Consider the following 54,098-nt stretch of genomic DNA (forward strand, 5'->3'; position numbering starts at 1 on the left):
CAAGCCATCCCCACCACCCACTGCGGTAGTCACACTCGTTCCACCCACCAAACCAACCAGCAAACGCCAGAAAAGCACCTAAATCACCGGTATTGCGCTTAGGGCCTGTCTTTTGGATCAGATGACGGCAGGGCACCCAACTTGATAGGCAAGTCACTGCTTGCCTATGGTGTGGGTCATGGCGGAGGATGTCTTCAAGGCGCTGGCCGACCCCACCCGTCGGCGCATCCTTGATGAACTGGTGGAACGGGACGGCCAGACCCTGTTCGAGATTTGCACACGGCTGGTGACGAAGCACGGTCTTGGGCTGTCTCGCCAGGCGATCAGCCAGCACCTGGCTGTACTCGAATCCGCGGGTCTGGTCCTTTCGCGGCGCCAGGGCCGCTACAAGTTCCACGATCTGAACACCGAACCCCTTGAGCGCATCGTGACCCGGTGGCTCAGGCCCGATGCACCGGAGAGCACCCCATGAAGATCCACCTGTCCAGCGTCTTCGTCGACGACCAGGAGAAGGCCCTGCGTTTCTACACCGACGTGCTGGGCTTCGTGAAGAAGCATGACGTCCCGCTGGGCGAGGACCGGTGGCTGACCGTTGTCTCACCGGAAGATCCCGACGGGACCGAACTGCTGCTTGAGCCCTCCGGCCATCCGGCGGTGCAGCCGTACAAGACGGCGCTGGTCCAGGACGGCATCCCTGCCACCTCCTTCGCTGTGGACGACGTACATGCGGAGTTCAACCGGCTGCGCGAGCTCGGGGTGCACTTCACTCAGGAGCCGCTGGAGATGGGCCCGGTCACCACTGCGGTTCTGGACGACACCTGCGGCAACCTGATCCAGATCGTGCACAGCAAGTAAGGCGTCGGCCCAGGCGCCTGCTGCCATCTACCCAAGATCTTACGAGGCCAGCAGCGGCCTGATCTCGCCGATTGCCCGGCCGATAGCGGGGGTCCCGACCTGGTAGATCATGCCGAGGGCTCGTGGGTCGAACCGGTGCACAGGTGGACCAGGGTGGCCGGCAGTCGGTCGGTGAACACCAACGCGTACTCTGGCCCAGCGCCGACCCCAGCGCCGACCCCAGTACCGGCCTCGCGCCGCCGGTCGCCGCAACGCCGCTGGCGGTGTCCGGACTCGCATCGCGACTCCCACTGCGGCGCGAGTTCGGTGACAAGCCTGCCAAGGTGTTCCCGTGACAGCCCGCAGCAGGCGTAGTAGGACATGGCCGCGCGGACCTGGCCAAGGTCGCACCTCGACAACCTAGTGGTCCACCAGCGCGTCACCGCCTGCGTGAAGACGCGGTCAGGCGGGCTGCCACAGCTCGATCCGATTGCCCTCAGGATCGGTGACCCAGCCGAATCGGCCGACACCCTCCATGTCCTGCGTTTCTTGGGCCACGTCCGCTCCCTTGGCGCGCAGTTGCGCGAGCATCGCATCCAGGTCCCGGACCCGGAAGTTGAGCATGGTTTGCTGGGCGCGGGACCCGAAGTAGTCGGTCTCGGACTCGAACGTCGCGAACACCGTCAGCCCGGCTCCCTGACGCCACAGGCCGTTCTCATCGGCCTCCAGGCCCAGGCAATCGCGATACCACGCGCTCAGGGCCGCCGGGTCGGCGGCCCGCATGAAGTAGCCACCGATTCCAAGCACACGTTCCATGCCGCTATCTTGCCAGGACGGCGATGGGGCGGGCCGGCACCACACCATCGCCCGCTTCACCTCTGTCTCAAACGCGGGGGCACTCGAAAGCCGGGGACCCGTTCCCGCACAGCGCGATGAAGCAGGAACCCAGGAGATCACCGTCGCCGTCCTGTGCTATGCCCGCGCGGTGGCAGGGCCATCTCCAGTGCATCCAGGATGAGTTGGGTCTCCTTGGCGGGAGGCGGACCAGCGGCGATGCGGCGGGAGAACGGCGCGAAGCGCCCGTCCCTCCGGTGGTGCCGGGGGACGGGCGCTCGCGCAGGGGGCTCACTCCTGGAGCTTTATGCCCTCGGGTGAGGTGAGGCCCTTGTCGGGGTGGGCACGGAACGTCGCCGTCCACGTGGTGGGCGGGCAGGACGGGCCGTTGGGGTGCTGCTCTGTCAGCTTGACCCGGGTGCTGTCCTCGACGACCGTGTCACCGCTCTTCGCGGACGTCACGGTGAGGCGCACCGGCACGGTGGACGCGCCGATGTCGTCGGGGAGTTGGACCGACAGCGAGGCGAACGGGTCGTCGGGACTGCCCGATGTCCGCTCCTCGCAGGTGCCGTCCACGCACAGCCGGATCCTCGTCGCGTCCAGGCCGCCGAAGTCGGCGGGCCGCCACACGGCGGCGACCTGAGAGTCCGCGTCGGCCAAGGTGCACGGCGTGTGCTGACCGAACAAGGAGCATCCGGTCAGGGCCGCCGCCAGCAGTGGTGTGAGAAGGGCGCGCCGCATGTCAGTACCACGCTACCGTGCCGGGGAAGGCGCTGTTGGCGAGCCCGATGTCGGTGAAGTACAGCCAGCAGGGGTCGAAGTACCCGCCGCTGTTGTCGCTTCCGCCGCCACCTCCGCCGGAGAGGATGCCCTTGGCGTACGCCTGTCCGCTGCTGTCGACGGTGTACACCGGGGCGCCGGAGTCGCCCTTGATGGTGCAGGATCCGGACGTCTTCTTGGCGACGACCATGTTCTTGGCGGTGGTTCCGCCGGAGTAGTTGATGGTCGCCTGGGTCGCGGTCACCGTCCATCCGCACATCTCGCCGGTCATCATGCCTCCCGTGCAGACCTTGTCGCCGCTCTGCGCCCAGCGCTTCCAGTAGCCGTGGACGAGCCGCGACGAGCTGGACGTCTTGCCGCCCTTGTAGATCCGGGGCGTCGCGGCGCTGTCGCTGTTGACGCGGTACAGCGACAGGTCGCCCGAGTAGTAGCTCTGGCCGGAGAGCTTCACCGAGCCGTACCCATTCTTCCAGTTGTCCCGGACGACGGGGCCGATGTAGTCGCTCTCGCTGGGGTTCGTGATGGCCCCGTTGCCGGAGGTGCAGTGGCCCGCGGTCACCATGTACCACTTGCCGTCGTACCGCCAGGCAAAGCCCGCCGTGCACCAGGTCGCCGAGCTGGTGGTCAGGTACGACTTGATGCGCGACCCGCCGTAGTAGGGCGAGGTGTCGTTCTGGCGGTTCGCCTGGGGGGCCACCACGTCGGCGCCGGGCGTGAGGTGCACGGCGACGGCGTCGGTGCCGTACCGCTCGCCCAGGGCCGTGACCAGTGCCGGGGCGGCCGTCTCGGTCTCCACGACGACACGGTTCTCCGCGGCGTCGACGAACGCGACGTGCAGTCCGCTCACGCCGGGCAGTTCGGCCTCCGAAAGCTGGAGGACCTCGTCGCGCACGGACTCCAGCGCGGTGACACTGTGCTCCACCACTTCGGTGCGCGGGGCGACCTGCTCGGTGACGGTCGGCCCGGCGGGCGCGGGAGCGGTCTCCGTGGTGTCCTCGGGCATCGCGAACGACTCCTCGCCGGTGGTCTCCGCGGACCCGTCGGCGGGCGGCGCCGGAGTCTCCGCCTCGTTGGGCTCGGTGTCGGGCTTGGTGCCGTCCTCCGTGTCCGCGGCGGGCTGTCCGCTGCCCTCGTCGGCGGGGGCCTGTGTCACCTGGATCGGGGCGGACGCCTCGTCGGCCGAGGCCGACTCGACGACCGGCGCGACCAGTTCGCCCGTCGCCGGGTCGATGTAGGGCGGGGCGAAGGCGTCGGGGGCCTCGGCCGCGCGGGCCTCGGCCTGCTCCAGGGCGTAGGCCTGGGCGGGCTCGGACTCCTGCATGTCGTCGCCCAGGCCGCCGTCGATGACCTCGACGCGGTCGATGATCGCCGAGACCGGTTCGGCCGCGGGCGGGGCGTACGCGCCGCCGAAGCGGGCGCCGATCTGCAGTCCGCCGCTGCCGGACAGGGACGAGGTGTCCCACACCAGCTTCGGCGCCTCGCCGCCACTGAGCGGCACCGGCCAGGTGACGGCGGAGCCGTCGGCGGCGCGGGTCACCTGGGAGGCCGGGATGACCTCCCACGGGTCGGCGGACGAGGCCCGCTGGAGGAAGGTGACGTCCGTCAGCGAGGCCGGGGCGCTGACCGCGAGGTCGACCGAGCCGACGAGCACCTCGCCGTTGGCGGGCGCGGTCACGGCCGCCCGTCCGACATGGAAGGCGCGTTTGGTCTCGGCCGAGACGTTGCCGGCCCGGTCGGTCGCGGTGACGACGAGCTGGTGGCTGCCCTCGCTGGCCGGGGTGATCGGCAGCGCCACCGGGCCGCCGGTGGTGGTGACGGTCTGCGCGGTCCCGCTGTCGACCGAGTACGTCAGGCTGCGGGTGTCTGTGCCGTCGGGAGTCAGCGTGAACGTCCCGGTCACCTGCGCACCGCCGGCCCAGGCGTCCGACGGGTAGGCCGCAGAGGTCACGGCCGGGGCGCCGGGCGCGGTGGTGTCGACGGTGAAGCGGTAATGCGCGGTCGCCCCGCCCGTGCCGTTGCCGTCGATGCCGCGCACGTGCAGGTACCAGGTGCCCTCGGTGCGGGTCGTCGTGTACGAGGTGCCGGTCGTCTCGGCCGCGCTGTCGGGCACGGTGTCGGCAGTGCCGTCGACGACGATGCTGTACCCGGCGGAGGCGCCGGAGGGCGCGGTCCAGGTCGCGCTGAAGGAGCCACTCTTGTACGCGCCCGTCTGGTCCGGGTGCGTGGACGAGCTGATCACTGGGCTCGGCGGCAGCGTCATGTCGACCCGGAACGGCAGATGCGCCGCGGTGGACGCCCAGTTGCCCGCCTGGTCCTTGGCCCGTACGTGCAGATACCAGGTGCCGTCCGCGTCGACCATCGTGCTGAAGTTCGTCGACGTCTGCACGGCGCCGGTGGTGGTCGGCGAAGTGTCCGCGACGCGGTCCACGACGACCGCGTAACCGGCCGCGCCGGACAGGTCGGTGGGCGCCGACCAGCTGAAGGACGCCGTGCGGTTGGCGTACGCGCTGCTCGTCACGGGGTGCGTGGAGGAGACCAGGCCGCCGGGCGCGCCCGGGGCGGTGGTGTCGACGTTGAAGCCGAGGTGCCGGGTCGGGGACCACAGGCCCGCCTTGTCCCGGGCGGCCGCGTGCACCCACCAGGTGCCGTCGGTGCGTCCGGACCAGGTCACGTCGGCCGTCGTCTGGGTGACGGTGGTTCCGGCGGCGGTCGTCGGGCTCTGGTCGAGCTTGACGGCATACCCGGTCACGCCGGAGGCGTCCGTCGCGGCGAGCGTGCCCGTGAAGGTGGTGGCGTTGTACCAGGCCGACGCGGAGGGGTGGCTGGTGGAAGTGATGGCGGGGGTGGAGGGGACGGTGGTGTCGACGGTGAACGTCTGCCATGCCGACCAGGCCCCGGTGTCGGTGCCGTCCGACGCCCTGGCCCGCCACTTGTAGTCGCCCGGCGCCAGGGTGCCGGCCGTGTGGGTCGCCACGGCACCGGAGGCCACGGAGGGGGACGTGCCGGACTGCAGGGCCGCGGTGTCGTTCGCCGCCCAGACCTCGAAGGTCAGCGTGACGGCCTGGGCGTCGGCGTCGATGGCCTTGGCGGACAGGGTGGGGGTGGTGTCCGAGGTGTAGGTGCCGGACAGTGGGGAGACGGCCGTCGCAGTACCGGGCCTGGAGTTGTAGGTGACCGTCAGGGAGGGCTCGTAAGCGGCGTTGTGCGAGCCGTCCGTCTGGTTCGCCGAGTAGTAGCGGCGCCAGGTCAGCGGGTCCGTCTCGTCGACGGCCGCGATCCGCACACCGTGGTTCGGCTGGCCGTCCGCCCAGGCCTGGACGATCCCGTCGATGTCCCAGGAGACGTGGCCGGCCGCGCAGCTGGAGTTGTAACCCTTGGCCGCGGTGGAGGTCACGGCGCCGGTCGAGGTGGTCGTCGGCTGATCGGCCCAGGTGATGGCCGACGGGTCCCAGGCGGAGGTGATACGGCGTACCTGGTTGCCGGAGTTGGCTGTGCTGCACGTCGACGAGTAGTACGAGTACAGGCGCAGGTCGGTGTCGAGGACGTGCTTGCCGGCGTACTTCGCCACGTCGAACTTCAGATACGAGCGGGCCTTCTCGGTGCCGTTGTAGGTACCGGCCTTCAGCTCGGTCGAGCCGCGCTGCGAGGTGAGGTAGTCGTCGTACTGGACCCAGGTGTCGGTCACCGGGCCGAGCAGGGAGTCGGTCGGGTCGATGGTGACCGGGTACTCCAGCGCGGGGTCGGCGAGGAACTCCTCGTCGGGCTCCAGGACCAGGACCTGGTCGCCGGTGTCCGCGTCCCGCTCGATCGTGACGTCGATGGCCGCGAGGTCCTCGGGCTCACCGGAGGCGCGCTCCTCGCCCGAGCCCCACATCACCGGCAGCGGCGCGGTGGCCACCGTACGGCCGCTGCTGTCGCTCCAGCGCAGCCGTTCGTCGGCGGTCTCGTGCAGGGTGAGGCCGTCGGCCGAGACGGGCAGCCGGTAGCTGACCGGGCCGTCGGGGCGCTCGTGCAGGACGACGGAGTGGGAGAAGCCCTCCTTGAGGGCGGTCACCACGAGGTCGCCGCCCTCGACGGCGCCGGGGTAGACGGCGGTCGGGCCGTCCAGGCGCGGCTCGGGCAGCTTGCCGGGCCAGTCGAGGCCGAGGGTGCGGCCGCCCCGGGAGACCTCGGCCAGCGGTTCGCCCGAACCGCCGCCGGAGAAGGTGATGTCGGCGGCCGCGGTCTTCGGCCGCACCACGCCGTCCTCGGCCACGAGGGTGGTGTCGACGGGCCGCCAGCTGCCGTCGGGCTGCTTGACCCGGATCGGGCCGGTGTACGCCTCGACGGTGGTCGTGCCGTCGGCGTTGGCCCAGGTGGTGGTCGACGCGGTGCGCTCGGAGACGATCTCGGTCCGGGCACCGGTCGCCTGCTGCACCGCCGGGGCACCGGCGGCCGCGTCGGCGTCCTCGGCGAACGCGGGCTCGTTGAGCAGGGGAAGCGGGGCGCACACGAGAGCGGCCAGCAGGGTCGCCGCCAGGGCTCGTTGCTTCCGGCGGGATCTTCGCCGGCCCGGGGCCGGGGCGACCGGCGCGGAGTGCTGCACAGGGAATCCTTCCAGTCATCTTGGCCAAAAATCGGCTGATCTTAAGGCCTGCACATGCCACGCCCACAAGGGGAAGTGGTCGCTCCGGTTCTGACGGGCCATGCTTGACCGATCGTTCTTGAACTGCCTGGGGCTCAACCCATGTCCCGCCCAAAGGAGTTCGGCCCCGGCGCCGTCCTGCAGTCCGCCCTTGCAGGCGCCGGCTCCCTGGCGCATGCCCGTGCCTGGCGCCACGCCGCCGGCCGAACCCGGGTGCCGTCCGCAAGCCGCTCTACGTGGGCCCTGGGAACCATCACGGGCCCGTGCGCTCCTTGCGCTCCAGGGTGTGCGGAGGCTGGTGCGAAGTTCTGAATGATGGTTCACTTGTTTGCATGGCCTACCGCAAGACGCCCGCAGTGCAGGATCGCCTGGCCGCCGCCAGGGAGCATCTGGTCGAACAGGCCACCGCCGTGGTCGCCGACGTGGGCTGGGCCAATGCCTCCGTCACCGCGGTCGCCGCCGCGGCCGGGATCTCGGTCGGCTCGGTCTACCAGCACTTTGCCTCCAAGGGGGCGCTTGCCGTGGAGGTCTTCCGCCGCGCGTCCGGGCGGGAGGTCGAAGTGCTCAGCGACGTACTCCGTGAGGGCAGCGGTGACCCGGTCGAACGGCTCGCGCTCGGAGTCGACGTGTTCGCCCGCCGCGCCATGGAGTCCCGTGGCCTGGCCTACGCATTGCTCGCAGCCCCGGCCGACCCGGCGGTGGGCCAGGAGCGGCTGAGGTTCCGGCGCCGGTACCGCGAAGTGTTCGCGGAGGCGATCCGCGAGGGCATCGGCGCCGGGCTGCTCCCCGACCAGGACCCCGAGGTCACCGCCGCCGCACTGACCGGCGCCATCGGCGAGGTGCTGGTGGACCCGCTCTCGGCTCCCGCCGAGGGCGCCGCCGCCGACCACCTGATCACCGAGCTGGTGGCGATGTCCCTGCGCTGCGCGGGCGCCACTCCCGCCGACTGAACTCCTACGACTCCAAGGACTCCGATGACCGCAACCGCAGACGTGACCGCCACGGCGAACGTGAACGTGAACGCAGGTGCAGACGTGACCGCAGCCGCGGACGCCGCACCGCGCAGCAATCCCAGCGCACGCACGCACGAGGTGACCAACCAGGCACCCCCGCTGGTCGGCCACGACGTCGCCGACGACCCCGTGCTGCTGGAGGGAGTGCGGCGCGAGGGCGCCGAGTGGTACGCCGACGACCTGCACCGCGTCGGCCTCCTGGCCGGATCGGAGGAGGTCCAGTGCTGGGCCGAGGAGGCCAACCGCCACGAGCCGGAGCTGCGCACCCACGACCGATACGGCAACCGGATCGACGAGGTGGACTTTCACCCCTCCTACCACGCGCTGATGGACGTAGCCATCCGCGAGGGGCTCGGCGGCGCACCCTGGGCGGACGACAGGCCTGGCGTACACGTGGCGCGCGCGGCGGGCTTCATGGTGTGGAGCTCGGCCGAACAGGGCCACGGTTGCCCCGTGTCCATGACCTACGCGGTCGTCCCCGCCCTGCGGTCCGCACCGGAACTGGCGGCGGTGTACGAGCCGTTGCTGACCAGTCGCGTGTACGACCCCGGTCTGCGCGCGCCCGCGAACAAGCGCGGACTTCTCGCAGGCATGGGCATGACGGAGAAGCAGGGTGGCACCGATGTGCGCGCCAACACCACCACCGCCACCGAACAGCCGGACGGCACCTGGCGGCTTCGCGGCCACAAGTGGTTCACCAGCGCCCCGATGAACGACCTGTTCCTGGTCCTGGCGCAGGCCCCGGGAGGGCTGTCCTGCTTCCTGGTACCCCGGGTGCTCCCGGACGGCAGCCGCAACACGTTCCGTATCCAGCGGCTCAAGGACAAGCTCGGCAACCGCAGCAACGCCAGCAGCGAGCCCGAGTTCGACGACACCGTCGCCTGGCTGGTCGGCCCGGAGGGGCACGGGGTGCGCACCATCATCGACATGGTCACGATGACCCGCCTCGACTGCATCCTGGGCTCTGCCGCCGGCATCCGCACCGCACTGGCGCAGGCCGCCCACCATGTCCGCCACCGCTCCGTGTTCGGCGCCAAGCTGATCGACCAGCCGCTGATGCGCAACGTGATCGCCGACCTGGCACTCGAGTCCGAAGCGGCGACCACCCTCGCCCTCCGGGTCGCGGGAGCGGCTGACCGGGCGCAGCGTGGCGATGCGCAGGAGCGGGCGTTCCTGCGGCTGGCCACGGCGGTCGGCAAGTACTGGGTGTGCAAAAGGCAGCCCGCAGCGGTCGCCGAAGCCCTGGAGTGCCTCGGCGGCAACGGCTATGACGAGGCGTCGGGGATGCCCCGGCTGTACCGGGAGGCCCCGCTCAACGGCATCTGGGAGGGCTCGGGCAATGTCAACGCGCTCGATGTCCTGCGCGCCCTGACCCGTGAACCCGACTCGCTGGACGCCTTCCGTGCCGAGATCGAAGCCGCTGTCGGGGCCGACGCCCGGCTCGACGACGCCTGGCGGCAGCTGAGGGGCGAGCTGACGCTCACCGACGACGCGGCACTTCGCTCCCGCCGTCTGGTCGAACGCATGGCTCTGGTGCTGCAGGGTTCCCTGCTCGTGCGCCACGCCCCGGCCCCGGTGGCGGACGCCTTCTGCACCTCACGGCTCGCCGGCGACCGCGGGCTGGCCTTCGGCACGCTCCCCGCGGGCACCGACCTGTCCGGCGTCATCGCCCGGCTCCCGAGCGCCGTCGGCTGAGTGCCCCGGCGCCGGGCCCGGTCAATCCCAGCAGCGCCGTGGTGGTCACTCCCGCGCCGGAGAGCTGCACGACCAGAACGGGGACGCACACGGTCAAGGTCACGACGGCGGTCGCGATCCTCGCCCCCGGTCCCGGAGCCCGCAGGGCGAAGTGGGGGAGTGATGGCCGCGCACCTTTCCCTCTCCGTCGGACGTCGTCTCGGAGATCCGGCACATCGGCGGTGACCGAACCTGCTCTGCGTTTCTGCGAGCACGTCGTGCTCGCGCGCATGATGGGGGCTGGCTGAGCCGTCCTTGAGGGAAGCCGCCCAATTGGCCCGGGCTTCAGACCTCCTACTGGGAGGGAGAGATCCGGTGACCGTTGAGACGAAGGAGTTCCACTACCGGCTGCTGCGCGCAGGAGCCCGCATCACGAGTGGCGCCCGACGCCTTTGCGGCGCATTGCCGCCACCTGGCACTGGCGCCACGAACTGATCAACGCGTCGAGGTGCACGTCCGTGCGCAGAACCGTCCCGGCTCGTCTGGGACGGCAAATCCGCGGGCCGCGAGCAACGGGGGGCTTCCCGGACGGCACCCGAGACAATGGGTCGGTCCACCCCGTACGACGTGGCCGGCGCGACGAGCGGCAGTGGTGGCGCAGGTACAAGAGCGTGATCAGGAGTCGGTCGGCGAACAACAGCCGTTGGGGCCAGCTCTGGCGGCGCGCCGCCGGTCCCGCCACTACGCTCACGCCGCGCCCGTCCCCGCGTGCTCGCGGCCGTGCGTCAGACTCGGGTGTCGACGTGGTGCTTCACAGCGGCCGGACGCGCAGCACGCTGGTCAGCATCGGGAGGGTGAACTCGCCGTGAGCGGTCTCCGGTCTGCTCGCGAGGAATGCGCGGATCCGGCCGAGCGTGGCCTCTCGTTCCTGTTCTGGCATGACGAGCATTCCCGCGCGCGTCGCGAGTGTCGCTGCGAGGGAGTCGGCGGTTCGGCGCTGCCCGTGCGGGAACTCGGCCTGCTCCGACGAGCCGAACCGGGCGGCTGCACCAGTCTTGGGAAGGTGCATGTCGGCCGTCTCGACGCGCCAACTGGTGGGCGTGTCGCGCGGGCCGATGGCCGCGCTCCCGCTGATCCGTGCGAGCCCGGCAACCCACTCGACCTGGTCGTCCATGACGTTCCACAGGCCGGCCAGGAGGCCGTTGGGTGCGAGGACCCTGGCGATCTCGGGTCCCGCGACGGCCATGTCGAACCAGTGCATGGCGTTGCCGGCGAGCACGGCATCCACGGAAGCATTGGGCAGCGGTATCGCCTCGGCACTACCCGGCAGGGCACGGACAGCCGGCAATGCGCGGCGCAGCTCGGTCAGCATCGCCGGGTCGGGCTCAACTGCAATGACTTCGGCACCCAGCGCGACCAGCGCCGCGGTCAACTTGCCGGTTCCGGCGCCGAGGTCGAGCACGCGCGGGCCGGGCGCGGGTTCAAGCGCCCAGCGCACCGCGGCCTGCGCGTAGTCCGGGCGGTGCTCGGCGTATGCGCACGCGGCTGCCCCGAACGACGACGCGTGAAGCAGCCGTTCATCCTGGTCCATGGGGTGACGCTATCCGTGCTGACGGCGGTCGGCTACCCGGCCTCACGACTTCGGCGACGGCAACTACCGTCACTGTCACCTCGATCCGACTCTGACTCCGCTCATGATCCGCCGAGTGGCTACTCGTCCGAGCCCGCAGCCGACGGCGGTACCTCGACGACGAAGAACAGGAAGGTGGGTTTGATCGAAAGGTCATGGAAGTCGTCGGGGAACAGCTCACGGGCGGCCGGGTCGGGCTGCGGCTCGCTGATGACGGCAAGGTGGAAACCGGCGGTGGTGAAGGCATCGGTCATCGCGTGCAATGGCTTGCGCCAGAACCTCATCGGGACGGACTGCCCGTTGAACGTCCAGTCGAAGGTATAGCTGGTGGTCACAAAGTAATCGGGCCGAGGATCCTGGATCGTGTAGGCCACGAAAGGGTGGTCCACCGAAGCGATCAGTCGGCCGCCGGGCCTGAGCACTCGCCGCATCTCGGCAAGTGTCGGCCCCCAGTCCTCCAGGTAGTGCAGCACCAGCGACGCGACCACGTCGTCGAACGCACCGTCAGCGAACGGCAGGGGTCGCTCAGGTCGACCACGTGCAGGGGCGCGTCGGCACCGAGCCGCCGCCTTGCCAACGCCAGCATCCCTGCACTGGCGTCGATACCGGTGACGACCGCACCGCGGTCGCGTAGTGCAGCGGACAGGGGGCCCGAGCCGCAGCCGGCGTCCAGGATCCGACGGCCGGCCACATCTCCGGCGAGGGCTAGCATCGCGGGCCGCTCGTAGTACGCGTTCACGAGGCTGTTCTCGTTTTCCGCCGAGTAGGCTTCGGCGAAGCTGTCGTAGTCATTGGCCTGGGCCCGGTCTGCAGGCTGGGCGAGAGTCTCGGCCATGTCGGTTGCTCGGTCCATCGTCGCAGCCTAGTGATCACATGATCCGCCGGACAGGGCCGCTGCCTGGGTGTTGCTCGTAGCAGTGGTTGAGTCGGCGGTACCCGGTCGGCCTGGACATGACGTGCTCGACGACCCAGCGGCACCGGCCGAGACGCTCGCTGGACTCGGCCTTGCGGGCGATACGGATGCCGATCCGCTTACCCCATAGCCATTTTCCGCAGGGAGGGGGGACGCCGTATACCTGGTCCGCGTGGAGCCGTTGGGGCTTGGACTCGGCTCCGTAGGGTTCGTGTCTCATATGACCATGGGGCAGCATCGGCCAAGCTCGTGGCACGCTACCGGGCATGACTCCGACGCGCCGCTCTGATCCTGTGGCTTCGTGAGCCCGCATCGTGAATGCGCCTCAGCGACCGCGTGGCTGGACGGCAAGCGCGGTTGGTGGGATCCCCAGCGCGTCCAGTCGGGAAAGGAGTTCTGCCTCCTGCCCCTCGGTGACGGCAATCCACAGGGAAGCTCCCGAGTCACTGGCGCTGAAGACCCGCCGGTTCCCTCGCCAGCCTTCGGCATGGATTGTGTGAGGAGCCAAGTCCAACAACACTTCGAACTGCGCGTCGTCGCGGACGTCGATGTCGATCCCCATCCCGGGATCGGCGCGCGGGGAGCGAGTGCCATCCGCCACCGCCTCCCGGGCCAGGGACAGCGCGCGTTCGTACGAGTGCAGCACCTCCTGTGGCCAGGCATCGTCGCTGTAGGCGTCGAGGTGGGCCGTGTCGATGCCGAAGCGCAGCACGCGAAGCGCCTCGCGATGAACGAGCACCACGTCCGCAGCCCTCAATCCATCCACGAGTACGAGTTCACGGCCCGAGCCGCCATCCTGGTTGTTCACACACGTGACCTTCCCACACGCAGCGGCTCTCCCTCCCTGGAGGAAAGCTGCTGCACAACGTGATCTTTGTCAGACGCCCCCTGGCGGCTGAGACCGAACAGGCCGGTCCTGCAGGCTTACGCGCTGTCCACGCTGGCCCGGACCGAAGCTGCGCCACGGACGCACCGTGCTTTGAGCATGCGGGCCAGTTCCGTGAACTGCTCGACCGCACAGGTGCGGAGCTGGTCAGCCCCTACATCGAAGCAGCGCTCGGCCTGCTCGACCTGGGGGCCGGCAGGTACGCGGAAGCCGCCGCCCGTCTGAACGATCTCCAGCGGCAGGTGAGCGACCTGGAGCTTGGGGAACCGACGGTGCTGCAGCATCAACCCGACCTGATCGAAGCCAACCTGGCCGCCGACGACCCCACGGTGGCGTATGCGGGCCTGGCCGAGCGAAAGGGAGCTGCGGCCGGCAGGCTTCGGGACGTCCAACCGCCGCAACCGCGCATCGGTCGACCGCACGGGTCACCTACTGGCGGACCAACACGGTAAGACAGATCACGCCGCTGTTCGGCGCCTCGAAGACGCCGCCCCTTTATGGGTCCTCAGCTTGTCGACGACTGTGCTTGCCGCGACCTGTGCGGTACTCGCGTATCAGCACGCGAAGGGCTGCAACGATGGGTGTCCCGGGAGAGGCGCGGAGCACGGTCGCGCCCTTCGCCTCGATCTGGCGTAGCCGGAGTTCGTTCAGGGTGACGAGGGCGCGGATAAGCCCCCTGCCGTGCGGTTGCACAAGATCTACGAGCGCGCGTGACGCCACCAGCCCGCGATGGACGAGGTCGGCTTGCTGCCGCACGAGGGGCTCGATGCGGGCTGGTGGTGCGCCGACAAGGAGGTCGTCACGCGTGAGGCCGTGCTGGGCAAGGGAGTCTTCCGGGATTCCGGGACGTCCGGCGCGGAGGTCCTCGGCCAGGTCCTCCAGGAAGTCGAGGCGCTGGCTTGCTTCGATGAAGGTACGGCATCCCGCGGAGTAGTCCTCGGAGGACGGCTCAGAGAGCAGGCAGGCGATGAGCATGAAGGCGGGATGCGCGCTCGTGAAGCGGGCCGTTGTCGATGAGGTTGTCGCTGTGGTGCATGAACGCCGTAGCGCAGATGACGTCGGGGACAAGAGCCGTCGGCAGCAGGAGACGTACGGCGACGTACTCAGCCCTGGCGTAGCGGGCCACCAGTCGACGATGCTCGGTGTAATCGCGGCGCAGCAGGGTGTCCGTGATGCCTGCCTGGTCGAGAGTCCGAGACCACATGGGCATGATGCTGAGGTTCCTCCGAGTGGTGGTCTGTGCGGTGCTGCCGGCTGGGTCAGAGGCGTGACGCCGCGCGTGCCGGTGGAAGGAGCAGGCTGGGTGGGCGATCGCGGGTGTGAGCGCATGTGCACCACGTGCATGAAGGCGGCATTGACGTGCGGATCCATGACAGCGCCGGGTTGAGCGGCCCATCGCGCCAACGACGAGGCCGGCCGCCGGCTCCCACAGGTGCGGCTGCTGGAGAGGCTGAGGCGACGGGGGAGAAGCGGACCCCGCACACTCGGCGGCCGCTGAACATGAGGCCTTGCGCCGGCCGGCGATGATGCGGACGTTCTGCAGTGACAACGTGCGTCGACGGACGTGCTCCTCCAAGAGGGGGCGTGTCGCGCCGGGCACCTCGGCGTCGGGGAGAAGGATCGAGGACGTCGTCCAAGGAGAACTGGATGTCGTCACCCGTACCCCGATGAGTGCCGTCAGCCACGAGCTCACCAGTGATGCCAGGGAACCAGCGATCCAGCTGCGCGTGTCCCATCGCCAGGAGTGCATGGAGCTGTTTGCGGTGTGGAACACCGCGTCCTATACCTTCCTGCTGGAGGTTGTCTGGCTCAAGAATCACCACCTCACCGGCGTGATCGCTCAGGACGCGAGCAGAGAGCAGTCCTGCAAAGCTTCCACCCAAGACGACCGCTCGCCGCATCGGCCCCCCACCTGCGCCAGATGATTGTCGTCCGGCGCGCGTGTGCGCCGAGAGCCTCGCCTCAGCCACCGAACTCCGGTACGGGGACACTACCTTGCCCAGTGGTCGCGCCCACGACGGGATGCTCCGGCGCATGTCGGCGCTCAGATCTCGACCGAACCAATCGGTCACGCTGGCCCGACACGGTGGGATTCGCGCGTGCCGTGCAGTCAAGAACTACCGGAACTCCACCAACCACCAGGTTGTCGTCGACGCCGACACGCGCCTGGTCGTCGTGGTCGACCGCCCGCTGCCCGGCAGCCGGACCGACTGCAAGGCATGGGACGAATCCGGGGCCAAGAAGGCCGTCGGCAAGACCACCACCATCGCCGACGGCGGCTACCCCGGTACCGGACGCGTCACGCACCACCGGCTGGCCCTCGCCTGGGCCGACGGCGGCTGCACCGGCAGCCTCGTCGAGTACTGCTTCGCCGTCCTCGCGCTGGTCCTGGCGATCGTCAAACGCAGCGGCGACCGGCAGAGGTTCGTGGTACTGCCCAAGCGCTGGATCGTCGAGCGGTTCTTCGCCCACCTGATGCGCACCCGCCGCCCGGTGCGCGACTTCGAGCGCCGTAGCACCAGCGCCGAACCGATGATCTGCTGGTCGATGACGCTGCTCATGGCCCGCCGTCTTGCCCGGCTACACGTGGGGCGAGGGTGAACCGGCCCGGCGCCTGCTCGGCCGGCCAGCCGCGGACCACCAGGCGTTTCGCCTTCGACCGCAGTGCCTCCACCCGGGCCGGCTCTCCACCGCGCGATGTTCGGACGTGTCCGCCGTTGGCCCCCGGCTGCTGCGGGCAGCCGGGCAGGACTTCCATGACGGTGGGATGGCGTCGACGCGGTGGAGCCGCAGATCCGTGAACTACTCGGACCGGCAGTCCTGGTGGGTGCAGCACTGGTCCTCGCGGGGGGTCCACCTGGGACGCCGCGCCGCAGACAGGCCGACTGCTATGTTCGGCGGCCATGCGATCATTCCAGTACGACATAGACTTCCGCGCCAGCGCCAGAAAGACCCAGAACCGGGGCTTCGTCCTGCTGGGGGTGGCGGCGCTGCTGTGGGCCTGGTGTGCCGTGCTGCTGGTGATGCCTTACACGGTGGGGGACGACCGAGAGTGCGAGCCCCGCCTGACCACCGAGCGGGCCACGGCCAACGAGGGCGCGGGCGAATCGCCGTGCGCAGCCGAACGTGACTGGCCGGAGGCCCTCGCCGTTCTCGGCCTGTCGGTGCCGGTCTCGGTCGTCGGCGCGATCCTGTGGACGGGCGGCGGTACCAGAATTCGGATGAGCGAGCACGCGGCGGAGATCGCCCGCCTCAGCGAGGCGGCAGACCGGGCAGGCGACTAAGACCGTGTCCTACGTGGTGAGGCGGATGACTCGCTTGTAGCAGCCGAGGGCTGCGGCGAGGGCGAGGAATCCCAGATAGTTGCGGGGCTGGCGTTCGTAGCCGTGGTTGAGTCTGCGGTAGCCGGTGAGCCAGGACATGGTGTGCTCGACGACCCGTCTGTGGCGGCCTGGCCGTTCGCTGGAGTCGAAGCGTTTGCGGGCGATGCGGACTCCTGTGCGCTTGCCGCGTAACCATTCCCGCAGTTCAGGTATGGCGTAGGCCTTGTCGACCGGGGTGGGGCCACCCGGTGGCCCCCAGTCCGCCTGCTCTTGGCCGGAGGAGCGGCCATAGACTCCCGCGCCATGGAAGAGATCTTCAGGCTCGGTGAGATCACCTGTCCGTCGGGGACCCTGGTCGTCATTGACGGCGGTCACCTGGGGTTGTGGAGCGGAGAGCGGTCGCCGGCGGAGATCGATCCCGCTCTGCTCGGCATAGACGACGCGGCGATGGCTGAGGACGTCCTCAACTCGGTTGACTTCGCTGTGGCCGGGCCGGACGCCGCGGCAGCGGTTCGCAGTTTCGACCGGCAGCCAGGTGCAATGCTCCATGACATCCCGGCCTCCCGGGCATCGGAACTTGGCACGATGTTCGAAGAGCACTGCCGGGTCTCAGATCTGGACGCCCGTCTGGAGGCGTTGCCGAGCCGCGAACCACATGCCCAGCGCGTGCGCCGGACTGCTGCTGACGGCGGCGGCAGTTTTCTGATGTTCGGGGTGCCTGTCGTCGCGGTGGGTGGGGTGCCCTGCGACCGTCATCTGCCGGTGCTGGCTTCGCGAGTCGATTTCGGCGACGGTGTCGGTCCGCGCTGGTCTGAGATATCGGTTCGGTTGAGCGAAGGCCGGGCGGAGTCATCCGTGCTGCTGGGTGATGTCGGCGTCGACTGGGCCCGGGTGCTCTTCGGCGATGCCGATGCCTTGAATGCCTGGCAGCACAACGAGCCTGTGGACGGCTTGGCCGACGTCGCATTCTGGGGTGCTGCCGTGGACGAAGCCGCCGAGACGTTCGCAGCACGGGAACTGGGCGAGCCCGGCGAGGACGGTGTCCGCGGGTGGACTGGGCTGGCTGTGGCGGAGGCGGTGGAGAAGGCTCGCGCTGTGCTGAGCTGGAAGGAGGAGACCGGGCGCCGCTTGATGGTGGACTTCCGGCCGCATTCCCATCACTGGCAGGTCATGCGTCAGGTTCGTGCCTGTGAATTCGAGGCCGGAGTCGTGGACATCGGTGATGCCCGACTGCTCTGCGCGATGACGAGCTGGGGCGACGGCTACTTCCCCGTGTCGGCCGACCTGGATGCATCCGGTGCGGTGGTCGCGGTGCGGGTGCGCTTTTCCGACATGCGTAAGTAGCTGTTCGATCTCCGTCGGAGCTCGGATTGTGAGGGGCGTAGAAGAGCGAGGACAACGAGTCCATGTATTGCCCCGGGTTACGGCGTCATCATGCGCCGCCAGGTCATGGGACAACCCTCTCCACCCTCGATGGGGCGAACCGCGCAGTTGCCGAACTTCAGTGGCAAACCGTCAAGGTTTGCTGTCACAGGGCAGCCGCCGCGGCACCGCCTGTCCTGTCGCGCCGAAGGTCGAGCAGCCTCATCGAAGTCTGGTCGTCACGATGGGCTCCAGCTTTGTCGGCTTTGTGCCGCGGAGCGCGCGGAACAGTGGTGGCAGGCAGGCTGCCACAGCCGCCCCACTCGCCCCACTCGCCCCACTCGCAACCGACATCCGCACGGACGCGTCGCACAAGACATGGAACGTGAATGGCTCTTCTCGCTCATCCCGCTGACGATTGGCGTGGTCTTCCTCAGCTTCGGCGTGTACGGACTCCGCCGCGCCGGCGCGCTTCGTCGCACAGGTGTCACCGCAGAGGGCCGGATCGTCCGCCACGATGTCAGTCGAGGCGACGAAGGTGCCACGTTTTACCACCCGGTCGCCGCCTGGACGACCCGGGACGGCCGCGAGTGCGAGTACTCATCCAGGTTCGGCCGCGGTGTCGTCGGAGGCGGCTTCGGCGTGGGGGCCTTGGTCATGGTCCGATACGATCCGGAAGATCCCCGCCGGTTTGCGATCCAGGGTTGGGACGTAGCGACGGTCGACCTGCTGTTCACCGTGTTGGGGTCGGTGTTCACGGCGGGCACATTGGTGGTGTTGCTCGTCCGACTGCTCACTCTCTGACCGCCGCCGACTCTCATTCTCTACAGCGGCAGCGCGTCCGCACCGAGGGACCCGGGCCGCCACCGTGTCGCGGGGCCGTAACCAGTCAACCGGCCTTCGATGAGACGGGGCGCTGCGATCAGCCTTCGGTGACACTGCTCAACCTTCGCGCGCGATAGGGCATCGCCCTCCCCGACGAGTCCGTTATCCCGCAGGTACGTGCAATCCATGTGCGATAATCGAGGAATCACGTGAAATCCACGTGGAATCTGCGGGGGATTCCTTTAGGCTGGGCGTGGAGGTGGTTCCCTGTGCCCCACGACGAAGAGGCCTTGTTCAGCGCGGTCGATGCCCTGCTGGAGCAGGTTGCCCAAGACCCTCTGCCGCCTCCTGCCGAGCGTAAGCGCCTGCGGGAAGCGGCCGGGCTGAGCCAGGACCAGATTGCGAAGGCACTGAAAGCGCGGCGTGAGTCGGTCAGCAACTGGGAGTCGGGCAGGACAGAGCCCCGGCCGCCGAAGCGCGCCGCCTACGCGCGGCTCCTGGACGGCCTCGCCTCCCGCTTCCCGGCCGCCTCCGCCGAACCCGCGCCGGAAACAGCTGGACCCGTGCCCCCTAGGGGCCCCTCGGCGCCCGCGCCACGAACACCCGCCCCCGCACAAGCCCGTGAGCAGTCCACAGGCCCTGAGGCCGTGACGATCACCCAGTACACCCCGCCGCACTCCGTTTCCGCCTCTTCCCGGCCCGCGGACACGACGGGGCTTCCGCCGGCGCCTGGCGCCCCGGACGTGAAGGCGACGGCGCCGAAGCCCCGCCCGGCCGCGGCCGCCGTCGACACGCGTTTCGCCCACGGGCCGCTCGCGGTGATCGACGCCGACGAGAACGGGCAGGTCGTCGCGTACTGCCTGGGGGGCCTGGTGCTGGACGTGCCGGCCAAGTCTCTTTCGTCCCTGGTGGAGTGGACGCTCGCCGAGGCGCAGCTCGGTATGCCCCGGCTCAGCCGCCACGGCAAGGACGCCGATCCGGTCCTGGTGCTCACCGAGGCGGCCGCAGTCCGCTACGGCCTGCCCGCCCGGCTGAGCGATACAGAGCGCCGTGCGGGCCGACTGCCCGAAGGACACAAGGTCCTCAAGCAGTTGGACAAGGCCGAGTGGCAGCTCACCCGGCGGGGGTTGGGTCCGTGGGCCCGGATCTACCGCCCCGCCGAAGGCGGCAAGCGCTCCTGCGTCCAGCTGTGCATCCTGGGCTGGGACGCGCTCGATGCCCGCTCCTGGGGCGACGCGGCGCAATTGCCTCCCGCCGAGCTGGCCCACCTGTTGGGCACCTACGCGCAGCGGGTGCTGACCCCGCGCGGCTCCACGGCCGTGAACGGCCTGGAGCTGATGACCGCCCTGCACCCGCCCACGCGGGCGAGCGAACCGGACCAGAACGGGAAGCGGCACAGCGAGCACAACCCCGGCTCCCTCGGCAAAGAGGCGGTGGAGTGCGCACCGTGCGAGGCCCCGGACGGACACCCGCTGCTCGCTGACCTGCCGCGCTTTTACGAGCGCACCCCGGGTGAGGTCCTGGTGGAGGAGGCGTACGACTGGGCGCGGCCGCTGACCGACGAGGAATGCCTCCAGCCGTACGTCGTCGGGATCGACGTGAACATGGCTTTTGCCGCGGCCGCCAACGGCACCGTGGTCGGCCTGGGTCCCCCGTTGCACGTGAACAAGCCCGGTTTTGATCCCAAGATGCCGGGCTCGTGGCTGGTGGATCTCTCCCACATCGACCTCGACGAGCACCTTCCGTCGCCGTTCACACCCACGGGTGAGCGGCCGGCCGGCCCGGCGTGGTACGCCACCCCGACCGTGGCGTACGCGGTGGAGCTCGGCCACACCGTGACGCCGATCGAGGCGTACATCCGCCCCGACAACGGCCGCTACCTGGATGCCTGGTACCAGCGGCTGCGCGACGCCTATGTCGCCACCATGGCCGACCTCGGCGTGAGCACCCACATGGCCCCCGAAGCGTTCCTTGAGGCGATGGCCGTGCACAAGCAGACCGACCCGGGCATGGCGATCGTCCTCGCGGCGATCAAAGCCACCGTCAAGGGCGGCATCGGCAAGCTCCGCGAGCGCCCCAGGGGCGGCGGCTGGCGGCCCGGACAGCCGTGGCCCGCGCTGGCCCGGCCGACGTGGCGGCCCGACATCCGCGCCGCCGTGATCTCCAAGGCCCGCACCAACATGCACCGCAAGATGCTCAAGACGGCAGCGGCCACCGGCCAGTACCCGGTCGCGGTCCTGTCCGACTGCGCCGTGTACGCCTCCGACGGCCCCAGCCCCCTGGACTTCCTCCCCTACGCCCAGGGCAAGCCGCTGCCGGGCGGCTTCCGCCTCGGCGTTTCGCCGGGGATGGTCAAGCACGAAGGCACCCAGACCACCCTGTGGGCCGAAGGCGCACGGGAAGGGCACGGCCCAGGCCTCAACCTCGCCCGCTACATCAAGGACGGCAACATCACCCCCACCAATGACAGCGGGGAGTAGACCGTGGGCAAGCTCGCCGACAGCCTCGACAAAGCGGTGCAGGGCGCATTCACACGCCCGATCCCGAAGTCCGCACCCGCGCAGATCCGCTACCTGGTCAGGAAACTCAAGGGCACCCGGGCAGTCGCCGACCTGCTCGGCATCGACATCCGCACGGTGGAGCGGTACGTCAAGAACGAGATCAAGCACCCCCGCAAAGCCCTCGCCGCACGCCTCGAGAGAGAGGTGCGCAAGCGGTGGCAGCCGCAGATCCGAGCCAAGGCGAAGAAGGCCGCGGCCACGACCGGCGGCATCGTCATCGACACCCGCGCACGTTTCGGCTACACCGCCGCCCCGGGCAGCACCGACGACGCCCGCCTGCGCCACCTCACCCAGGCCCTGCCCCCGACCTACGCCGCCCGCCTCTTCGAGGCCCAGGAACAGGGCGCCACCGAGCGGCAGTTGCTGGGCATCGCAGCCGAGGGCCTGCAGGAGATCTACTTCAAGGACCACGGCCGCCGCGCCCATGGCCTGCAGGTCGAGTTCACCGATATCGACTACATCGACGTCGAGCTGTAGACGTGCACACCCGACGTGCTGAGCGATGCGCACGGGTGGGCCGGACGCGATAGTTGCCACAGAGGCAGGCTTGTTGTCACCGGTGGGGCTGCGTGCCTTTTGTCGATTGCTCTGGCGAAGCTGCTCGGCATGTGTATCGAGCAGCGGCTTGAGGTCCGGTCTCCGCTGCGGGAGCTGCCGCACGCGATGCGCCGCCCGCCGTCACCGCTCATCCGCTCAAGGCAGTTGGCGGGCACCGGGCTCGTTTCGGTACGCCCGCAGGCCGGTCGTCAGGGCAGGGCGAGGACGTCGTCGATCGCGGACCGGATCGTTTCGTCCTGGAGGATCGCCCGGTAATCACGGTACGTCGACAGCGGCCGGTCGAATCCCTGCACCGTACGCAAGGCCGCCCGCGCCGCCGGGGAGATGGTGCCGATCCGGGCGAGGGGCTTGCAGCGCGTAGAGGAAGATGCCGTAGGTGTGGCCGCCTTCGGCGATGGGAGGGAGGTACTTTTCCAGGACGGACCGGCTCGGCTCCGGTTCGCCCGTGATCGACCAGAGCGCGACCGCCGCCCGCGGCCGCAGCCAGGCCACGCCATGCTCCATGAGCTGCCGTACCCGGTCGGCGTAGGGCGCGGCCGCCGGGCCGAAGTCGCCGAGGAGGTGGACGGCACAGGACGGATCTTCCTCCTCCAGCACTGCCTCGCCGATGAGCCGCAGCGCCGCGTCGCGGTCGCCGCCGAGGCGCCGGGCGGCCCACGCCACCTGACGGGTGTCGACCGGGAAGTCGAGACCCGTGCACCGGCGCACGGCGGGTTCGGCGGGCGCCGCGGCCGGCCCCATTGCCACGAGCGTGTCGACGGCGTACGACGCGTACCGGGCGTCGCCCAGCAGGGCCACCACCTCCGGCAGCGCGGGCGCCGCGGCCGGCCCCCACGCCTGGAGCACGCGTAGGAAGGGGCAGGTCAGCGGCCGCCCTTGCCGTCCTCACGGAGAAGTTGCCGAACGGCGGGCAAGAGGACCTCCGCGTGCGCTCGCAGAGGGGTCAGCACGTCCTCGACCTCCGGCAGATGCGGGTCCCCCAGGCCGTATCCGCGGGCGTAAGGGCCCCGGTACGGGGCGTACAGCCGCTCGACCAGCTCCGGCAGGGCGCGCTGATCACCCATGCGGGTCAGCGCCCAGCGGGCGTGGTCGCCCACGGTGCCCTCAAGAAACTCGTCCTCGCCCAAGTCGTCGAGGAGTGCGGCCAGCTCGTCGTTTCCCATCGGCATGCGGGCCTGGTTCCGCATGCCCTGCCCCGGGAGGGGACCTGATGAGCCCGACCAACCGCGCTGCCCAGCAGACGGCCGAGACCGCGCCGTTCTTCGAACGGCGCGCCGGGGGCGTGCACGTCACGCTTCAGCACGTGCCGCACCGCCTCATCAGCATGGCGAGCCGCTTGTCACAGGTGGCGATGCGGCGCCACTGTGCTTTCTCAGCCGATGATGACGACACGCGCCCAGGGCGGCGGGGTGTCCGGGACGTAGTCGGGGTTCTCCTCGACCACGGCGCGGGCGGGACGGGGGAAGAGACCGACGACGGTGCGGCAGGGCGGCTGCGCGGACGGCCACGGAGTCTGGCCGTCCGTCAGGGCGACGATCACGTCCGGGCGCGGCCGGGAGCGGAGCGACCGGGCAAAACCGGAACGCAGATCCGTTCCCCCGCCGCCGACCAGCTTCATGTTCTCGGCGCGGCAGAGCGGGACGGCGACCCCGGCCGCCGCGTCGCACGAGATCACCGACACCAGGTCGCGCCGCCCGCCCACCGCCCGCGAGATCGCCGCCACCTCCAGCAGCGCGCTGCCCAGCTCGGCGTCGCTCACCGACCCGGAGGTGTCGATCACGACACAGACCCGGGGCGGCGTACGACGCAGGCTCGGCAGCAGCACCCCGGGGACACCGGCCGAGCGCCGGGACGGACGCCGGTAGCTGTGGTCCTCGCCCACCCCCGGCGCACCCGCGGCCGAGCGGACCGCCGCCCCCAGCAACTGCCGCCACGGCTGCGGCGGATGGAACGCCTCTTCCGCCCATCGGCGCCACCCTTCCGGCGCGTCGCCCGGTCGGCCCTTGATACCCTCCGCGACCCGGAAGCGGACCGCGTCCCGCTGCTGCCTGCTCAGCCCGTGCGCCCCGTCGGGCCCCAGCTCCCACGGCCGGACCTGCCCGTCGGCACCACTGCCGCAGTCCAGCCAGGCCAGGTCCGCGGGGAGCCCGGACATCGACGCCGTCCGCAGGTACTCCTCCATCAGCAGCCCGTCGGGCAGCCGCAACAGCGACGGCAGCACCGCCCCGGCAGGCCGGGGCAGACCGTCACCGTAGATGTCGTCGTTGATCTCGAAGTCGGCGGCGACGTTCCGCCGCAGCCTCCCCCACCCTTCGGCCGGGGGGACCCCCGTCTCGCTTCGCTCGCCCGGCCCGTGCTCCTCGTGCTCCCGCGCATACCGCTCGCCCCGCCCGTGGTGGTCCCGGAGCAGATGAGAGACCTCGTGCACCCAGACGCCCGCCAGCTCCTCCACCGGGGTGCGCGCCACGAAGCCGGGGGAGACGTAACAGCGCCAGTGTGCGTCCACCGCCATCGTCGGCACCGACCGGTCCTCCACCACGTGCAGTGCGAAGAGCGCGGCGGCCAGGTAGGGGCGGACCTTCACCGCGTGCAGCCGGGCGGCCAGCAGCTTCTCCATGTCCAGCGGGAGGCCGGGCCGGTCGGCTGCTGCGCCGGAGCCGGCCGGCGGCTTCGGCAGGGCGGCCCGCACCGGACGCGGCGGCGCGGGCCGGGACATCGGGCGCGGCAGCGGGCGCGGACCCGGGCGCTTGGCGGCCCCCGTCATCGGCGCGCCCCCGTCACGCGCCCGGCGTCGGCCGCCGCCGCGACCCGCTTCACCGACCGGTCCGCGCGCCGGGCGAGACCGACCACCTCGACCAGCCGCTCCACCGCGTCCGGCACCTCCCAGTCGTCGCGCCGCAGCGAGGCCAGCGTCGTCGCCGGGGCGACCAGCAGGTCCGGGGCGCCGGTCTCCAGCGCCCGGACCAGTACGGCCCAGCCCGCGTCCCACCGGCTCCGCTCCGGTCGAGCTCCGACGGCGGCGACCACCGCCTCCAGTGCCGCCTGCCGCAGATCGCCCCGTACCGGGAGCTCGGCGGCGGCCGGGTCGGCCAGCAGTGACTCCGGGTCCGGCAGGTCCATCCGGTCCAGATGGGCGAGGAGTTCGAGGCCCGGCCCGTCACCCACCGCACCCCGCACCAGCAGCGCCAGCACCTCCCGCGAGACGGAGGCCGCCGTGCCGAAAGCCAGCAGGGTCAACGCGGCCTCCCAGCTCCGCGGCGAGGGCCAGGCGCCGCCGCGCCGCGTCTCGGTGCTCGGCAGCCGGTGGATCAGCGTCGGCCGGGCTTCCAGGAAGCCGCAGACGGCCCGCCGGGCGAACGCCACCGCCTCTGGCAGTCGCTCCGCCATCAGCCGGGGCAGCTCCGCCCGGGGCCACACCCCACCCAGCCCGCGCACCACCACCTCCCGGTCGTGCACCCAGTACAGGTGCACGAACCGGTTGGCCAGCGGCGGGCTCAGCTCCCACCCGTCCGCTGCCGACGCGCGTGGATTGGCGGCGGCCACGATCCTTACCCCCGGCGGGAGTTGCAGAGTGCCGACCCGCCGCTCCAGGACGACCCGGAGCAGTGCGGCCTGGACGGCCGGGGTGGCGGTGGAGAGCTCGTCCAGGAAGAGCAGCCCTCGCCCGGCCCGTACGAGCTCCACGGCCCATTGCGGCGGTGCCATCGGCACCCCCTGCGCCGCAGGGTCGCTGCCCACGATGGGCAGCCCGGAGAAGTCGGACGGCTCGTGGACGCTGGCGATCACGGTGGTCAGCGGCAGGTCGAGGGAGCCGGCGAGCTGCGTCAGGGCCGCGGTCTTGCCGATGCCCGGCTCACCCCAGAGCAGCACGGGCAGGTCGGCCGCGACGGCCAGGGTGAGCGCTTCGAGCTGCTCGTCGGGACGTGGCTCGGTGGTGGTCGTGCGCAGGAGGGCCAGGAGGTCGTCGGCGAGGCCGAGTTGGGCGTCGGATCGGGATGCGTCGGCGAGTGTGGGTGTGGGTGTGGGTGCGGGCGTGCCGGCGGTCGGGATCGCGGCGGGCATGAGGGTGCTGGAGGTCATGGGCATCACCTGGGGTGGGTCGAGGGAACGGGACAGCCCGTCCCGGATGTCGTGGGTGCGTGCGGCCCGGAAGGCGCGGTGAGGGCTGAGGGCTGAGGGAAAGGGGACGCGGTGGGAGAAGCAGCGAAGGACGCGGTGAGAGAAGCGGAGAGGAAAGCCGTGAGGAATGCCGTGAGGGCGAGCTGAGGAGAAAGTGATCGCAGCGAGGGCGGCGGTCAGCCGGCCAAGCCGGTACGGGGCCGGGCCCGGCTGCTCCGCTTGCTGCGCATGGCGTGGGGCGCACGGCGGTCGAGCCGGGGACGGTGGCCCGCGTCCGCGTGCCCCACGCCCGAGGCGTCCCCGCCCGTCGCCGCACCGGCAGCGGGGTGCACGGCGACCAGCCCCGAGCGGAAGAGCCCGTGGTCGATGCGGCGGGCCGCGGCCGACTCCAGTTCCTCTCGGAGCGGCCCGTCACGCAGGACTGCACCGGGACCGAGCAGCCCCTCGACCACGGCCAGTGCCCCGGCGACGTCACCGTGGCCGAGCCGCTCCCGGACCGCGGGCAGTGCCTCCGGGTTGCGGTGCACCGCGTCGATAGCCCGCAGGCAGGGCAGCGCGGGTCCGCCGAGTGCCACCAGAAGGTCCTCCCGGCGCAGTTGGTCCGGGTCGTGGTCGATCGCTGTCAGCACTCCGTCCCGCAGCGCGATCCGGTGGACCTCGCCCCGGCACTCCACCCGGTGCGGATCGCCGGGCTCGGGGGCGGGGCCGGCCACCGGTGCCGAGCTGGACTCCGCCAGTGCTACGGCGACCAGTGGATGCAGCCGCTCGGCCGTGACCAGCCCGGCCCGCAGCAGCTCCAGATCCGGAAGGACCCGTGCCGCCGCCTCCGGCAGCACCGGAAGCGCCGCGACTTCCTGCGGCGCCAGCGCCTCCCGCAGCGGCCGGAACGTCGGGGCGTGGCTGTCGTCGGGGGCGACGAGTTCGAGAACGGCGCGGCTCCGCGTACCGAGCCGCACGGTGAAGGCTCCGCGAGGGCGCCCCTCGGCCCGCAACAGCAACTCCGCCTCGGCGGCCCAACTTGCCTCCGCCCACGGGGAATCGTGGACGGTGGGCCGATCGGGCCGATCGGTCCGATCCGGCAGGAATGGCCGGCTGGGTGCGTGCGGCCGGTCGGGAGGCGGCATGGACGACGCCCTGCCCGCACCGCACCGCCGCGCCAGTTCGCCGCTCCGCCCGGAGTCCCAGAGATGCCGATGCAGGTCGAGCCGGAAACGCCGGTCGGGATGCGGGTGCGGGTGGTGCCCGGCAGCGCTGTTCCCGGCCCCCTCCCACAGGGTCAGGGACATCCGCTGTCCGGCGTCCGCCCAGTCCGGCGGTGTCCGCACCACCAGCTGCAGCGGCGTGGCGCCGGAACTCCGGTAGCGGGCCAGAGAGATGGTGAGGCCGGGCCGGAGCCGCCCGTCGGGGGCGATCCTGGGCACGTGCCAGCGGAGCAGATCCGGCGCCAGCCGACGCAGATCTGCACGGAGGTGGGTGACGAGATCGGTGCCGTGGCGGTCGCGCACGGCGCGCAGATCGAGATCAACGTCGACCCGGGCGGCGGCGCAGGCCCCTGCCCAGTCGCCGACCGCACGCCGTGCGGTCGCGGTCTCGATCATGGACGGTGGCACGGCGTACTCACGCACGCGCTGCCATATCAACAAGCGGGCCGGAATCTGGTTCGCGAAGTGATGTGCCATCAGCACTCACCTGGTGCGAACGATTCCCCCAATCCGTACGAGGAGAAGTTCTTCATCTCCAGCATCCTAACCCACACCGATGACGATCTGTCACTCCCCCGGGCAGAACGATGACGATCGACCCGGTGAACCAGCATGGCGAGAAGTCCTCCTCGCCGGGGCGTGCTTGGCGCGGACGGACCGCTCGGGCGAGGGCCGAAACACCCTGTGCGGGAGAAGGGTACGGACAGGTCCAGGTCCTCCCCACTCCAACCACGGCTTGCTGCCGGACTCGTACAGGCCGTAGGCCGGGCCGGTACCCCCACTCGTCACTTCGCGCTGTGCTGTGGGCATGGGCCTCACCAGGCTGGAGCCGCTCGTGTAGTCCGAGGCTGAGCGGCTGACCTTGCAGAACTGGGCAAAGCGGCGTGCCACGGCCCAAGGCTTGGCGAAGCGGGCTCGGATCGTGCCGGCCTGTGCCACAGGCGGGAACAACACGGCCGTTGCCGCGCGGTTGGGGATGGACCGGCTCACCGCTCAGGGCCAGGCGGTGCTCGTGTTTGGTTCGGACGGCACCGCCGTCGGGACACTCAAGGAGTGTCGCGCCGCCTGGGTCCGTCCGAGCCCGGCATAGCCGGACATCAGGGACCTGGGCGGCCGCGTCGTCGTCCCCGGATTCATCGACGCGCACGCGTTCCCCCGAGTTCCCGTCCGCTGAGCCACGACGCCACCTCACGGGCAGGGGTGACGCACGTCCTCGTACAGCAGCTCCAGCGGTGCGCCTGCGTTGAGGTCGCCGCCTGCCCAACACCATCCACGTCGACGACGCCAAGAAGCCGAGGGCCCGGCCCTCACCGTCGTCCCCGGGGCCCGGGCGGCGTTCGTCCACCACGCCGCCGGGCCCAGCCGACAGGCCGGTCAGTCCTGGGCCGGCATCACCCGGGTCACCTTGCCCTTCAGGTCGGCATCCAGATAGCCGGTGACGTGGTCGTCGGCGAGATAGACGGCCAGTCCCAGCGGGGTGTCGAACGTGTCGTCGGCGGGGCGGACCAGGACGTAACGCATGGTCGGCCGCTTCACGTTCAGGTCCTTCTCCGCCCGCTTCAGCAGGGCGGGGAGGACGTCCCAGTCGAAGTCGTCCAGGCTGAACGGGCGGTCGCCGCCGATGAGCGCGCTGCTGATGATGCCCTTCTGGACGCCCTGGGCCGGGCGGTAGGTGTAGCTGTCGTACTTGGTGTCGCTGCCCTTGACCATGATTTCCGCGGACACGTAGTCCGGATAGACGGTGAAGTCGCACGCGCGGTCCGTGCCGGTCGTGGCCTTGATCTCCTTCACCGCCGTCCGGATGCCGTCCGGGGTGAGCAGATCGGTCTTCGCGTCGGCCTGGGGCGCCGGCGCCGCGCGGGACGCTGTGGGCGGTGCGGGAGTCGGGCCGTTCGTCGAGGTCGAGGTCGGGCCGGGTGGATTGGCTGCCGTCTTGCCGTCCTTGCCGCCTCGGTCAGGCAGCGCAGTCCACACCAGGACTCCTGCCAGCACGGTTCCGACGACGGACGAGGCGATCGCGACCCGGCGCTTCGCACGGCCGCCGGGTCGCGCCGGCGTCGGCCGTGTGGGGCCCACCGGGTAGGGGGTCGGCGGCCCGACCGGACCGGGCACGGCATTGTGCGGAGCCGACGGTCCGAAGCCGATCGGCGGCCCGAAGCCCGTCGGCGGTCCGAAACCGGGCGGTGAGACCGGTGCGGAGGGTGGGGGTGCGGTCGTCGGCCCCGGGGGAGGAGCCAACCGGTACGAGGTGCCCCCGCCCGGCCCCCGCGCCCCGTCCGGAGCACTCGGGACACTCGGAGCAGTCGGCGCCGTGTCCCGGCCTGCGGCCGCTTCTGCGAGCATCCGGTCGGCGGTCTCCGCGTCCGCCCGGTCGGCCGGGTCCTTGACGAGCACGGTGCTCAGGAAGCCGGTCAGCGGTCCGGCCTGGAGGGGCGGCGGAAGCTCCTCGCTCAGGAGGGCCGCCAACGTCGCGAGGGTGGTTCCCCTGCGCAGCGGGTGATGCCCCTCGACGGCGACGTACAGCATCATCGCCAGCGACCACAGGTCGGAGCCCGGGCCGCCCTCGTCGCCGGAGATGCGTTCGGGTGCCATGTAGTCGGGCGTGCCGATGACGGACCCGGTCGCGGTGAGGGCGGTCGACTCCCTGATGGCCGCGATGCCGAAGTCGGTGAGGACGGGACGTCCGTCGGGCCTCATCAGGACGTTGGCGGGCTTCACGTCCCGGTGCTGGATGCCGACGTCGTGCGCGGCGCGCAGCGCGGCCAGCACCTCGCGGCCGAGCCGGGCGGCCTCGACGGGCGCCAGCGGCCCCTTCCCAAGCCGGTCCTGGAGCGATCCGCCGGTCACCAACTCCATGACGAGCCAGGGGTAGGTGTGCTCCCCGCCGTCCACCACGTGGTGGATGGTCACCACATTGGGGTGGTCGACACGGGCGAGCGCCCGTGCCTCGCGCAGCACCCGGGCCCGGAGCATCGCCGCGCCCTGCGGGTCGTACTCGGCGAGACCCGGATCGGGCGGCCGTACCTCCTTGAGCGCCACGGCCCGGTCCAGGACCAGATCGCGCGCCCGCCACACCATACCCATGCCGCCGCCACCGAGCCGCGCCTCCAGCTCGAAGCGCCCGTCTATGACCCGTCTGCCGGATTCCCCGTCGCTCATGGCCGGAGCCTACGAGATGCCGGTGACACGGGCTCACGCAGGTGGCTCCAACGCCTCCAGGCCGGGGCGTTCGTTCCCCCGCTCGGCCTTCGCGCCGGACCGGTACATGGGCCGCGAACTCCTCGCCAAGGCCCGCCCCCACCCGATCGAGTCGGAAACCAACGCGATCGCGGTCGCATCATCGCGGGCGGTGACGTCCAGGACCACCAGACCGGTTCGGACACATGCTGTTCGTCGATACGATCTGTGATCCGCACGAGGCTGCCCGCGCCCGGCCGGTCGAGCTTCCTCCAGTGGCGGGATCGGTCCGTTCGGCAACGTCCGTGGGAGGTTCGTACGCCTTCGATTCAGCGTGGCCGCAGCCCGTCGAAGACGACCGCGAAGATCCGCTCCCGGGGCGCCGGATCCGCTCCGAGCTGTTCCATCGCCGCGCGTTCCAGGTACAGGCGTGGGAGCTTGTCTCGCAGCGGCGCACGTCGCGCGGCGGGCGGTCGTCCTGGATCTCCTTTGATCGGGAGTGACACCGAACGATTTACGTCCCCTCCTGCGAGCAGGCGTGCGACGGCCTGCTTCAGGCGCTGGGCCCACCTCCGGGGGTTATGGATCCCGTCCGGGGTACGGCTGCGCTCGTCCGAGGGCTGCCCGGACGGCTCAGCCCTGTTTGACTCCCGGCGGGGTGGGGGAGCCAGTCTGTCGGTATGGACTCCCAACCGGCTTCCTGGGCTACGGGCCAGCCCGTCACCTCACCGTTCGCTCGCCCGTCCGGCATGCTCGGGCGGGCTGCCGGACGGTTCATGCTGTGGACCAACAGCCGGGACCAGCACGACGTGCTCGGCATCCTGGACGTCCAGCCGCACGACCGGGTGCTGGAGGTGGGGTACGGGCCTGGCGGACTGGTACGGCTGCTGGCCACTCGCACCCCGGCCACCACCATCCTCGGCGTGGACCCGTCCCCCGAAATGCGGGACGCCGCAACCAAGGCCAACCGCGGTGCGGTCCGCGCAGGCCGCGTCACCCTGAGCCTCGGTACGGCGGACCGCACCGGCCTGGCCGATCAGAGCGTCGACCGTGTCGTCTCGGTCAACAATGTGGCCATCTGGTCAGACCTGGAAGCCGGACTACGCGAACTGCACCGTGTGGTGCGCCCCGGGGGCACCGTGGTGATCGCCTGGCACGGGGGCTCGTCCCCCGGGCGCATCGCCCGGCGACTGCGGCTGCCGGCCGACAAACTGGAACGCATCGAAAAGTCCCTCAGGGCCCAGTTCAGTGAGCTGACCCGTATCGAGCTGCGGAGGGCGGACGCCTTCAAGGCCGTACGGTGATCACTCTGGCCTGCTTCGCTCTCGCCCGGCCGTAGTGCCGGCCCCTGGCCACCAACCACGGCTGGGCGCCCGGCGGGCCGGTTCACCCGGTGCGCACTTGCGTCGTTCACCCTTTCAACCCTTCACACTTTCAACCATGTGGCGGAAGGCGCTGCCGTGCCGGCGACCGCCTCCGTCGCTGCCCGCCACTCCGGCCCCGCTCTCGTCAGCGGCGGGCCCTGGGGCTGAGTGTCCTGTGCCATCGATTCCTCATGCCGTTTGTCAACCCGCCCGAGCAGCTTCGCGGGCGGTCAGGTGGGCGACGGAGCGAGGGTGGTGGCGACGGACCGCTTGCGGAGTCCTTCTGCCAGGTGCGCCATTTCCACGGACGTGCCGACCAGGCCGGCTCCCCGCAGGTCGGCGGCCGTCAGCCGGGCTTCGTTCAGTGACAGGTGGTACATCTCGCGCAGGGTTCGCATGCCTGGCCGCCAAAGGCTAGCGTTCAGGTTCGGCGAGTGACCCACGAGGAGCTGAGACATGGTCGGTCTTCCGAGCGCGCGTTGACGTTGTGGGCCGTGACCGGCCTGTCATCGCGTGCTGCCCCTTGATGTTGCGGCACAGCGAGCCTTCCCCTGCCTGATCCTTCGGTGCGCCTGTTGTGCGCCGGGTGATGGGCCTCGTCGTCGGCAATCCAAGGGATCCCGGTGCCGTCCGCTTCCTCCGCTGTATCTGATTCCAGTCGACCTGTCCCTTCAAGTCTGTGGCGGGATGGCGACTTCCGTAGCCTCTGGGTGGGTCAGACGGCCTCCCAACTCGGCGAACATGCAAGCCTGGTGGTGTTGCCGCTCTTCGCCGTCCTGACACTCGACGCCGGGGCCGGCCAGTTGGGCGTCCTCCGAGCGTTGGGGCAGGCGCCGATCCTGTTGCTCTCGCTCTTCGTCGGTGCGTGGGTAGACAGGTGGCGGGCCCGCACGGTGATGGTGCTGACGGACGTCGGCCGAACCCTGGCCCTGGGCGTCGCTGCCGTGGCCGGCCTCCTCGGCTGGCTCGGCCTGCCCGCGCTGCTCGTAGTCGCCTTCGCCGTCGGGGCCCTGTCCGTGTTCTTCGACGTGGCATACCAGGCGTCTCTCGTACGAATGGTGAAACGCGATCAGTTGGTGCGGGGTAACAGCGCGCTCGAGGGCAGCCGGTCCGCGGCGCAGATCGGCGGTCCCGCCCTCGGCGGTGCTTTGGTGTCACTGCTGTCGGCGCCGATCGCTGCCGCCTCCAGCGCGCTGTTCTTCGCGTTGTCGTTCCTGTCGATCCGGCGGATCCGTCGGATCGAATCGATCCCGGAACGCTCGGAACGTCCCCCTCGCATATGGCGGCGGATTCATGAGGGGCTCCGTTTCGTCGTCAGGGACGCCTCGCTGCGGACCGTGTGCCTTGCCTCGGCCGCCTTCCAGTTCTCCTTCGCGGCCGTGATGACGGTCTATCTGCTCTTCCTGCCGCGGGAACTGCACTTGTCGGGTACCGCCGTCGGGCTGGCGCTTGCGGCAACGGGGCCTGGCGCGCTCCTGGGCTCGGTGCTGGCCTCCCGTCTGCCGGGCCGGTTCGGTCATGGTGCGGTGCTCGTGTCCGCAGCCGCACTCGGCGACGGCGCGTTCCTGTGTGTGCCCGCGCTGCACGGCTCCTCTGCGGTGACTGTTACCGCGCTCCTTGCGATCAACTTCGTGTTCGGTACCGCCGGCCAGTTGGTGAATGTCACGGTCCTGGCCGTCCGGCAGGCGGTCACTCCGGACGGGATGCAAGGCCGCGCGGCCGCGACGATCACGTTTGCCGGCATGGGGCTGACCCCACTCGGCTCGCTACTCGGCGGGTTTCTCGCGATGGAGTGGGGGCTGCGCACCAGCCTCCTGGTGACGGCCGCAGGCATGATGCTCTCCCCGGTGCTGATGGCCCTGTCCCCGCTCGCCCGCCTGGGACGGGCGCTTCCGGCCCTCGCAGGACGCGCCGCCGACCCACCGTTTCCCTGATTCCCACGAGACCGACCCGCCGTGACAAGGGTCCAGTGGACGCCTGTCACTCGGGTTCACTGGGTTGAGCTGCCTGGGGTTCTCGGGCGTAGGTGATGAAGAGTGCCGTGATGATGCTCAGGGGGATCCAGATGTCGTGGTTGTCGAGGAAGTAGCGCCGTTTCTCCGTGGGAGTCAGGCCCTGTGCGTAGTGGGTCCTGATCCTGCGGTAGTTGTCCTCCGTCATGTAGGTCCGCCCTGGGGGCTGGAGGTCGGGGAAGCGCTGGCTGAGGAGCCGCTTGGGGAGCCAGAGCGGGATGTCCGTGCTCCAGCTTGTGGATGGTCCGCTCAGTGTGCCGCAGCTGGGAGATGAACCAGTCGTGTACCGGGTGGTTCACAGTTATGCGATCGGAGCGCGAAAGATCGGCATCGGGACAGAGCTCCGCTACCCCGGCCGCAGCGCCGGGCGGCACGACGTCCGGTTCCTCAACTCCATGTGAGCCTCCACGACCGCCGTGCTTCGAACGTCTCCTCCTACGGGTGGGCTGCCCGGCTGGAGGCGCGGCCGGGCAGCCCACCCGTTGCCTTACCGGGTGTGTGCGACGTCCACGATGAGCTTGTCGCCGGACTGCTGCACTCGGAAGGGGAGCTTGGTTCGTACACCCAGGCCGATCTGAGTCTGGCCTTCGACGCTCGCCCCGAACTTGGTGTCCGTGAACGTCTTGTATCCGGTGATGTTCACACCAGGTAGCGGCTTACCCGCCTTCCCGGTGTACGTCGGCTTGGTCGTCGCCGGGTCGTAGCTCGGCGCGGACACGAATATCTGCAGGATGGCGCCGCCGGTGACCGGTATCTGCTCGCCGGAGCCGTCCTGATGGAACTTGGCCACGTAACCGACGTGGTAGCCGATCTTGCCACTCACGCCTTTGGCGTCGAAGACCATGCGGTCGTAGCAGGTGCTCTTGCTGGTCGTGATGTTCCTCAGCGGCTTGGTGTCCGAGTCCGTGGCCGACTTGACACCGCTGCCCCAGGCGGTCGAACAGGCTTCGGCCGAGGGGGCCTTGTCCACGGGACCGGTCGCGGCCCCGGCCGTCCCGGCCGTGGCCACCAGGCCGGCACCGGCCACCAGGAGTGCAGCGGCTGCTGTTCCTAACTTACGCATGACATACCTCAGAGAAGGGTTGACTACAGGTCCAGACGGGGGCGGTGCCCCATCCGTGATCTTCACCCTTTCGTCAGGTCAACTCAGTCCCCATCCGTATTCGTACTCAGATCATTTCTAAGTACCGCGCCGCCCTGGTCTGGCAGCTGCACAAGGGCATCGTGAACCGCCCGCGTGGTGAACGACGCCGTCCACGAGGTGGGGAGATTGCGGTACGCGTCGAGCACCCGGTCGGCGATACTGACGAGCCTGGAGAGCAGCACGCGCCCGTTTCCTGGTCGGCGACATCGCCGCCATCCCGCTGCCCGACCAGTCCGTGGACCGGCCATCTCGCTGGACGCCCTCCGGGATCGACACCGCCCTGGCCGTCCCCGCAGTTGTGTCGCGTCAGCCGGAGCGGGTCTGCCGCAGTGCCGGTGAGCCAACGCCGGAGCGGGTCTGGCCGTCGTTGTGGTCCAGGCGTTCCAGTGGTGGGAGGGCGGATGGGACAGGTCGACGGCGGCGCCGGAGAACTATCCGTGCTCGGGGTCAGCGCGGGGTGGTGCCGCCGGTCTTGCCGGACCAGTCAGGACGCGTCTGGAGCAGTGAGAGCAGTGCGAGCAGTCGCGAGGACGCTTTCTGCATGGCCACCATTCTGCCCGCAGTACAGGACACATCCTGTCCGCTACTCCTGACATGGTGGTCCAGAGCCGCCAAGGGGTCAATGCCCAGTTCACGGCAGTTGCGCCGTAGCTCCTCCACCGCGGCGGCACGTATTCGAGGAACCGCACGCAAGGAGCAGGCATGTCCGTCACGACCACCACCCACCTGAACTTCCGGGGCGACGCGCGTCAGGCGCTGGACTTCTACCAGTCCGTCTTCGGCGGACGCACCGTCGCCGTCACCTACAAGGACGCCGGCAATGTGCAGAACGAGAACGAGGCGGACTGGGTGATGTGGGGCGAGGTGGTCGGGGATGACGGATTCCACGTCATGGCCTACGACGTGCCCTCCCAGCTGCCCTGGAACCGGGGCGAGAAACCCTTCTTCGTCTCCGTGCGCGGCGACGACGCCGACGAGATCAGTGCCCTGTGGCAGGGGCTGCTGGAGGGCTCGACGGTGGTGCGCCCCTTGGAGGCCGCACAGTGGGCGCCGCTGTACGGCATGCTCACCGACCGCTTCGGCGTCACCTGGGTCCTGGACGTCACCGCTCCCTACAACGGCTGAGCCGGCAGACTCGGCACAGGACCACGGGTGCCGCCCCGGCGACGCGGCGGCACCCGGCAGACAATCGGAAGGAAGCGGGCCGCCGTGCGCATGCAGCAACTGGGATGTACCGGGATCGAGGTCAGCGCCTACTGGGCCTGGGCACCATGATGTTCGGCAAGACGGGCAATCCCGAGCACGACGACTGCGTGCGCATGGTCCACCGGGCGATGGACGCAGGCATCAACTTTATCGACACAGCCGATGTGTACGGCTGCAGCGAGACCGAAGAGATCGTCGGCAAAGCCCTCAAGGGCCGTCGAGACGAGGTGGTGCGGGCCACCAAGTTCAACGGCCTGATGGGGGCAAGGGCCCCAATCACAGCGGCAGTTGACGACGCTGGATCGTGTCCGCAGACGACGACGTCCTCGACCGGATCGACGCGATCGTCCCGCCCGGCACCGACATCAGCCCGCTGGACGTCTCCTGCACACCCCCTCCCTCGCCCACCCGGCCCTGCGCCGGCATCCGGCCGACGAGCGCGCCGCGGCCTGAGAACACCATGACCGTCCTCGACACACGCGCCCTCAACCGCGCGACCCTCGCCCGCCAGTACCTGCTCGAGCGTGCGGACACACCCGTCCACGACGCCGTGGCACATCTGTGCGGAAGTAGGCGCAACAACCCCAGGAACCCTTCATCGGCCTCTGGTCCCGACTGCACGCCTTCGAGTGACATCCGCTCCTGGTGCGGCCTCGCCGGACTGCCCGCTGCAGTCAAAGCCATCCGCGAAGAACTCGTCTCCTTCCGCGACGAACGCGGCCGCGAGCTTCTCGACCTGCCCGACGCACCGGCCCACACCCGGACACCCCCGCACCCGTCCGGTTCCTCCCGGCACTCGACAACACGATCCTCGGCTACCGCGACCGCAGCCGCATCATCGACGACGCCCACCTCGCCTGTCCGCTTCGATCTTCTCGGTGTCCGAGGCCGCCGCGGGACTGGTCAGTTGCAGCAGCTGCATCCGGGAGCACAGCCGCAGGCGTCCGGCTTAGTGCCGGCGCCCGGAATCGCCGCGGCGGCCGGGGCCGCGCAGCAGCCCTTGCCCTGCCAGGCGTCCCGACCTTCCTTGACCGCGATGGCGGCGATGACGAGAGCGGCGATGGGGTCGGCCCAGGACCAGCCGAGGGTGGCGTTGAGAACCAGGCCGACCAGGAGCACCGCCGAGAGGTAGGTGCACAGAAGGGTCTGCTTGGAGTCGGCGACCGCGCTGGCGGAGCCGAGTTCGCGTCCCGCCTTGCGCTGGGCGGTGGACAGGAACGGCATCACGGCGAGCGAGAGGGCGGCGAGCACGATGCCGGGGATGGAGCGGTCGGCCTCCCCGGTGCCGATCAGAGCCCGGACGGCGTCGACGCTGACGTACGCGGCGAGCGCGAAGAACGAGACGGAGACGATCCGCAGGGTGGTCTTCTCGCGGGCCTCGCGAACCGCGTGCTCGCCGGCGGAGAACTGCCAGGCGACCGCGGCCGCGGAGGAGACCTCGATGACGGAGTCAAGGCCGAAGCCGACCAGTGCGGTCGAAGAGGCCAGGGTGCCGGCCGTGATGGCGACAACTGCCTCGATGACGTTGTAGGCGATCGTGACCGCGACCAGCAGGCGTATCCGCCTGGCGAGGACGTCGCGGCGGGCCGGCGACGGGCCGAGGGATGTCGCGGTCATCAGCAGCACCCCTTCTCATCCGCCTCGGCGCAGGTGCGGTCGGCCTCAACGGCGACCACAGCGGCGCGCAGGTCGTCGAGCGCGTGCCCGAGGCGTTCGTCGGCCAGTTCGTAGCGAGTGCGGCGGCCGTCAGGCGTCGTGACCACCAGACCGCAGTCCCGCAGGCACGCCAAGTGGTTCGACAGGCGTGTGCGGGAGACGCCGATGGCGTCAGCGAGATCGGAGGGATAGGCCGGGGCTTCACGCAGGGCGAGCAGCAGCCGGCATCGGATCGGGTCAGCGAGCGCGCGGCCGAACCGGGCCAGCACCTCAACGTCGGGGGCAACAGTCAGCACCCCACGACAGTACATCTGTTCCTGAATTCAGGAAACCATGGATTACCGTGGGGTCCTGCCCGTGGGGCACTCACAGGAGCGCCCGGCTCAGGATTGGCCGGGGTGCGGGCGGGTGGTCAGGCCGACGGGCACCGTCGAGGGGCACGTCAACAGGGCCAAAACGATCAAGAGAGCCATATATGGCCGGGCATCATTCCGGCCCCTGAGGACCCGAATCCTCACCCGGCTGTGATTCGGCCAGCCCTTCGACCAGCAGTCAGAGCTGGCTGTTGATCTGTCGGGAGAGCCCTTCGAAGAACTCTTGAAGACTGGCTGCGGCAAGGTCGAACTGATCGAACCATGAGGCGGTGGTTGACCTCCAAACCCGACCGGAACCCGCCAGGGCGAACAGATGGCCGCCGCCATCGCTGGCGAAGACCAGGGCAGATTCCTCCCCGTCGATCTGGACGGCCCCGTACTCGCGGAAGTGGTCCGCGGCTGTTGAAGCCGGGTGGACAAAGTAACCGTTGTCCACATCGGGAAGAGAGACCTCGTCGATCACCCAGTACATCGTGGTCAGGTCCGAGGGAATCGGCGTCAGTTCCACGAGTCTGTCCGTCGCCTGGTGGCTCTTTTCCGTAGCAAGCACGACCACGTTGCTGTCGGGCTCGACCCCGTGCCGTGTCTGGAACGACCGCATCAGCTCCGCCAGCGCCGCATCCGCCTGCTCGCACCAGCCACGGAGCCACTCGGCATCAAGCCGTTCATCAACCACGGTCGCTCCCTCCGCCTCCCTTGGAAACCCGCCATTGCGGGTCCGGAAGAAAGTACAGGAGCGTTCACGCAGATCCGCTCAGAGCCGAATTCAAAGAGCGCCGTCAAGAAGACTGAGGCCCGGGACCCGGGTTCTCCCGGTTCTCACTGGGGCGGCAAAGTCGCGGAGGCGGTCGCGGACGTCCTCGATGCGGTCGGGGGAGGCGGAGGAGAGGATCAGGGCCGTGGCGCAGAGTTCCGCTGTCTGAGCATGTCCGCCATCAGGTCCGTCTCGGACTGCTGGGCGTCGAGCATCTTCCGGGCGAGGGCCTTCTCCTGCGGCACGGTGCACAGGTCCGCGCAGCCCCGTGCCATCGTGATGCCGCCGTTGTGGTGGTCGGTCATCAGCTGCAGGAAGAGCACTTCGGCCTGCCTGCCGCTCGCCTTCGCCAGATGCTCCAGCTCCGCGTGGGTGGCCATGCCGGGCATCAGCGAACCCTCACGGACCTGGTGACTGCCATGATCTTCGTGACTGCCATGGCCCTCGCTGCTTTCGGAAGCCGTCATCCAGGCCATGGGTGCCGTTCCGGGTGCGACTTTCGGCAGTTGCCACAGGTCCAGCCAGCCCAGGAGCATGCCGCGCTGGGTGGCCTGGGTGTTGGCGATGTCGTAGGCGAGTCGCCGTAGCTCTTCGTCCTGTGTGCGGTCGCGGACGATGAAGGACATCTCCACCGCCTGCTGGTGGTGGACGGCCATGTCACGGGCGAAGCCGACGTCGGGCGAGTCCGGCGCGGGGGCGGCCGCCGTGCTCCCGTGCCCGGCCTGGTAGACGTCGTCGCCGCCGGCGTACGCGACGGTGGCCGCGCCCGCGAACAGCAGCACCGGCGTGGCGGCCGTGGCTGCGAGCCCACGGACCCTCGTCCAGGTCCTCACCCGGTCAGTCCGCCCATGCATGTGGCACCCGGCTCGGGTGTCTGCGGACCCTGCACGTACTTGGTGAGGAACTGGTCCACCCGCGGGTCGTCCGCGCTGTCGACCGTGATCTGCTTGCCCCAGGCGGTGAGCATGATCGCCCCGGCCTGGTCCTGCACAGGGCTCATCAGCGAGTACGAGATCTGGCTGACCTTGTCCTTCAGCTTCTTCACGTCGGTGGCCGGGGCCTTGTCGTTGTACGTCACCCACACCGCGCCGTGCTCGAGCGAGTGCACGGCGTTCACGTCGGGGATCGCCTTGTCGTAGACGTTGCCGTCGCAGTTCATCCACGCCTGGTGGTGGTCACCGCCGACCGGCGGCTTCATCGGGTACGTCACCGGCGTCTTGACGTGCTTGCGGCCGAGCTTCCTGGCGTCCCAGGACTTCTCGCCCCTGATGGGCTCATCGGCAGCGGCAGCGTTGTCCTCCGTGACCTTCGCCGCCTGCTGGGCAGCCTGGTGCTTCATCACGGACTCGTGGCCCGGCGCGTAGGTGCCAATGATGCCGAGCATCCGAGGACTGCTGATCAAAGGGGCCTGGACAGCCGTCGGAGTCTCTGCTGGAGCAGCCAGTACCGGGACGGCGAGTGCTGCGAGTCCTGCCACTGCCGTACCGGCGATCAGGGGGCCGACGACGAATCGCTTGTTCATCTCCATGACCTCGCTCGGTTCAGGGGGAAATCGGGCGCCACGGCGCGCAGATGCCCGGGTCGGCGGCTGGCGACGGAAGCGTCCCTGCGGCCACTCTCGGCAAGAGGAACGTACGTGGTCATCCGTATCACTCCACTCGCACCCGGAGTGCCGGCCGCTATGATCCTGCGCGGGGTGTCCGAACGCACGCTGCCCTCCCTCGACCTGGCGAATGGGCCGCTCCCGACGCTAGCGATCTTCAGCCGATGTCCCGGACAAGGCGCCCTTTGTCTCACCCGAAAGGGGCGGTTGCGTCCGGCCCTTCGCCCAGGCACGAAGGCACCAGGCTTCCGGCATACCGGGGTCTGAGGCGGAGTTCTGTGCAAGCACAGCGAGCGACCGCCACATAGGACACGGTCCAAGAGAGCGCTTCGTTCCAGCAGGGGCGTTTGGCACCTCGGACGACGTAATCGCGGGGGCCTCGGCCCAGGCGAGCAGCGCATGCGACACGCCCCAGCGTGTGCGTGCCGGGGCGGCCCGCCCGTCGACCGGTGTTGGACGGCACCTGCGTGTGCCGGGCAGTGGTGAACACCGCGCGGCCGCAGTGCTTGCCCTCGTACATCGCGGCGTCGGCGGCCCGCTGGAGCAGCGACGGGTGGGTGGTGCCGATCGCGTCGGGGGTCGCAGCGCCGACCGAGGCAGTGACGTTGACGGCCTGGCGGGCGTCGATCGAGACGGGCTCGGCGAGCATCTGCACCAGCTGGGCGAGGCGCAGCCGGCGGCGGCCGGGGCCGATCCGCGTCGTGATGGCGAACTCTTCTCCGAACTGGCGATGGCCCGGGCGGATGGGCGGTAGGGAAGATCGTGATTCTCTCGGCTCGCCTCAGCGCCAGGAACTACCGTCGCGAGCATGGTCGAACACGATGCTCTCAGCGCCACCCGCGAGGCTTACGATGCTGCTGCCCCCACCTATGCACAGCTGTTCCGCGACACGCTGCGTGACAGTCCCCTGGACCGCGCGATCTTGGGTGCCTTCGCCGAGGTCGTACGTGCGGGTGGGGACGGTCAGGTCGCGGACCTGGGGTGCGGGCCCGGCCACATCACCGCTTACCTCGACGAGCTGGGGCTGGCGGCGTTTGGCGTTGATGCCTCTCCTGCGATGATCAAGTTGGCTCGACAGGCCTATCCGGGGCTGCGGTTCGACGTGGGCTCGATGGCCGCGTTGAACATCGCTGACGGCGTGCTGGGCGGCGTTCTCTCACGTTGGTCCATCATCCATACGCCGCCCCAGGAACTCCCCGTCATCTTGGCGGAGTTCCATCGTGTGCTGTCACCTGGCGGCCACCTGCTGGTCGGCTTTTCGGCAAGCGATGATCCGTCTCACCCGACGCAGGCCTTCGATCACACAGTCGCGCCGGCCTATCGGTGGTGGCCTGATCACCTGGCCTCGATGCTGCGCAAGTCCGGGTTGGCCGAGGTGACCCGGATGGTCCGCCAGCCTCAGCCCACCGACCGACGGCAGTTCCAGGAGATTCAACTACTCGCCCGCAAACCTTAGATGCCGCTCTCCGTTGGGATGCGATCCGGTCCGGCTGTCGATGGACGGTGGAGAGATTGCCTGCCCGGCGAATCGGCTCATGCGCACGGGAAGGTGCGGGCGGCGGCGTCCGCTGTGGCCCGGTGCGCGCGGTACCGCTCCCGTACGAGGTCGATAGCGGCGTCCAGCGGGAAGATGTCGCGGGTGACCAGCTGTTCGTCGTTGTCGGCCCCGACGGGGTGCCAATACACGCCGTCGGCTGTGATGGTGACCTCTGGAATCAGGGTTTCCACCGTGAGTTCCAGGCCGTCCTCGGCGGCGCCCTGGTGGGCGACGGGCCGGACCACCTGGTGCCGGTGCGGGATGCCGAGCGAGTCGAGGAAGGACCGGAGCTCGCGCTCCTCCTCGCGGTCGTCGGTGGTGAGGGTCGCTGCCACCCGTACGGTGAAGCCCTCGCCGAGTGCGGTGCGAATGCCGGCGACGGCCTTGGCCCAGCTGCCCTTGCCCCGGTGGGTGTCGTGCAGATCCGGGGTGGCGGAGTCGAGGCTGATCTGCAGGGTGAGGCGGTCGCGGGGCATGGCCTGGAGCATCTGCAGCCGGTGTCCGCGGAAGAGCATGCCGTTGGTGAGGAGGGTGGTGGGCAGCGCGGCGGTGCAGTCGGCGACGATCTGGTCGAGGTCGGGGAGTATGAACGGTTCGCCGCCGGTGAGCAGGATTTCGGTGACTCCGGCGGCGGGTGCGGCCTTGGCGATCTCCCGTACCCGGTCCACACCCAGTGCGCGTCGGGCCGCCTGCGGTGAGGATCGTGCGCAGCAGTAGTCGCAGGCGAGGTTGCAGTCGAAGTTGGTGTAGAGCCACAGGCGTGCGCCGGGGCGGCGGTCCGCGGGAAGTGCCGCCACCGGATCCGCCGGACGTCCCCGCCGGACCGTGACGCTGCTGTCGTCGGCGGCCACCAGGGTGTTGCCGGTGCGGGCGCACCACGCAGCTGCCAGGTCCCGCTCGTCCGCCGAGTCGACCGGCAGTGTGACGGTGTCTCCCTCCGCCGTGGAGAGAACCCGCTCGACCAGTTCGAGGATCACCATCGTCGTGCGATGTCCTGTTCTTCGACGGCTTGGAAGAGGTCGCTGTAGCCGTCGAGTTCGGGGCGTACCCAGCGTTTGAGTCCTTCGAGTTCCAGGATGCGGCGGTGCTCGGGGTCGTCCCAGTCCATGGCCAGCAGGTGTGCTGTCCAGGGTTCGGTGCGTGCCGTGTCCTGGGTGTCGAGGGCGGTGAAGTTGCAGTGGCAGTAGGCGGGGCTGGTCCAGAAGGATTCCAGTGCGCCGGGCATGAGTTCGTCGCGTCCGATGGCCTCCCAGGTGGTGATGCCGATCGCGGCGGCGTCTGCGTCGCCGTCGAGTACGGCCCGGATGGCTTCCAGTTCGCTGCGGCCGGTGTCGCCGTGCTTGCCCAGATCGCTGTCGATGCGCAGGAGTTCGACCTCACCGTCGGCGATACCCTCGCGTCGCAGATAGTGCAGCGGCAGGATCGCCGCCTGTGCGGAGTCCCGGCTGCCCAGCGCCAGCCGTCTCCCTTTGAGGTCCCCGGGACCGCGCAGTCGAGCTCCGGCCCGACAGACCAAATGGCTGCGGAATGCCAGATCGGTGTCGCGCATGGCGAGCGCCGTCGCGTGACCGTCCGCCTGGAGGACGGTGCGTACCCAGGCCAGGTTGGTGTTCCATGCGATGTCGATGGTGCCGGCCAGCAGTGCATCGACCTGGCGGCCGTAGTTGGAGAACAGTACGAAGTCCATCTCGACGGGCGCTGTCCGGAAGTAGTCGCGGATGCCCTCCCAGATGGGCACGACGTTGGGGGTGTACGCCACCGCCCCTATCATCAGCGGTTCCATGACGCGTCCTCCTCTCCGGGGTCCGGGCGTCGGCGTCAGCCGAACACGGGCTGGCCCGTGACGGCCTTGCCGTAGAAGTCGTACAGAACGTCGGCAGTGGGAGCCATGACATGGCCCGCGCGGGCGTCCCGGAAAGACCGCTCGATGCCCAGGTGCTGGGAGAACGCCGCACCGCCGCACACCCGCATGGCGTCGTCCGTGACGGTCAGGGCGGTGTCGTTGGCCAGTGCCTTGACCCCGAGGACGTACAGCGGGGTTTCCTCGTCGGGTGCGGCGATGCTCGCCGCCGCCTTGTGGAGATACGCGGTCACGGCCTCGAGCTGCAGCGACGTACGGGCCAGCCGGGCGCGGACGGTGGGCAGCTCGGCCAGTGTCTGACCGGTGTGCTCGAGTCTGGCGCTGCTGGTGTGCCGCACGGCCGCCTTGAGAGCGGATCGGGCCAGGCCCAGGGAGACGGCCGCGTTGCCCAGGTTGAACCAGGGCATCACCGTCTCGGTCATCAGTGCGAATCCCGCGCCGGGCCGGCCCAGACGCGTGGTGTCCACAGCCGTCACGTCGAAGCGCATCGGCGAGGAGGCGTTGCCTCGCAGCCCAAGGCCGTGGAAGGAGCCGGTGACGCTCACCCCCGCCTGGCCGGCCTGGACGGCGTAGAGGTCGACCGTGCCCGGCTCGTCGGCCGAGAGTACGGAGGTGACGTACAGCCCCGCATGGCCGGCGGAGGTGACCCAGCTCTTGTCCGCGGTGAACCGCACATCATCGTCGCCATTGCGCTTGGCCTGGCTGATCGGCGCCCAGAAGTGCGAGCGGGAACCGGGCTCGCTGAACGCCAGGGTCGCCAGGGTCCGGCCGCCGGCCATGTCGCCCACAACGGAGGGAAGCCCGGAAGGCGGTGCGGCCAGTACCGTCATGGCGCCGCATATATGCATCAAGTAGACCATGGCGGTCGAACCGCAGACCTCCGCCAGCTCGGCCGTGACATGGGCGAACTCCGGCGGGCCTGCGCCGAGCCCGCCCACTTGCTCAGGCAGGGGCAGGCCCATCAGGCCGGACGCGCCCAGTGCGGAAACCGCTTCGCTGGGGAACCGGCCGTCCGCGTCCACTGCGGGGGCATGTTCCGCGGCAGTGGCCAGGACCGGCTTCAGCGTGCTGTCCATGTTCATGAGGATTCAGGCCTTCCCGAGGAGGACGGAGCCGGATCCGGCGCATTGCTGTGCGTCGCCGGGGCCAGACCGAGGGCCAGCAGACCCACGGCGAAGGCGAAGAGCAGGGCCACGGTCGAGCCGTCACCGCCGAGCAGGTTCGCATCCGTCCACCCGATCTGGACCAGCTGCAGGACGGTGGCGGCGAGGAACCCGGTCCCGGCCAGGACGATCAGGGCCTGCACCCCGGCGAGCCCCGCGGCGACCGCCAGGCACGCGAGGAACAGCAGAACGAGCATTCCCGTGCCGCTGAGCGTGACGATCCGCCAAGGGGGCGCGTCCGCGATCCCCAGTACGACGCTCGCCGCAGCTCCCAGACCCAGGCCGGTAGCGGTCCTGGCGATCGCCGTCCTTGGTGCCTTCACCGGATGCCTCCTTCGCGACCGTCACGAAGCGACCAGCAGCAGCCGTGACGGCAGGCCGCGGCGCTGCCGCCAGACGGGGCGCAGCGCACCGTCCACTCCGTAGGCCCGGCCCGCGGCTGTGGCCAGGAGCGCAAGGTGCGCGACGTACATGAGGAAGTACGCCCAGAACCACTCGTGCGGGGTGTTCAGGACCGAGAACGTGATCGCGGTCGTCTGTGCCAGCCCTACCAGTGCCCAGAACCGGGTCGCCAGGCCCACCAGCAGAAACGCGCCGAGGCACGCCTCAACGGCGAAGGCGCCCCAGGCGAACACCGCGAAATTCGGAACGATCACGTGCTCGACCAGCCACGCCCACGGAGCGAACACCTCGTGCTCGACCCCGTTCAGCGTCCAGCTGTAGAGGTCCCGCGGTGGACCCGAGTCCTTGCCGAAGGCCGGAGGATGTTTCCACGAGAGATTCTGGATCCACAGCAGACCGACCACGACGCGGCAGACTGCCAGCAGCACACGGGACGGCCGTGACGAGCCCAGCGGCTCCTCTGCGTGATGTGTCACGGACCTGTTGGTCACGTCCATGCCGAGCGACCTTTGATCTTGGATCACGGACGGGAATCCATCCGACGCCGCACGTCCATCGACTCACGCCGATGCGTGTCGTGCAAGCCGCCCGGCTCTTACGGAACAAGAACGCCCCGGTGCAGGCGGCGCCGCCACCAGGTGACGCGTTCCGCAGGCGGCCTGGGTCGGCGACTGCTCAAGCCGCCGCACCGAGCCGGTTCTGTGGGCCGTCGGTGGCGAGAGCAGCCCGCGCTGCTTGCGCCTGCTGCCAGGTCACCCGCACCACGCTGAACACCTGGTCCGGTCAAGGAGCACGGACCGTGTCCGAGCGGCACCGAGGGGAACGACCGATCGGCGAAGCAGGACGACCGGATCGTAGAGCTCTGCTCGCCGGCGCACTTGCGGGCGCCACGGTCGCGCTTGCGGGGTGCTGGTGGCGCAGGCGCCGACGCTGACGAGGATTTGATCTGGGCTGTTTCGGTGGACTCCACCACGATCGTGCGCGCTCACCAGCACGCCGCCGGGGCCCGCAAAAAGGGGCCCCGACCGTGAGCCGGACGACCACGCCATCGGCCGGTCCCGTGGCGGGCTGGCCACGAAGGTTCATCTCGCAGCCGACGCCCGCTGCCGCCCGCCGGCCTTCGTCCTCCCCGCCGTGCAGGCCGGTGGCGCACGCGCCTTCGCGGACGTGATGGCATGCATACGCGTCCCGCGCCGACGCGGACGGCCTCGTACCCGGCCCGATGTGGTCTTGGCCGACAAGGCGTACTTGTCGCGCGCCATCCGCGAGCACCTGCGTAAGCGCGGTATCCGCGCGGTGATCCCTGTCCCTGCGGATCAGCGGGGCCACCGACTGCGTCGAGGCAGCCGTGGCGGCAGGCCACCCACTTTCGACCGTGAGGGATACAAGCAGCGCAACACGGTCGAGTGGTGCATCAATCGCTTGAAGCAGTGGCGCGGCATCGCCACCCGCTACGAGAAGACCGCGACCCTCTACCTGGCCGGGCTCCACAGCGCGGGCATTCCTCTGGCCTGCGCGGTGATTCCACACCCGCCGAGCAGGTCATTCCTGCGAGTGTCACGTCCGGGGGCGCGACAGCAGACGAGTGCGACCTGGTCAGCGGACGACGTCGAAGACCTGCTTCTGCAGGCCGTTGGCGTAGACCTCGTGTTCGACGAGCTTCAGCTTCTGGGTGTCCTTGTCCGTGGCGCTGAAGAGCCGCTTGCCCGCGCCGAGCAGGAGCGGGAAGACGAGCAGGTGGTATCGGTCGATCAGGCCGGCGTCCGAAAGGGCCTGGTTCAGGGAGGCGCTGCCGTGGACGATGATCGGGCCGCCCTCGGTCTCCTTCAGCGCGGCGACGTCGTCGAGTGAGCGCAGGATCGTTGTCTCGCCCCAGTTCGACACCAGGTCGTCCTCGGTGAGGGTGGTGGAGACGACGTACTTCGGCATCACCTTGTAGTCGGCGAAATCCTCCATGTCGGGCCAAACCGGGCTGAATGCCTCGTAGCTCGTCCGGCCCATCAGCATCGCAGTGGCTTCCTTCTGCTCCCGACCCTTGATGTCGAACGCCTCGGGCAGGAACTCAACGTCCTTGAAGGTCCACCCGGAGTTCCGGTAACCAGGCTCGCCACCCGGGGCCTCAACGACGCCGTCGAGCGAGATGAAAGCGGTGCTGATCAGGGTACGCATCTAAAGGTTCCTCGGTCTCTCGTGTCCGGCTGGCAGCAGGATTCGGTTGGTGCACGCTTCGACCGCACTTGCGGCCACAGCGCACTCATCATGTTCTATGACTGCGGATCACGGAGAAACTCATCGGGCTTTGCCCGTCTCTCCTGGCGGCCTCAGCCATCCCGATCATCTCGGGGAGCCACACACGTGCCCGATTGCGGGATGTGTCGGAGTATCCCGCCGCGGCGCCGTCGTGAAGGCGCCGGCGTTGCCGAACTCCGCAAACGGGGTGTCGACCCCGAGGTCTTGAAGGTTTTGGACGAGGACATGCTCCGTTTCGACGCGAGAGGGCATGAGGGTACGGACCCCGTCGGAGCTTTCTGACACGCCTCGGCCTGGGAGCCGCTGGTCGTCGGTGAGCCATGCGGAAGCCTGCTGCGCGGCCTGTGCGAGCTGGCAGAGGCCGGCCGGGGGGTGATGCCGAGCTGGCTAAGTGGGTGTCTTTGATCCCCAAGCTCTGGTGGGGAGACCCACTGGTTGTGGGCGGCACTTGGGAAACGTTCATGGCGACATCACGGTGGTGCCGCCATGAATGGTCGCCCTGGTCTTGGCGACCGGCGTGGTCGGTCCCGCCGCAGTGGCAGCTCAAGGCGTAGGCGAACACGTGACCACGTCGAACAGCTCGGACGACGACGACTGCAAGGACTGGTCGCACGACAGGTACGACGACGACGAATGCAAGAGGGGTCCGGCAGGCCCGACCGGTCCGACGGGCCCGGCGGGCGCCACCGGCCCCACCGGTCCGCAGGGGATCCAGGGCGAGCCGGGTCCGACCGGCTCCACCGGGCAGACGGGTGCAACCGGGGCCACGGGTGCAACCGGGGCCACAGGCGCGACCGGCTCGGCGGGTGTTCGCGAGGTGGTCACCGAGACCGAGGATGTCCCGCCTGGTGCGGGCACCACCCATACCCCGCCATGCCCGGACGGGCTGGAGCCCGTCTCGGGCGGCGTCCAGACAGGCGCTGCAGCGACGACCGTCGGCCAGTCATACCCCAACTTCGAAGCCAACGGCTGGACCACCAGCGCGGCCAATCATCCCCTCCTGCCGACGCTGGAGTTCACCTTCTACTCCATCTGCGAAACGCCTGCATGATGCGCACGGGGGCGGCACGCGGAGAGACCAGCCTGACCGGATCCTCGTCCGGTGCCGAGAACCCTTCTTGCCGGTCGGCCGGCGCAGTCCACGACTCCCAGCTTCGGCGTCGACCAGGACAGTGCCGTAGAGGCCGCAGCCCTTGCTGAGACGGACACGTGAATTACCGGACCCCTGCGGCCTTCTGGGCTGCCGGGGTCCGGGTCAGGCGACGCGCCATCAGGGTGATGAATGACCAGGTCAGGTGGGCCTCGCTGTGCTGCGGGAGGCGTTCGTAGTCCCGCACGTTGCGGCGGGCGTGCATGATCCAGCCCAGCGTGCGTTCTACCTCCCAGCGACGGGGAAGGACGACGAATCCCCCCTCGGCGTCCTTTGGCCTGGCGACGAGAGACAGATGAAGTCGGTGTTCGGCCCAGTCGACGAGTTGGCCCGCGTATGCGGAGTCGTCCCAGACCTGGGTGAGCTGGGGATGGGTGAGTCGCAGGCGGAAGAGCATTTCGCGGGCCGCGTCGCGGTCGGTCATGTCTGCCCGGGTGACCATGATCATCACTGGTAGGACCTTGGTATCGATCGCGATGTGTCTCTTGCGGCCGTTGATTCTCTTCCCGGCGTCGTAGCCGCGGGGGCCTTGGAGACGGTGTCGGCGGCCTTCCCCGACTGCGAGTCGACGATCAGCGTCACCGGATAGGAATGCGGCCGAGGTTGGTACGGATCCGTCGCGCAACTGGTCGCGGATCCAGGCCACCACCCCTGCCCGGTTCCACCTGGCGAAGAAGCCGTAGACCCTCTCCCATGGTGGGAAGTCGGCAGGCAGGGCCCTCCATTTGGCCATTCTCGACGATGTAGCGGATGGCATCGACGATCTCTCGTCTCGGCCACTTCTCGGGGTGCCCGCCGTTCTTGGTCTCGCAGGCCGGGACGGGCAGCAGCGCCAGCAAGGCCCATTCGGCGATGGTGGTGTCGGACGGATAGCGGCGGCGGCGCATGACGGCCTTCGGGTTCTCGCAGGTCGGAAGAGACTATTTCGTGAGCTGCGCGAGGGTGGCGCGCACTCCGGTGAGCTGGGCCGAGGCCAGCTGGGCCCATTCGTCGTCGGGGTAGCGGGCCAGGTACGGGGCGAGCGTGCCGGTGATCATCCGGGTGAGCCGACCGAGGATCTGCTGGAATTGCTTCGTCTCGTACTCGATCCAGTCCGCTGGGTCGTCGGAGAACATGTAGCGGTCCCTGCGGCGCCACATGATCGGCGTGAGGTGTTCGGCCGCGCCGACGTCCCGCAGATGCCTGATCCCCCTGACGACCTGCGACTTGGTCCGTCGGGTGCGGAGACGAGCTGGCGTGTGTGCAGGCAGTAGTGGGCTCTGGCACAGATCTTGGGGAGCGGTCGCAGAGGGTCACTGGAGCAGGATCATCTTGCGGAGTAGTTCGAATCCGGCCCGGCCGTAGAGCTGCCTCTTGATCTTCTTAATGCGGTTCACGGCACCTTCGGTGCCGCCGGAGCTCCAGTGCAGGGCGAGGCCGGCGGTCACGGCGCCGAGGTCCCGGTGCAGGTGGAGCGCGAAGTTGGTGAGACGGGGCAGTTGGCTGGCGTCGACGGCGTCGATCCATGCGGGGAGCGTCGGGCCGAGGCGATTGGCGAGGATCTCGCCAAATCCGCGGACGTGTTCAGCGGCAGTGTCCAGTTCGGGGCAGCGGGCCAGTGCGTCCTTCAGGGCGGCGCGTTCTTCCTCGCTCAGGGCCGTGGGGTGGCGGGTGAGCCAGCCGGTCACCTGCCGCACCGTCGGCGGCGGAGGCGGGGCCGGCCGTGGGGCGACACGCAGAGTGGCGATGTAGGCGCGGACCATCTGGTAGGTGACGGGGGCGTTCTGTGCGATCAGTTCGTGGTGCAGGCGGGTGACGTTGGTGCATCCTGCGGCGAACCGCCGTTCCAGGAAGGGCTTGTAGGGGTCGAGTCTGCTGAGCCGGGGGCGATTCTCGCGCAGGGTGTCTTGCCAGTGGGCGGCGCGTGCGTATCGCAGTACGGTGTTGAGGCCCCAGCCCAGGTGCCGGGCGATGGCCCGGCACGAGTGGCCCTGGGCGAGCAGTTCGTGGACCAGGGCGTGTGCTGCCTTCTTGCGCTGGGCTCGTCGGCCGGCAGGATCCGGGGAAGGAAGTTCCGAGTCGTCCGGCGGTGGGTCAGTCTTGGTGGGCATGGGCGGTGCCGGAGCGCGCAGGCATTCGCGGTGGGCTGCGACGCAGGTCTCCACGGCCCGGCCGAGGCCCTGCCAGAGGTGGAAACGGTCCGCGACCTGGAGTGCACTGGGGGCGCCGAGCCGGGCTCCCTGGGCGTAGGCGCCTGCCCGGTCCCGGCAGATGATCTCCACGCCGGGGTGGTTGGTCAGCCATGCGGCCAGCGGCCCCGCCTCACGGGTCGGGAGCACATCGACCACACGATGGGTCTCGCCGCAGGTCAAGACGGTGGAGTAGGTCTGGCCCCGGCGAATGGCGAAGTCGTCCACCCCCAGGACGCGCGGCGTGCTGGACTGCGGGTCCGGCAGTGCCATGACCCTGCGCAGCAAGGTCATCCGTCCTGCTCGGAGGCCCAGGTGTCCGGCCAGCCGAGCACCGGCCCGCCCGGCGAGCGCGAGCGCGACACGCGCCAGGACGTGATTGAGCCGCGTGGTGAAACGCGCATGTGGAGTGGTCAGCTGTGTGAACGGCTCGGCGAACGTACGACGCGGACAGCCTGACATGCCGCAGATGAAGCGCCGCACTGTCAGCCGGATCACAACGCTCTGCCCACCGAGCGGCAGATCCTTCAGCCTGCGCTGGTAGGAGCCGTGCACCCGGACCGAGAAGCGGCCGCAGTCCGGACATGCCGCACCGGCCCCCCGGCCCCTCGCCGTCACGTCGACCGTGCCGAAAGCGGCGGACACCGCCTCGACATCCACGTCGTCGATCCCGTCGAACACGAGAGAGTCCCAGAACGATGCGTCGGCTTGCATGACCAACACCGTCATCGGCCGCAGCCGAGCGTGACAGACATTGCCCTAGACCTGACGGGGCGTCACTCTTGCCTGCATGACGGGAGGCGTACGCGGTCTCACGCGAACCCAGGACCTCACCATCGAACACCGATGTCCTATCTCGCTGAAGTGTGGTCGGGTCTCATCGAAGTTTTGAGCGAGTACCCCCCTGCACGTGAGTACGCGTACTCACGTGCAGGGGGCGGCTTGATCGGAGACTTGGCGCATGAGACGAACCTCTGCCCTGACCAGCACGGTTGCCAGCTCCCCGCGCCGCCCGCGGCTCACGCTCGCGATAGCAGTTCTTGCCACTCTGGCGCTCGCCGCCTGCGGCACCGAGAAGACAAGCGCCAACGGACCGCAAAGCAAGCCTGCTGACACTGCTGAGGTCCGGCCCAGCGTGGCTTTCACGGCGATGCTGGACAAAGTCGCGCAGTCGTGTCCCCCGAGCGCCCCGCCAGAGGCGCCACCGACCGGTCCGGCGCAGACCCTGCCGCCCGGTTCGGTGGAGGTACCGCCGGACGTGGAGCCCATCGCCCCCACGGCGGGTCCGGAGGTTGAGTTGAACGCTCGCGACTGGTGCGCGAGCGCCCTCCATGAAGAGCGCATTGCCCAGGCGCTCTGGGATCTGGTGGACCCAACCCCAACCAAGGTCCGGACGATTCTGAACGACCTCGGCTACGTCGACGAGCACATACACGACCTCAAGCAGTCCGGTGCGACCACGCGGTTCTTCCTCGACCTGCGTAACAAGGGCGGACGGCTCTGCTTGGAGGGCTCGGCGGCCGGCGAGAACACCGTCATCGATAAATGCGCAGCCCCCGCAACCGGCCCCTTCACGCCTGGGGAGCGGAAGCAGTGAACACCAGCTTGGCGTGATCGGAACCCGGCGCTACGGTCACTCAAACTTCGGTGAGACGGGACAACCGAGGTGACCCTCTGCGACCGCTCCCCAAGATCTGTGCCAGAACCCAGTAGTGAAGTCACTTGTCGATGAGCTTGGGAGGCACCCCGAACCACGGTCGGGTGATGTTGATGAGTTTGGGAGGCACCGGGTCTCTTGCCAGGGCAGCATCGGGATGCTCTCTGCGCGGCCATCGTCGATCGGCTGATGTTCAACGGCACCATCATCGAAACCGGCACCGACTCCTACCGCCTCGCCTCCACTCGGGCACGAGCCGAGGAGCCCGCCAAGACCGGCTGACCGGAGAGCTACCTGCCTCGATTGCCGGCCGCCCTGGCAGGCGGCCGGCAATCTCTATTCGCAGTGCTACCGCCAGGCACTTCCGGTCCAGGCCGCGCTCGGCCGCCGCGTTGTGTCAGTGGACCTCAAGAGTCGAGCACGGCGGCGACGGCCTCGATCTCGACGAGCTGGTCCTCATAGCCAAGGACAGTGACGCCCATCAAGGTGCTGGGGACGTCGTGGTCAGCGAACGAGTCCCGGACTACCTCCCAGGCAGACACCAGGTCCTCCCGCCGGGCCGATGCGACGAGAACCCTTGTACTGATGACGTCCTGGAGTGACGCGCCGGCGGCAGCGAGAGCAGCCTGCATGTTCTCGACGGCTTTCAGCGCCTGACCCGCGTAGTCCCCGATCGCTGCCGTCGAGCCGTCGTCGTTCAGGGGACACGCCCCGGCGAGGAAGATCAGGCGGGAGTCGGCGGGCGCCGTGGCTGCGTAGGCGTACTCGGCGACGTCGGACAGGGAGGCGGAGCGGATCAGAGTGATGGCACGAGCCACGGTCGTCGGGTCCTTTCCCATCGAGTGTTGAGCGTGGACATCCTGCCAACGGCCCGTTGGCACCCGCCTTCATTTTTCTCGCCGCGCCCACGGCAACGACGTCATTTCTGGCCGACACTCGTGGACCCGGTGATCACCACTGACTCGGGAACCCGTCGAGAAACGCTGTTCCTGGAGATCAACGAAGCCACCGCCTTGTGGGCCGGGCGGCTCACCGACTTCGACCGGCCCGGCACGGACCCGTTGTACGAAGGCGCCTTGGGACCGCTCCTGCGGTACGCCGACCAGTTCCCCAACGAGATCAGCTGGTACCTGAAGCAGTTCCGTGCGGGCGCACTGCCCCACCAGATCCGCACCTGACGCAGCGCGAGGTCGGACTGCCGACGCTCCGGCGCGAAGGTTCACGCGACCGTCCGTCGGCTGTGGGCGTGCAGCGTCGGCGGCCGAACGGCCACCAGACCCGACGGGTGCGGCGGCGAGGCGGGGCAGCCGGTGGTGGCTGCGCCGGTTGCGCGGCTGCCCTGCGCCGTGTCTTTCCCCGCATCGTTCATCGCTTTGAGACCTCCCTGCCTAGTAGGGCTTGGTCAGGTTCACTCGCCGGTGGCGTGTCCGGTTGAGGGGGCTGTGTCGTTGACCGGGGGTGACACCTGAGGAGTTGGATGTA

The 54,098-nt window shown here is 69.6% G+C and carries 52 protein-coding genes and 7 pseudogenes; 23 read left to right on the forward strand and 36 right to left on the reverse strand.

The genetic code is table 11. The features are described 5' to 3' along the window. The first annotated feature begins 178 nt into the window (after positions 1-178). The gene (locus AC0699_RS32915; protein ID WP_389130496.1) at positions 179-472 is read left to right on the forward strand and encodes an ArsR/SmtB family transcription factor; all 294 of its coding nucleotides are present in this window, start codon (positions 179-181) and stop codon (positions 470-472) included. Continuing rightward, positions 469-855 (forward strand): VOC family protein, encoded by a 387-nt coding sequence (locus tag AC0699_RS32920; protein ID WP_478667792.1) that lies wholly within the window; start codon positions 469-471, stop codon positions 853-855. The genes AC0699_RS32915 and AC0699_RS32920 overlap by 4 nt, the downstream gene beginning before the upstream one ends. 441 nt (positions 856-1,296) lie before the next feature. On the opposite strand, the gene AC0699_RS32925 is transcribed toward AC0699_RS32920, so the two are convergent. From AC0699_RS32925 to AC0699_RS32935, 3 genes are all read right to left on the reverse strand, one after another. Continuing rightward, positions 1,297-1,650, reverse strand: a complete 354-nt coding sequence (locus tag AC0699_RS32925; protein ID WP_478667793.1) for a VOC family protein — start codon at positions 1,648-1,650, stop codon at positions 1,297-1,299. A gap of 309 nt (positions 1,651-1,959) precedes the next feature. After that, positions 1,960-2,409: a hypothetical protein gene (locus AC0699_RS32930; protein WP_478667794.1), complete on the reverse strand. Its 450-nt coding sequence runs from the start codon at positions 2,407-2,409 to the stop codon at positions 1,960-1,962. Between the two features lies 1 nt (position 2,410). Further along, a complete protein-coding gene (locus AC0699_RS32935; protein WP_478667795.1) occupies positions 2,411-7,033 on the reverse strand; it encodes a DNRLRE domain-containing protein in 4,623 nt (1,540 codons plus the stop codon). A gap of 371 nt (positions 7,034-7,404) precedes the next feature. Between AC0699_RS32935 and AC0699_RS32940 the strand changes: the two genes are divergently transcribed. Next, a complete protein-coding gene (locus tag AC0699_RS32940) occupies positions 7,405-8,022 on the forward strand; it encodes a TetR/AcrR family transcriptional regulator (RefSeq protein WP_478667796.1) in 618 nt (205 codons plus the stop codon). Positions 8,023-8,106: 84 nt separating this feature from the next. Further along, positions 8,107-9,780, forward strand: coding sequence for an acyl-CoA dehydrogenase family protein (locus AC0699_RS32945; RefSeq protein WP_478667840.1), 1,674 nt, complete (start codon positions 8,107-8,109; stop codon positions 9,778-9,780). 790 nt (positions 9,781-10,570) lie between these two features. Here the strand turns inward: AC0699_RS32945 and AC0699_RS32950 are convergent. The 6 genes and pseudogenes from AC0699_RS32950 to AC0699_RS32975 form a co-directional block, all read right to left on the reverse strand. Beyond that, positions 10,571-11,350: a class I SAM-dependent methyltransferase gene (locus AC0699_RS32950; RefSeq protein ID WP_478667797.1), complete on the reverse strand. Its 780-nt coding sequence runs from the start codon at positions 11,348-11,350 to the stop codon at positions 10,571-10,573. A 119-nt stretch (positions 11,351-11,469) separates the two neighbouring features. Then, positions 11,470-12,224: pseudogene (locus AC0699_RS32955) on the reverse strand (class I SAM-dependent methyltransferase). Between the two features lie 403 nt (positions 12,225-12,627). Then, entirely contained in the window at positions 12,628-13,110 is a 483-nt protein-coding gene (locus AC0699_RS32960; RefSeq protein WP_478667798.1) for a hypothetical protein, read from the reverse strand. Between the two features lie 116 nt (positions 13,111-13,226). After that, a complete protein-coding gene (locus tag AC0699_RS32965) occupies positions 13,227-13,472 on the reverse strand; it encodes a hypothetical protein (protein ID WP_478667799.1) in 246 nt (81 codons plus the stop codon). A 211-nt stretch (positions 13,473-13,683) separates the two neighbouring features. Then, positions 13,684-14,163: a squalene/phytoene synthase family protein gene (locus AC0699_RS32970; protein ID WP_478667800.1), complete on the reverse strand. Its 480-nt coding sequence runs from the start codon at positions 14,161-14,163 to the stop codon at positions 13,684-13,686. Next, positions 14,138-14,392 (reverse strand): hypothetical protein, encoded by a 255-nt coding sequence (locus tag AC0699_RS32975; protein WP_478667801.1) that lies wholly within the window; start codon positions 14,390-14,392, stop codon positions 14,138-14,140. The genes AC0699_RS32970 and AC0699_RS32975 overlap by 26 nt, the downstream gene beginning before the upstream one ends. Positions 14,393-14,855: 463 nt before the next feature. Here AC0699_RS32975 and AC0699_RS32980 point away from each other — a divergent pair, with 463 nt between their 5' ends. From AC0699_RS32980 to AC0699_RS32990, 3 genes and pseudogenes are all read left to right on the forward strand, one after another. After that, complete coding sequence (locus AC0699_RS32980; RefSeq protein ID WP_478667802.1) at positions 14,856-15,113, forward strand: hypothetical protein; 258 nt, start codon at positions 14,856-14,858, stop codon at positions 15,111-15,113. A 187-nt stretch (positions 15,114-15,300) separates the two neighbouring features. Beyond that, positions 15,301-15,789, forward strand: a pseudogene (locus AC0699_RS32985) (transposase); the annotation flags it as partial. A 302-nt stretch (positions 15,790-16,091) separates the two neighbouring features. Continuing rightward, positions 16,092-16,472, forward strand: a complete 381-nt coding sequence (locus AC0699_RS32990; RefSeq protein ID WP_478667803.1) for a hypothetical protein — start codon at positions 16,092-16,094, stop codon at positions 16,470-16,472. A 9-nt stretch (positions 16,473-16,481) separates the two neighbouring features. Here AC0699_RS32990 and AC0699_RS32995 read toward each other — a convergent pair. After that, positions 16,482-16,739 (reverse strand): annotated as a pseudogene (locus AC0699_RS32995) (IS5/IS1182 family transposase); the annotation flags it as partial. Between the two features lie 75 nt (positions 16,740-16,814). Between AC0699_RS32995 and AC0699_RS33000 the strand changes: the two are divergent. From AC0699_RS33000 to tpg, 4 genes are all read left to right on the forward strand, one after another. Next, positions 16,815-17,855, forward strand: coding sequence for a hypothetical protein (locus AC0699_RS33000; RefSeq protein WP_478667804.1), 1,041 nt, complete (start codon positions 16,815-16,817; stop codon positions 17,853-17,855). A 396-nt stretch (positions 17,856-18,251) separates the two neighbouring features. Continuing rightward, positions 18,252-18,677, forward strand: a complete 426-nt coding sequence (locus AC0699_RS33005; RefSeq protein WP_478667805.1) for a DUF3592 domain-containing protein — start codon at positions 18,252-18,254, stop codon at positions 18,675-18,677. A 290-nt stretch (positions 18,678-18,967) separates the two neighbouring features. Beyond that, the gene (gene tap / locus AC0699_RS33010; RefSeq protein WP_478667806.1) at positions 18,968-21,178 is read left to right on the forward strand and encodes a telomere-associated protein Tap; all 2,211 of its coding nucleotides are present in this window, start codon (positions 18,968-18,970) and stop codon (positions 21,176-21,178) included. Positions 21,179-21,181: 3 nt separating this feature from the next. After that, the gene (gene tpg / locus AC0699_RS33015; protein WP_478667807.1) at positions 21,182-21,736 is read left to right on the forward strand and encodes a telomere-protecting terminal protein Tpg; all 555 of its coding nucleotides are present in this window, start codon (positions 21,182-21,184) and stop codon (positions 21,734-21,736) included. Between the two features lie 336 nt (positions 21,737-22,072). Here tpg and AC0699_RS33020 read toward each other — a convergent pair whose 3' ends face one another. The 6 genes from AC0699_RS33020 to AC0699_RS33045 all read right to left on the reverse strand — a co-directional run bounded on the left by AC0699_RS33020 (position 22,073) and on the right by AC0699_RS33045 (position 30,297). Then, entirely contained in the window at positions 22,073-22,663 is a 591-nt protein-coding gene (locus tag AC0699_RS33020) for a hypothetical protein (RefSeq protein ID WP_478667808.1), read from the reverse strand. Positions 22,664-22,680: 17 nt separating this feature from the next. Beyond that, positions 22,681-22,986: a hypothetical protein gene (locus AC0699_RS33025; protein WP_478667809.1), complete on the reverse strand. Its 306-nt coding sequence runs from the start codon at positions 22,984-22,986 to the stop codon at positions 22,681-22,683. A gap of 203 nt (positions 22,987-23,189) precedes the next feature. Further along, positions 23,190-24,434: a vWA domain-containing protein gene (locus AC0699_RS33030; RefSeq protein ID WP_478667841.1), complete on the reverse strand. Its 1,245-nt coding sequence runs from the start codon at positions 24,432-24,434 to the stop codon at positions 23,190-23,192. A 143-nt stretch (positions 24,435-24,577) separates the two neighbouring features. After that, a complete protein-coding gene (locus tag AC0699_RS33035; RefSeq protein WP_478667810.1) occupies positions 24,578-25,897 on the reverse strand; it encodes an AAA family ATPase in 1,320 nt (439 codons plus the stop codon). Positions 25,898-26,112: 215 nt separating this feature from the next. Further along, positions 26,113-27,615 carry a hypothetical protein gene (locus AC0699_RS33040; protein ID WP_478667811.1) on the reverse strand — a complete coding sequence of 501 codons (1,503 nt, stop codon included), beginning with the start codon at positions 27,613-27,615 and terminating at the stop codon, positions 26,113-26,115. Positions 27,616-28,512: 897 nt separating this feature from the next. Continuing rightward, a complete protein-coding gene (locus AC0699_RS33045; protein ID WP_478667812.1) occupies positions 28,513-30,297 on the reverse strand; it encodes a serine/threonine-protein kinase in 1,785 nt (594 codons plus the stop codon). Positions 30,298-30,521: 224 nt separating this feature from the next. Here AC0699_RS33045 and AC0699_RS33050 point away from each other — a divergent pair, with 224 nt between their 5' ends. Continuing rightward, complete coding sequence (locus AC0699_RS33050) at positions 30,522-30,818, forward strand: hypothetical protein (RefSeq protein WP_478667813.1); 297 nt, start codon at positions 30,522-30,524, stop codon at positions 30,816-30,818. A gap of 177 nt (positions 30,819-30,995) precedes the next feature. Continuing rightward, a complete protein-coding gene (locus AC0699_RS33055) occupies positions 30,996-31,619 on the forward strand; it encodes a class I SAM-dependent methyltransferase (RefSeq protein ID WP_478667814.1) in 624 nt (207 codons plus the stop codon). A 290-nt stretch (positions 31,620-31,909) separates the two neighbouring features. On the opposite strand, the gene AC0699_RS33060 is transcribed toward AC0699_RS33055, so the two are convergent. Then, entirely contained in the window at positions 31,910-32,077 is a 168-nt protein-coding gene (locus AC0699_RS33060) for a hypothetical protein (protein WP_478667815.1), read from the reverse strand. 225 nt (positions 32,078-32,302) lie between these two features. Here AC0699_RS33060 and AC0699_RS33065 point away from each other — a divergent pair, with 225 nt between their 5' ends. Beyond that, positions 32,303-33,613 carry an MFS transporter gene (locus tag AC0699_RS33065; RefSeq protein ID WP_478667816.1) on the forward strand — a complete coding sequence of 437 codons (1,311 nt, stop codon included), beginning with the start codon at positions 32,303-32,305 and terminating at the stop codon, positions 33,611-33,613. Between the two features lie 46 nt (positions 33,614-33,659). Here the strand turns inward: AC0699_RS33065 and AC0699_RS33070 are convergent, their stop codons facing one another. Beyond that, entirely contained in the window at positions 33,660-33,839 is a 180-nt protein-coding gene (locus AC0699_RS33070) for a hypothetical protein (protein ID WP_478667817.1), read from the reverse strand. Positions 33,840-34,178: 339 nt separating this feature from the next. Continuing rightward, on the reverse strand, positions 34,179-34,754 hold the full coding sequence (locus AC0699_RS33075) for an AMIN-like domain-containing (lipo)protein (RefSeq protein ID WP_478667818.1): 576 nt from the start codon (positions 34,752-34,754) through the stop codon (positions 34,179-34,181). 783 nt (positions 34,755-35,537) lie between these two features. Between AC0699_RS33075 and AC0699_RS33080 the strand changes: the two genes are divergently transcribed. Then, complete coding sequence (locus tag AC0699_RS33080; protein WP_478667819.1) at positions 35,538-35,960, forward strand: VOC family protein; 423 nt, start codon at positions 35,538-35,540, stop codon at positions 35,958-35,960. A 90-nt stretch (positions 35,961-36,050) separates the two neighbouring features. Further along, positions 36,051-36,330, forward strand: a pseudogene (locus AC0699_RS33085) (aldo/keto reductase); the annotation flags it as partial. On the opposite strand, the gene AC0699_RS33090 reads toward AC0699_RS33085, so the two are convergent. Further along, positions 36,318-36,503: a hypothetical protein gene (locus AC0699_RS33090; protein ID WP_478667820.1), complete on the reverse strand. Its 186-nt coding sequence runs from the start codon at positions 36,501-36,503 to the stop codon at positions 36,318-36,320. The pseudogene AC0699_RS33085 and the gene AC0699_RS33090 overlap by 13 nt on opposite strands. 136 nt (positions 36,504-36,639) lie before the next feature. Here AC0699_RS33090 and AC0699_RS33095 point away from each other — a divergent pair. Next, positions 36,640-36,920: pseudogene (locus tag AC0699_RS33095) on the forward strand (DNA glycosylase AlkZ-like family protein); the annotation flags it as partial. A gap of 24 nt (positions 36,921-36,944) precedes the next feature. Here AC0699_RS33095 and AC0699_RS33100 read toward each other — a convergent pair. From AC0699_RS33100 to AC0699_RS33125, 6 genes are all read right to left on the reverse strand, one after another. Then, positions 36,945-37,658 (reverse strand): cation efflux transmembrane domain-containing protein, encoded by a 714-nt coding sequence (locus tag AC0699_RS33100; RefSeq protein ID WP_478667821.1) that lies wholly within the window; start codon positions 37,656-37,658, stop codon positions 36,945-36,947. Further along, positions 37,658-37,993, reverse strand: coding sequence for an ArsR/SmtB family transcription factor (locus AC0699_RS33105; protein WP_478667822.1), 336 nt, complete (start codon positions 37,991-37,993; stop codon positions 37,658-37,660). Before AC0699_RS33105 ends, AC0699_RS33100 begins: the two co-directional genes overlap by 1 nt. Before the next feature lie 256 nt (positions 37,994-38,249). Beyond that, a complete protein-coding gene (locus AC0699_RS33110; protein ID WP_478667823.1) occupies positions 38,250-38,747 on the reverse strand; it encodes a hypothetical protein in 498 nt (165 codons plus the stop codon). 215 nt (positions 38,748-38,962) lie between these two features. Continuing rightward, positions 38,963-39,679, reverse strand: a complete 717-nt coding sequence (locus AC0699_RS33115; protein ID WP_478667824.1) for a DUF305 domain-containing protein — start codon at positions 39,677-39,679, stop codon at positions 38,963-38,965. Next, positions 39,655-40,347, reverse strand: coding sequence for a DUF3105 domain-containing protein (locus AC0699_RS33120; protein ID WP_478667825.1), 693 nt, complete (start codon positions 40,345-40,347; stop codon positions 39,655-39,657). The genes AC0699_RS33115 and AC0699_RS33120 overlap by 25 nt, the downstream gene beginning before the upstream one ends. Before the next feature lie 271 nt (positions 40,348-40,618). Next, positions 40,619-41,173, reverse strand: coding sequence for a diguanylate cyclase domain-containing protein (locus AC0699_RS33125; RefSeq protein ID WP_478667842.1), 555 nt, complete (start codon positions 41,171-41,173; stop codon positions 40,619-40,621). A 63-nt stretch (positions 41,174-41,236) separates the two neighbouring features. Between AC0699_RS33125 and AC0699_RS33130 the strand changes: the two genes are divergently transcribed. Further along, positions 41,237-41,884, forward strand: coding sequence for a class I SAM-dependent methyltransferase (locus AC0699_RS33130; RefSeq protein ID WP_478667826.1), 648 nt, complete (start codon positions 41,237-41,239; stop codon positions 41,882-41,884). Positions 41,885-41,961: 77 nt separating this feature from the next. On the opposite strand, the gene AC0699_RS33135 is transcribed toward AC0699_RS33130, so the two are convergent. Genes AC0699_RS33135 through AC0699_RS33155 form a run of 5 tightly spaced genes read right to left on the reverse strand, consistent with a single transcriptional unit; the run spans position 41,962 to position 45,867 of the window. Next, positions 41,962-42,945 (reverse strand): Rv1681 family radical SAM protein, encoded by a 984-nt coding sequence (locus tag AC0699_RS33135; protein ID WP_478667827.1) that lies wholly within the window; start codon positions 42,943-42,945, stop codon positions 41,962-41,964. Further along, the gene (locus AC0699_RS33140; protein WP_478667828.1) at positions 42,939-43,748 is read right to left on the reverse strand and encodes an Rv1680 family SBP-like protein; all 810 of its coding nucleotides are present in this window, start codon (positions 43,746-43,748) and stop codon (positions 42,939-42,941) included. Before AC0699_RS33140 ends, AC0699_RS33135 begins: the two co-directional genes overlap by 7 nt. Positions 43,749-43,783: 35 nt before the next feature. Then, entirely contained in the window at positions 43,784-44,902 is a 1,119-nt protein-coding gene (fadE16, locus tag AC0699_RS33145; protein ID WP_478667829.1) for an Rv1679 family acyl-CoA dehydrogenase, read from the reverse strand. 2 nt (positions 44,903-44,904) lie between these two features. Beyond that, positions 44,905-45,312 carry an Rv1678 family membrane protein gene (locus tag AC0699_RS33150; protein ID WP_478667830.1) on the reverse strand — a complete coding sequence of 136 codons (408 nt, stop codon included), beginning with the start codon at positions 45,310-45,312 and terminating at the stop codon, positions 44,905-44,907. A 21-nt stretch (positions 45,313-45,333) separates the two neighbouring features. Continuing rightward, complete coding sequence (locus AC0699_RS33155) at positions 45,334-45,867, reverse strand: hypothetical protein (RefSeq protein WP_478667831.1); 534 nt, start codon at positions 45,865-45,867, stop codon at positions 45,334-45,336. 571 nt (positions 45,868-46,438) lie between these two features. Between AC0699_RS33155 and AC0699_RS33160 the strand changes: the two are divergent. Continuing rightward, a pseudogene (locus tag AC0699_RS33160) lies at positions 46,439-46,894 on the forward strand (IS5 family transposase); the annotation flags it as partial. Between the two features lie 93 nt (positions 46,895-46,987). Here the strand turns inward: AC0699_RS33160 and AC0699_RS33165 are convergent. Next, positions 46,988-47,560: a dihydrofolate reductase family protein gene (locus AC0699_RS33165; protein WP_478667832.1), complete on the reverse strand. Its 573-nt coding sequence runs from the start codon at positions 47,558-47,560 to the stop codon at positions 46,988-46,990. 643 nt (positions 47,561-48,203) lie between these two features. On the opposite strand from AC0699_RS33165, the gene AC0699_RS33170 reads away from it, so the two are divergent. Next, positions 48,204-48,692 (forward strand): hypothetical protein, encoded by a 489-nt coding sequence (locus AC0699_RS33170; RefSeq protein WP_478667833.1) that lies wholly within the window; start codon positions 48,204-48,206, stop codon positions 48,690-48,692. 163 nt (positions 48,693-48,855) lie between these two features. Here AC0699_RS33170 and AC0699_RS33175 read toward each other — a convergent pair whose 3' ends face one another. From AC0699_RS33175 to AC0699_RS33185, 3 genes are all read right to left on the reverse strand, one after another. Next, the gene (locus AC0699_RS33175; RefSeq protein WP_478667834.1) at positions 48,856-49,548 is read right to left on the reverse strand and encodes an IS5 family transposase; all 693 of its coding nucleotides are present in this window, start codon (positions 49,546-49,548) and stop codon (positions 48,856-48,858) included. A 163-nt stretch (positions 49,549-49,711) separates the two neighbouring features. Then, positions 49,712-49,906, reverse strand: a complete 195-nt coding sequence (locus tag AC0699_RS33180) for a hypothetical protein (protein WP_478667835.1) — start codon at positions 49,904-49,906, stop codon at positions 49,712-49,714. A 177-nt stretch (positions 49,907-50,083) separates the two neighbouring features. Then, positions 50,084-51,673 carry an ISL3 family transposase gene (locus tag AC0699_RS33185; RefSeq protein WP_478667836.1) on the reverse strand — a complete coding sequence of 530 codons (1,590 nt, stop codon included), beginning with the start codon at positions 51,671-51,673 and terminating at the stop codon, positions 50,084-50,086. Positions 51,674-51,920: 247 nt separating this feature from the next. On the opposite strand from AC0699_RS33185, the gene AC0699_RS33190 reads away from it, so the two are divergent. Both AC0699_RS33190 and AC0699_RS33195 read left to right on the forward strand, forming a co-directional pair. After that, positions 51,921-52,556, forward strand: a complete 636-nt coding sequence (locus tag AC0699_RS33190) for a hypothetical protein (protein ID WP_478667837.1) — start codon at positions 51,921-51,923, stop codon at positions 52,554-52,556. 222 nt (positions 52,557-52,778) lie between these two features. After that, a pseudogene (locus tag AC0699_RS33195) lies at positions 52,779-52,898 on the forward strand (IS21-like element helper ATPase IstB); the annotation flags it as partial. 125 nt (positions 52,899-53,023) lie between these two features. Here AC0699_RS33195 and AC0699_RS33200 read toward each other — a convergent pair. Beyond that, positions 53,024-53,434 carry a RidA family protein gene (locus tag AC0699_RS33200; protein WP_478667838.1) on the reverse strand — a complete coding sequence of 137 codons (411 nt, stop codon included), beginning with the start codon at positions 53,432-53,434 and terminating at the stop codon, positions 53,024-53,026. 129 nt (positions 53,435-53,563) lie between these two features. On the opposite strand from AC0699_RS33200, the gene AC0699_RS33205 reads away from it, so the two are divergent. Continuing rightward, positions 53,564-53,794 carry a hypothetical protein gene (locus tag AC0699_RS33205; protein WP_478667839.1) on the forward strand — a complete coding sequence of 77 codons (231 nt, stop codon included), beginning with the start codon at positions 53,564-53,566 and terminating at the stop codon, positions 53,792-53,794. Positions 53,795-54,098 lie beyond the last annotated feature (304 nt).

It is taken from the genome of Streptomyces sp. NPDC043870, from assembly GCF_056435785.1.

Coding starts and splice junctions, on each gene's coding strand:
- AC0699_RS32915 (WP_389130496.1), top strand. CDS start 179: ATGGCGGAGGATGTCTTCAAGGCGCTGGCCGACCCCACCCGTCGGCGC.
- AC0699_RS32920 (WP_478667792.1), top strand. CDS start 469: ATGAAGATCCACCTGTCCAGCGTCTTCGTCGACGACCAGGAGAAGGCC.
- AC0699_RS32925 (WP_478667793.1), bottom strand. CDS start 1,650: ATGGAACGTGTGCTTGGAATCGGTGGCTACTTCATGCGGGCCGCCGAC.
- AC0699_RS32930 (WP_478667794.1), bottom strand. CDS start 2,409: ATGCGGCGCGCCCTTCTCACACCACTGCTGGCGGCGGCCCTGACCGGA.
- AC0699_RS32940 (WP_478667796.1), top strand. CDS start 7,405: ATGGCCTACCGCAAGACGCCCGCAGTGCAGGATCGCCTGGCCGCCGCC.
- AC0699_RS32950 (WP_478667797.1), bottom strand. CDS start 11,350: ATGGACCAGGATGAACGGCTGCTTCACGCGTCGTCGTTCGGGGCAGCC.
- AC0699_RS32965 (WP_478667799.1), bottom strand. CDS start 13,472: ATGCTGCAGCACCGTCGGTTCCCCAAGCTCCAGGTCGCTCACCTGCCG.
- AC0699_RS32970 (WP_478667800.1), bottom strand. CDS start 14,163: ATGCTCATCGCCTGCCTGCTCTCTGAGCCGTCCTCCGAGGACTACTCC.
- AC0699_RS32975 (WP_478667801.1), bottom strand. CDS start 14,392: ATGTGGTCTCGGACTCTCGACCAGGCAGGCATCACGGACACCCTGCTG.
- AC0699_RS32980 (WP_478667802.1), top strand. CDS start 14,856: ATGAGTGCCGTCAGCCACGAGCTCACCAGTGATGCCAGGGAACCAGCG.
- AC0699_RS32990 (WP_478667803.1), top strand. CDS start 16,092: ATGCGATCATTCCAGTACGACATAGACTTCCGCGCCAGCGCCAGAAAG.
- AC0699_RS33000 (WP_478667804.1), top strand. CDS start 16,815: ATGGAAGAGATCTTCAGGCTCGGTGAGATCACCTGTCCGTCGGGGACC.
- AC0699_RS33005 (WP_478667805.1), top strand. CDS start 18,252: ATGGAACGTGAATGGCTCTTCTCGCTCATCCCGCTGACGATTGGCGTG.
- AC0699_RS33025 (WP_478667809.1), bottom strand. CDS start 22,986: ATGCCGATGGGAAACGACGAGCTGGCCGCACTCCTCGACGACTTGGGC.
- AC0699_RS33030 (WP_478667841.1), bottom strand. CDS start 24,434: ATGGAGAAGCTGCTGGCCGCCCGGCTGCACGCGGTGAAGGTCCGCCCC.
- AC0699_RS33035 (WP_478667810.1), bottom strand. CDS start 25,897: ATGACCTCCAGCACCCTCATGCCCGCCGCGATCCCGACCGCCGGCACG.
- AC0699_RS33040 (WP_478667811.1), bottom strand. CDS start 27,615: ATGGCACATCACTTCGCGAACCAGATTCCGGCCCGCTTGTTGATATGG.
- AC0699_RS33045 (WP_478667812.1), bottom strand. CDS start 30,297: ATGAGCGACGGGGAATCCGGCAGACGGGTCATAGACGGGCGCTTCGAG.
- AC0699_RS33050 (WP_478667813.1), top strand. CDS start 30,522: ATGCTGTTCGTCGATACGATCTGTGATCCGCACGAGGCTGCCCGCGCC.
- AC0699_RS33055 (WP_478667814.1), top strand. CDS start 30,996: ATGGACTCCCAACCGGCTTCCTGGGCTACGGGCCAGCCCGTCACCTCA.
- AC0699_RS33060 (WP_478667815.1), bottom strand. CDS start 32,077: ATGCGAACCCTGCGCGAGATGTACCACCTGTCACTGAACGAAGCCCGG.
- AC0699_RS33070 (WP_478667817.1), bottom strand. CDS start 33,839: ATGACGGAGGACAACTACCGCAGGATCAGGACCCACTACGCACAGGGC.
- AC0699_RS33075 (WP_478667818.1), bottom strand. CDS start 34,754: ATGCGTAAGTTAGGAACAGCAGCCGCTGCACTCCTGGTGGCCGGTGCC.
- AC0699_RS33080 (WP_478667819.1), top strand. CDS start 35,538: ATGTCCGTCACGACCACCACCCACCTGAACTTCCGGGGCGACGCGCGT.
- AC0699_RS33090 (WP_478667820.1), bottom strand. CDS start 36,503: ATGGTGTTCTCAGGCCGCGGCGCGCTCGTCGGCCGGATGCCGGCGCAG.
- AC0699_RS33100 (WP_478667821.1), bottom strand. CDS start 37,658: ATGACCGCGACATCCCTCGGCCCGTCGCCGGCCCGCCGCGACGTCCTC.
- AC0699_RS33115 (WP_478667824.1), bottom strand. CDS start 39,679: ATGCATGGGCGGACTGACCGGGTGAGGACCTGGACGAGGGTCCGTGGG.
- AC0699_RS33120 (WP_478667825.1), bottom strand. CDS start 40,347: ATGAACAAGCGATTCGTCGTCGGCCCCCTGATCGCCGGTACGGCAGTG.
- AC0699_RS33130 (WP_478667826.1), top strand. CDS start 41,237: ATGGTCGAACACGATGCTCTCAGCGCCACCCGCGAGGCTTACGATGCT.
- AC0699_RS33135 (WP_478667827.1), bottom strand. CDS start 42,945: ATGGTGATCCTCGAACTGGTCGAGCGGGTTCTCTCCACGGCGGAGGGA.
- AC0699_RS33140 (WP_478667828.1), bottom strand. CDS start 43,748: ATGGAACCGCTGATGATAGGGGCGGTGGCGTACACCCCCAACGTCGTG.
- fadE16 (WP_478667829.1), bottom strand. CDS start 44,902: ATGGACAGCACGCTGAAGCCGGTCCTGGCCACTGCCGCGGAACATGCC.
- AC0699_RS33165 (WP_478667832.1), bottom strand. CDS start 47,560: ATGCGTACCCTGATCAGCACCGCTTTCATCTCGCTCGACGGCGTCGTT.
- AC0699_RS33175 (WP_478667834.1), bottom strand. CDS start 49,548: ATGCCATCCGCTACATCGTCGAGAATGGCCAAATGGAGGGCCCTGCCT.
- AC0699_RS33180 (WP_478667835.1), bottom strand. CDS start 49,906: ATGTTCTCCGACGACCCAGCGGACTGGATCGAGTACGAGACGAAGCAA.
- AC0699_RS33185 (WP_478667836.1), bottom strand. CDS start 51,673: ATGCAAGCCGACGCATCGTTCTGGGACTCTCTCGTGTTCGACGGGATC.
- AC0699_RS33190 (WP_478667837.1), top strand. CDS start 51,921: ATGAGACGAACCTCTGCCCTGACCAGCACGGTTGCCAGCTCCCCGCGC.